The sequence below is a fragment of the Alteromonas sp. ABV4_150 genome (assembly GCF_056311745.1).
The window spans coordinates 230,687-288,357 of record NZ_CM149971.1 but is presented as its reverse complement, the minus strand read 5'-3'; the positions used below and the strand labels follow the sequence as shown (position 1 = coordinate 288,357).

Sequence of the window (57,671 nt, the reverse complement as noted above, 5' to 3'; positions counted from 1 at the left end):
TTTGATCTCGAAGCCACCAGACAACATCATCAGTAGTGGTTATGTTAGGTGTGATGACTTCATTCGAAAATGCTGTTTCTATCAGCGAGTGACCAATTTGAGTGAGTAGGGGATAATACTGCATTTCTAGCTCGCTGCGTTTTTCTAACCAGCCTATAGCAAGCCTTTCACCACTCACTACTCGGCTTTTCAGTTCATTAGAAAGTACGCCTATAAATTTTTCGTGTTCGGTAGCAGTCATGCCATCAGCAAGAGCAAATGCATCTGACCTATTAATAGCTATTTTTGAGGGATTACGGGCCTCGATAATATGTTTCAATGCTTCCCATTGGTCGGGTTGTGCTTCCTTATCCCACGCTTTTTTAAATAGCGAGCCTACCGCGTATCTTGCTACGGCTAAGCGCTCTAGAGGTTGGCCATTCTTGGGGTTATAAATGACTAACATGGTGTGACGCCTTGCAGAAACCCAGGTTGAAGGCAGCATGGTTTTTAAAACCGGGTCTTCATTGTACTCCCGCGACATCAACACCCACATGTCGATGCCTTCCCGCTCCATAATGTGGGGGAGTACATCACTGAAGCGCTGTTCAAGAATATTATCAATTAAGACACTTCTTTCTTTCGTTGAAAGCACAGAACTGGCCTGTACATTATAACTAACAAGGGTTAGTAGAAGAAATAAGGTGTTTTTCATATGTATTCCGTTGTTTTGGCAGTTGTTTTGGTATTTACTGACTATTCTTTATACCGTTATCACTTTAGCTACGCTATGTATATAAAAATCAACTGAATGGATAACTCGATGAAATTTTCTCTTTATTCTTGTTTGCTATTTTGTGTGTTCATAAGCTTTCATTCGGCTGCGCAAACGTCTATTAAGTGGGGCACTGACTATTGGCAAGACTACACAAATTACGACGGAAGCGGCTTTTATAACGAGCTAGTGCATAAAATTTTTCCAGAACCAGAGTACGCAGTAGATATTCACTATTATCCCTGGAAACGTAGTGTGAAGAACGTATTGCAAGGTAATATTGATATGACAGGCGCAATGCACAAAACAGAAAGGCTTTATCATTCTGAGCGGCCTGTGCTTATTGACACCGTAGTTATGGTAAGCCGTGTACAAGATGCCCTAACGCGAGATTCTCTTGATAACAAACTCGGCGCTTACCGTTCTGGTTATGAAGATATGGTGTTCTATCCCTATTTAGAAAAAGCGACGATGGGCCTAGAAGTTGAAGATTCTTATAAGGGATTAGCTTTGTTGGCAATGAAGAAAATCGACTTCTATGTTGGAGCAGGTAGTTTGGTTCAACTAGTTTTAGATGAGCGCGTTGATAAGTCAGAGTATGAAATCACAGTAATAGGCAGTTTTGAATTATATTGGTCTTTTGCTCTTACTGAACATGGTTTGGCACTTAAAACCGTATTTGATGAACAATTAGAAGTTCTGCGCGAGCAGGGTGTACTCGCGCAGCTTTATCAAAAATATGATCTTATTATGCCTTTCTGATCTTACAATAATGAGATAGGTCGACAATATAAATCAGCAGTATGAAACGACTTCAATCTCTATATTTTGCTGTGCCATGAAATAAAACCGTCGACCAGGCTCATAGTCGCCGTGGCTGTAGGTATCAAAATTCATAGCAAGAACTCGCTTTTCTGTTTCGTCTAAATTTGGCACAACAATGCCGATATGATTAATATTGGCCAAAGTTTTATAATCACTGTCTATCTCATTAATTGTTTTCGGTCTGTATAGCGCAAGATAATCTTTATCGTTTCCTACATGTACGGTGTATCCGTCATTTTTAGCGCCGCCGCTCCACCTTACTTTCCAACCAAACAATGTACAAAGCAAGTTAGCTAACTGATCTGGGTCTTGTACGGTGATATTCGTGTGCTCTAAGTATGCAGTTGTCATGTGTTTTTCCTTGTGTAGATAATCAACGAAAAACAGCTTAATATCTAAAGCTAACTTTAGATCAAGCGTTTTTATGTGCTATTTAAATATCGGGGAAAAAGGACGTTATGGCACCAGAACCTATGGTAAGCATTGGCTTTATTGCCAAACGTACTGGCAATGCTGTTTCATTAATACGCTATTATGCAAATGAAGGCCTTATCCCTTCTGTTCGCACCGAAGGAGGAAATAGGGTGTTTCCTCGCTCTGTTATTCGTAGGGTTTCTTTTATTTTAATCGCGCAAAATATGGGTTACACCCTTGCGCAAATAAAGCACCTATTATCTACGTTGCCTGACAACAGAACGCCGTCCCAATCAGATTGGGCAACGCTAAGTAAGGTGTTTAATCAGCATATCGAAGCAAAAATTGCGGCGCTCACCAGTTTAAAAACATCGCTAGAGGGATGTATTGGCTGTGGGTGTCTGTCATTAGAGCGCTGTAGGCTTTACAATACTGACGATAAAGTAGCTGCCCAAGGAAGTGGCGCCCAATTGCTCGATGAAAACGTTCAATCTCAATTTTTAGTTTCACATAAAAAGTAGCGCTTCATGCATCCAAAAAATCTCCACAGAAACGGCTATCCTATGGATGCGCTGTGCCAGACATACCCGGCGCTTAAGCCCTTTCTTGTTTGTGCTAAAAGCGGCAATACCAGTATAGATTTTACCAACCCACAAGCAGTGAAGGTGCTTAACGCAGCATTGCTTCATCACTATTACCGCCTAGAATATTGGGATATTCCTGATGGTTACTTGTGTCCACCTGTTCCTGGCAGGGCCGATTATATTCACGGCATTGCGGACCTATTAAAATCAACAGGTCATAATGAGAAAAACGAGCAATATAAAAATGTTCGGGGGCTAGATATCGGTGTGGGCGCTAATGCTATCTATCCTATTATTGGCGTTACGTCCTACGGATGGTCGTTTATAGGTACTGATGTCGACGATGCCGCAGTAAAAAGTGCTAAAACGATTGCTAGCAGAAATAGTGTACTAGCCAACAAATTCCAAGTTCGCAAACAAACGAACAGTGCGCACATTTTTAAAGGCGTAATTGAAGAGAACGAACGGTTTACCTTTACTATGTGTAATCCTCCGTTTCATAAGTCTGCGCAAGATGCACTGTCAGGCACGCGAAGGAAGACATCTAACCTAACCCGCAATAAACAGAAACGAAGTGGTGCAAAGTTTACCGATAATCGTGAGCAAGGTTTTGGGCATCGTACATCCAAGCTACAAGGTAAAAATGCCTCTTACCAAGGTAGGAATGCGAACTTGAATTTTGCGGGCCAATCGAATGAACTGTGGTGCGAAGGCGGTGAACTTGCCTTTATTCAGCGCATGGTTCAAGAGAGTGTCTCTGTAAAAGACAATGTAGAATGGTTCACCTGCTTGGTGTCGAAGAGTGCCCATTTGAAACCAATTAAAGCCAGTATTGATTGTTACGGTGCTGCGCAGTGTAAAGTGGTTGATATGGGGCAGGGGAGTAAATTGAGCCGCTTTGTTGCATGGACTTTTTAACCGACTTATAGCTAAGTTAAATTGACCGAATACAGTTGATGCAGCGTAATGCGAGCACGCATAGTACTTGCTAAGGAAAGTGGTTCTTGTTCTGAAGAACCACTTTCCAAGTCAACGTTTAGAAGCTAAAGGTTTTCGATACACCAAACACGATGCGTTCATCGGCGGTATCAAAATCGAGATTGGTGTTTTCAGCGGCAATTTCGAAATCGAACCCTTCGTAGCTTGTTTGGTAAGCCAAACGGTAGTGGTAAAAAGAGGTGTCATCACCATTCCATAGCCACTTATCGCTATCTAACGAGTTTGATACATCAAAGCTTGCACGTAAATTGTGGTTGGGTGCGATTTCAAAGTTATGAGCAACCATCGCGATGGCGTGTTTAGCGCCTGTTCCAAAGTAATCCCACGTGTACCAGAAGTTCAGTTCTGAACTACCGTAGTCACTAGCATAACCGAATTTGGTGTACACTTCCGGGTAATTCCCGTCACTTGAATCGTCACCGCCGTGATAAGAGTAATAGGCGATACCGTAGTCGACACTTACCGTATCGGTTAGCATTTGATAACGACCAACGTAGAAGTCCCATTCAAGATTAGTATCACCGCCGAAATCTACGTTGGAAGCCCACGTTCCAGCGTACGTGCCATTTTCGAAGGCTTTGTCAACGCCGCCTTGGAGAGCTGGGTCATTTTGTGTCTGACTAACGCCGTTGAATGTATAGTCTGATACTGCGGAAATGTTGGCGCTCCAGTCAGCAAGAGATGCCGAAGCATAGAATGTCGCGATAATGGCAGCAAGTGTGCGTGCAGACGGTAAAAATACGTTTGATTTTTTCATGTTAAACACCCGTTTTTATCATTGTTGTGTATATCATAGTTGTTTATTTAATCGACGCCTTTTAATAGTGGGCACTCTTTAACTTCACCGGCTCAAATTGAGCCAGTGAAGAAGAGGGGAAACAAACAAATATGAAATGTTTTAGTTAAGGTTTTCTATTTTTGTGAAGTCAATTTTGTTCTCTTTCGGGGACGTTTTGATAGCCGTCACCGATTTGAACTTCTGACTCAAAATGAACGAAAAGCAGCTAAAGAAGACGGCTATAACCAGCGCACCTACCCACTGAATTTGCAAGAAGTCTAGTTTGAATAACAGCGTAAGCAGCGATAGTGCCACGATGTTAAGGGCAATATAATTACCTTTGCCAATGCGCTCAACGGTCATGTTAAGGTTGTCGGTATAAAGTCTGATAAGTGAGTCAAGTGAGTTGATTACAAAAACAATACCTACAAATACCATTGCCATATTCGTGATACCTTCCGTTGGAATACCGGCGCTGTGGTAGTGATACAATACCGAAAACCATGCAGCGATAGGGATAGATGGGATAACCATCATAGCCAGCATAACTTGGTAGGTTTTAAGGCCGCCTACGAAACGAGACGTAAACTGACCTATCATAATGCTCCAGCTGAACCACCAGAATAGATAAAACTCATGGTAATCATTGATGGGTAATACGAAGTTATCAATATTCGCAAAATATCCGCCAATAAGGCCTAGGTTTCTAAAGTATGCCGTTATTTCACTTTCGCCAAACACAAATGCCGCAGCCCACATGCCAACAATGAGGGCGATAAATACCCATGTAGTGGTCAGGCTTAAAATGCGCACGTACTTAATACTTGTGCTTGAGTACACTGCAAAGGCAATAGCTGCGAACACAATAAGATAGAACGCTGGCACGACTGATTCACCGTCGCCTACTGACGGCAGGTACCATGGAAGGTTTGAAAGCAGTAAGAAAGCTGTAAAAGCACAGGTTCCGATGATAATAATGTTGTTTACGAACTTAACAATAGGAAGCTCGAAAAACTTTACCTTCGGCTCGATTACGCAGAAATAAAAACAAGTAAGAAAGTAGAATCCCCAAATTAAGAAACCCCAGAACCCAAACTCAATGGCGAGCGGATTGGTGAAGGCATATTCGGGACTTGCGCTTATGTCAGCATAACCAGCAAATTCAGTAAGCGGGAACATAATAAGACCCACGTCTAAACCTGAGGTAAAAAGAATAGCAATGAAGGTGAAGGTTCTAACTGGCGTTACGCCAACCACTTTCATGTTGCCCCATTTAAACAAAATATAGGCTACAGAAAGTAGAGTGAAAATAATGCCTGCACTAAGCCAAACTGTCATTATCACCCTCCCAAAATTGATAAAAATAAATCATGTTTTTTCCTTTTTTTTCGTTATTAAACAGTCCACCCAGCTACTCGCTAAAACCATGTTAAGGTGGCTGCGTGTAGGCACTGTGGAGGGTGTGCTTGCTTTAAAAATAAGCACACTGGTGCAAGTACTTTAAAAATTTAGCGTTGCTCTGTTTGCCAATGCGGGTGGATATCCACGGGCACATTCTGTGGTGGTAAAGCAGATTTACCCAAAATTTTGTCCGCCGCTTTTTCAGCGACCATTATGGTAGGAGCATTAAGGTTTCCATTTGGAATGGTAGGGAAGATAGATGAATCCACCACACGAAGGCCTTTAATGCCATGTACTTTGGTTTGAGAATCTACTACTGCCATATCATCCTCGCCCATTTTGCATGAACACGACGGATGATAAGCACTTTCGACAGCTTCGCGCACAAAGGCATCGATTTCTTCATCCGTTTGAATATGCTCGCCAGGCTGAATTTCGCCGTCTCTGAAGTCGTCGAATGCTGACTGTGCGATGATTTCTCTTGTTAGTCTTACGCAAGCTCTAAACCCTTCAATATCATCTTGATGTTGTAAGTAATTAAACAAGATTTTAGGAGGCACTGTCGGGTCGGCCGACTGAATGGTAACGCTACCTCTACTTTTTGGTTTATTGTGACCTACGTGTACCTGAAAACCGTCACCATCGAATGCTGATTTCCCATCGTAACGGATGGCTGCTGGCAAGAAGTGATACTGAATATCAGGCCACTCTACATCAGCTTTGGAGCGAATAAATGCGCATGATTCAAAGTGATTCGTTGCGCCTAACCCCGAACGGTTAAGCAACCAGCGGGCGCCTATCAAGCCTTTTGAGATTAAGCCCAGTTTGCGGTTTAGCGTAATTGGTTGCTTGCACTTGTACTGGAAATAGAACTCCAAGTGATCTTGCAGGTTTTGGCCCACACCCGGCAGATGGTGTTTGACATCGATGCCTGCTTTTTCGAGAACCTTTTTATCGCCGATGCCTGAAAGTTGCAGAATATGTGGCGAACCAATAGAACCGGCACTTAAGATGACTTCATTAGACGTATTGGCGGTTTCTGCTTTGCCATTAACCACATACTCAACACCTTTCGCGACTTTATTTTCAAGAACAACTTTAGTCACCAGCGCGCCGGTCACTATGGTCAAATTCTTACGCGATTTTACCGGGTCAAGATATTCACGGCTTGCCGAACTGCGTACACCGTCTTTCACGGTCATATGCATTGGCCCAAAGCCTTCTTGTTGCTTACCGTTATAATCGCTTGTGATGTCGTAGCCCGCCTGTTCACCGGCTTTGATAAAGGCGGTATAAAGCGGGTTCTTCATTTCATTGCCGTTGTTAACGCCAAGTTCACCATTGCCACCACGATAAGCATCGTTACCCTTGTACCAGGTTTCAGCTTTTTGAAAATACGGTAAGCAGGCTTGGTAATTCCAGCCTTCTGCGCCGTGTGCTTCCCATTCGTCGAAGTCTTTGGCGTGACCACGTACGTATACCATGCCATTAATGGATGACGAGCCGCCCAGTACTTTACCGCGTGGGCAGTGCATTTCACGGTTGTTTAAATACGGCTCTTTCTCAGTATTAAATTGCCACGCATACTTGTCTGTATTCATCGGAATAGACAGCGCTGTGGGCATTTTGATGAAAATGCTTTTGTCTGAGCCGCCGGTTTCCAGTAGTAAAACCTTGTGCTTAGAGTTTTCTGATAAGCGGTTCGCTAGCACACAGCCAGCAGAACCTGCTCCAACAATAATGTAATCAAATGTCTGCATATAAACTCCTACTGCGATTTAAAACGGGCTTTCAATTTGGCTCATACCTACATAAACCGACTTGGTTTGTGTGTAGCTATTAAGCGTTTCGACGCCGTTTTCACGTCCAATGCCAGACTGTTTATAGCCGCCTACAGGCATTTCAGCAGGAGAGTTACCATATGCATTTATCCAGCAAATACCAGCCTGTAACTTATGAATAACGCGGTGCGCGCGCTGGATATCCTTGCTAAATACACCGGCGGCTAATCCTAGCTCAGTGTCATTCGCGCGTGCGATCACTTCGTCTTCATCATCGAATACCAACACGCTCATTACTGGCCCAAAGATCTCTTCCTTAACGATAGTCATATCGTCGGTGCAATCTGTGAAAATTGTTGGTTCAACAAAATAGCCGTTAGGCGCAGAGGCTGGAGAGGCAGCGTTACCACCGGTTAACAGCGTTGCGCCTTCTTCTTTTCCTTTAGCAATATAGCTAAGTACTAGCTCTTGGTGCTTTTTAGAAATAAGTGCGCCTAGGTTTACATTAGGGTCTAACGGGTCGCCCATAATGATATTGGTTTCGGTACGGGTTTTAAGTTCATCAATAAAGGCTTGATACACAGAGCGCTGGACGTAAACACGGGTGCAGTTAGTGCAGATTTCACCTTGGGTATAAAAATTACCTAGCATAGCGGCGCTGATAGCCTGGCTAATGTCGGCATCTTCGAACACTACAAGCGGCGACTTACCGCCAAGTTCCATTGTCACGTCTTTCAAGTTCGACGCAGCGGCGCTTTGCATCACTTTTTTACCCGTGCCTACTTCACCGGTAAATGATACTTTTTCAATGTCAGGGCTGTTAGTAAGCCATTGGCCTACTTGCGCTGCACCTTGAACCACATTAAATACGCCAGCAGGTACGCCAGCTTCGGTAAAAATTTCAGCCAGTTTAAGCGCGCCCATTGGGGTTTCTTCTGATGGTTTAAATATAAATGCATTACCAGCAGCAAGCGCAGGGCCTGATTTCCAGCAAGCGATTTGAATAGGGTAGTTCCATGCGCCAATACCAGCGCAAATACCTAGTGCTTCTTTGCGTGTATAAAAGAAATCACCGCCAACAGGCTGCTGGGTACCTAGTTGAGTAGGAGCCAGGCCTGCATAATACTCAATAACATCAGCGCCAGTTTCAATATCTACACAATCAGCTTCTTGTATAGGCTTACCGGTGTCGAGTACTTCAAATTTAGCGAGTTCATCATTACGCTCACGAAGTAATGCTACCGCTTTGTTAAGGATGCGGGTTCTTTCAATAGGCATCATTGCTGACCATACCGCAAATCCTTCTTTAGCACTCTTAATCGCTTCTTGTTGAATAAACTCATCAGCCACTTCTACGTGGTAAATTACCTCACCGGTTGCGGGGTTGGTTACTGCAAAGGTCTCTTTGCTTTTGTTCGCCAACGGCTTGCCGTGAATAAAATTCTGATAAGTTGGTAATGACATGCATAAACTCCTACTTTAAATAGTGCTGACAACGCTCGCCAATTAGCGCGCTCTTTGCGTGAAAAATAAATACGTACAAGCTAGTACATCTCTTTGGTTTCAATACGATGAATAGTGTTGAAACTATTTTTCTCGCTAAGCGTTCGAAGCGCCCGAACTAATCGCTCTACGCTTAATAAACACCACTTTAGCTTTCTTTGCCTTCACCTCTATCTGAGCACTGTTTCTGCAGGCTTAATAGTGTTTGATTTAGTTAAACAAAAGCAGTGTTTTTATTTTAATTGGCTGTTCAATAAAAATAAATTGTATAGTGTTCTAACTATTGTTTCAACGTTGAAGCATATTTAACGGCAAGTGATAAGGATGTTAAGTACGTGTGTTTACGGCTTAAGTGGCTGATTTTTAGTGATTAAAGGCCTAACATTAAATATATAAATAAAATGCTAATTACCGGGGACGGTGTTTGTTTCGAAGAGACGGAACCGCGAAAAAGTGTTTAATTGAAACTATTTGACAGAGAGTGGTGGCTGGCGCAGTGCTTTGTAAAGCACATGGCGAGCATTACACGAGCATTGCGGTTTCGGCACTTTATAGAAAGCGCCGACGCTCGCTATAGAAAGTAGTTAATCTTTCTAAATAAGTTTTAGGGCTTGTATCATAATGATGCTGCTTGAATTTTAATGGTCAATTTTACAGTGATAGTAGCCAGAATTTATGGAAAAGGTGGCAATATCACCTTTATTCCAATACACCACACCTCTGTTATTGGTGTATTTCGCTCCCGATGCAGAACGTGATAGCTGCACGATGTGATGCATATTGTTGATTGAGACTGCTTTTGTATCTGGGCCAAGCGTATTCACACGCAACTCTGTGATACTGGCGTTTGGCGTCTCACAATTATAGGTTCTGCTATTGGCTTGTGTAGTAGCGCCGGCAATATCTTGCTTTTTAGCTGCCTCTTTCGACCCTTTTTTAATTCCAAGCCCGCGTTTATTAGCATTACCAGAGTTTGATCCCTGGGAGGGGGATGAAATTATCGCTTTTACTGTTTCGTTATCATTGCTGTCATACAGGACTAGCCATGTGTTATTCAATATTGCATAAGCTTTCGATGAAGCCAGAGCATCTACGAAACTTTGCTCTTGTTTCATAAGTGCTGGGGCGCACATCTTTCTGGTAAGTACAATTTTATCGGCAGAGAAGGGTTGAGCATTGCTGTCTGCACCGAATGCTTTATTGTCATTCGCAACGTCGAGCGCCCCTGTATATTGATTACAGCCTGTGCTTCCGCTTATTCTACTAACATCACCGTTTACATTTACATTAAGAGTAACGTGGCTAAAGTCGATAATACCTGCTTGATTTATGCTTTCGACCTGCCAATGGCTACCTGAAAGTGCAAGCTTGTCCTCCTCACTACTTTGTCCTTGTTCATCAGTCGAATACATTGAAGAAACTGAACTACAAGCCGTTAAGGCGAGAAGTGTGGGTACAGCTAAAGTTAAAAGGTACTTCCTTTTATTCATGAAAACTCCACTTATTATTTATCAATAGCGGTAGGAGTCGCTTTTCACAACTAAGTTCAGCAGTACTAATTAGTTAAAATATCGAATATGCCAAGTCGATTTTAAAGTGTTTGTCGTCTAGGCGACAGTTTGTATGTGATCGCAAGGAGTAAACTGACCACTACAGTATAAATAAAACGTTGGCGCAGTATGAAGAATTTAGAACAACACTTAAGTGAGTACGCTAAGTATCACAGGGATCAGAAAAACATCTACACCCATTATATCGGCATCCCGCTCATTGTTTTTTCAGTATTCTGTCTGCTTAGCAAGCCTGCATACCTTATAAATGCACCCATTTTGGGGGCTATGGTCATTAGTCCTGCTTTGTTCGTATGGGTAATAGGTAACGCTTTCTATATTAAATTAGATATAAAATTGGGCGTTGTTATGACACTTATCACGGGGGCTATGGTCTATTTCGCGCAGCCTATCGCACAGCTTAGTGTGAGCATGTGGCTTGCTGTCTCGTTAGGAATTTTTATCGGTGGGTGGGTACTGCAATTTATTGGTCATCATTTCGAGGGAAAGAAGCCAGCGTTCGTGGACGATATCATGGGCTTGGCGATAGGGCCGCTTTTTGTGCTCGCTGAATTAAGCTTTGAATTGGGCCTAAGGAATGCGCTAAAAGAAGAGATTGAACGCCGCTCTGGGCCTGTAAAGTAATTGCTTCTTTACAACGCGTTGAAATGATAAGTCTCAACGCGTTGTTACAACCTAAGCTCTAGGCCTTCATTTTCGCTATGGTTTCTTTACGCAACTGTATTTTAGACTCAGCAAAAGACTTCCTTGGTAACATTTTCAGTTTTTCTGCATAACCCATAGCCGTTGCTAGTACTTGTTCCTGAGGCACTGCTGCATCTAAAAAGCCTGCTTTAACCGCTTCACTGCCTTGATAGATGCGCGAGAAAAGTAAGGCTTCAGTTTGGCTAGTATTAGCGAGTCTGGCTTTGGCTAGTTCCATACCGAATGGCGGCAGCACCATACCAATGGCGGTTTCATTAAGACCATACTTAGTATCTGCATCTTTACCAATACGCAGGTCCGCAGCCATAAGCATAATTGCGCCCATTGCAATGCTGTGACCTTCTGCAGCAATAACAACAGGTAGCGGAAAACTATAAAGGCGCACAATTAAATCAGCGCCTTTTGACACCAGTTCGTGTTGTTTTGCTTTGTCGTCAGCTTTCATTACTGACAAATCAAAGCCCCCGCAAAACTTGCCTTCACCGCCGTGTAATACAACTGCTTTTGCGTTTTTCTCTGCTTCATCTAAGGCATCATTGAACTGCTGAATAAGCTCAAAGCCGACGGCGTTAACTTTTCCGTCGTCAAAGGTGATTACTGCAATATCGTTATTAATAGCTAAATTAAACGCCATGGTATGTCCTGTCACTTTCTTGGTAGGAATTAATGTACGTCACACTTTATTAAGCGCAACTTTCTAGCAGTGATTGTAGGTAATTGATATGTATTATGATAGTGCTTTACGCATCATCTTCGGGATATGTGCTATGAATATCATTGATAACATGGGGAAGTTCTGCAATAAGCTTCTTTTTGTAACGGCGTTGCCTGCGTCGTGCTTTAGCGTTATTAGCCCTCCATTGCGCTCGTTTATCTTTCACTATTCGCTCTAGGTCTTGGCCGTCTTGAATCAGAATTGCGTCATTAATGGTTGTACGTTTAGTCATACTAAAACTCCAACTTTAGCTGTTTATCGCGCCACTGTTTCGAGCGTTGGTTGAGAACGTGAAGCGAGACACTCTCAATGGCTATCTGTCTCGCAAGATTTAATGCAGCGCTGGCTTGCTCGTCGGTAAGGTTTTTATAAGCCGGTGACGGAATGGCCTCATACCACGCACAGCCGACAATATTGTCTAAAATCACCCGCATAAAACAATGATCATGCTGTATTGGCCAGGCGTTTTTCTTCGTTAAAGCAATAGAAGGGAGCACGTTCTTCGCGTAATGTAAGAATTCTTGTAGATTATTTACGTGCTTGGTGGATTTTGAAAGGTAGGCATGTGGGGATTGAGTTAGAAAGGTAGATGTATGCATATGTGATTTTCCCCTGTTCAACTCAAGTAAAAACTATTGCTAAAGTTAAGCAAGAGTTTACACGACACCAATGAAATTCAGAGTTACACTATTTTTAGTTTTACTGTTTTTGTTTATAGATTCTTAGTTTATAGATTCTTAGCCTTATGAGTTTTAGCTTAGCGCCAAATACTCATTATTAATTACATGGTTGGTTAATGCGCCCTCATTTGAAAATTCTTGTTATAGAAGATGCTGTTGATCTGTTGGAACAAATTACGTCGAGTATAGGCAACACCATTGCTTACTTCGACCGAAGTGACGTTGATATTAGCCTGCTTGAGGCAAACTCCGTTTCTAAGGCACTACAAATTGTTCGAGAAGACGGTGACATTCAGGCTGTTGTATTTAGCTGGGATGTGGTGGCGAAGGTTAAAGAGCTGACAGACGTTGAGCCTTTATTTGGCGTACTTAATGAAAATACGAGCCCCGCAGCAGAAAGCGTTAGTTCACAAAACGCAAACGAGAAAACAACAAGCGAAGAGTCGTCTGCACACAACGCGGTAATTGATAATAACGCCAGAGTTATCGACGCTATTAAACGCATTCGCCCTGAACTCCCGGTGTATGTCTTAGGCGATGCAGTAAAAGGGTTGGATATTGTAAACCAAGCCAATGGCATTGAATCGTTCTTCTATCGAAACGATATTATTTCGGACCCAGAATCTATTCTTGGCTATATCATCAATGACTTTGATGACAGAAACGAAACGCCGTTTTGGACTGAATACAAAGACTATGTGGTAGAGTCTAATGACTCGTGGCACACGCCAGGTCACAGCGGTGGCGCAAGCTTTAGAAACTCACCCTATATCAGTGACTTTTATCGTTTCTTTGGGCGTAACGTGTTTGTTAGTGATTTATCGGTAAGCGTAGACTCGCTGGGCTCACTATCAGATGGCACCCACGCTATTGGAAAAGCACAAGCTGCTGTTGCGAACACATTTGAGGTTCGCCATTCCTATTTCGTTACGAATGGCTCTTCTACATCAAACAAAATTATTTTGCAGACGCTGTTGCGTGAGGGCGATAAAGTCATTGCCGACAGAAACTGCCACAAGTCAGTACACTACGGCATTATTCAGGCGCGAGCCATGCCGGTGTATTTAGACAGTGTCTTTAACCCTGAATACGGTATTTTTTCACCGCCTAGGATGGCGCAAATTAAGCAGCTTATTGAAGAAAACACTGATGCTAAACTTATCGTACTGACGGGGTGTACTTATGATGGGTTACTTACCGACCTTAAGCAAGTAGTTAATCTAGCCCATGAACATGGCATTAAAGTGTTCATTGATGAAGCCTGGTTTGCGTATTCCTTGTTTCACCCAGCATTGCGTGATTACTCTGCTATCGCAGCTGGGGCAGATTATATTACTCACTCTGCGCACAAAGTGGTGTCGGCGTTCTCGCAAGCATCCTTTATTCATGTAAACGATCCGGATTTCGATAAAGACTTCTTTAAAGAAGTGTTTGCAATTCACACCAGTACCTCGCCCAAGTATCAACTGATTGCCTCGCTTGACGTATGTCGTCAGCAGCTAGAAATGGAAGGCTACAAAATCCTTAATGAGCTATTAAGCAATGTTGCCGAACTCAAATCGCAAATGACCAAGTTCAAGCGACTTAAAATACTTTCGCCTAGTGAGTTTGCGAATATGTTTTCTCACTTTGAAAGCGATAACATTGGGCACGACCCGCTTAAAATCCTAATTGACGTATCGGCGCTTGATTATTCAAACCAAGAAATACATCGTTTCTTGATGGACGAAGTCGGTTTAGAAATAGAGAAGTTTACCCATAGCACTATTTTAGTACTGCTAACACTAGGCGGAATGCGCTCTAAAATTGTAAGGCTATACAACGCGTTAAAACGTCTTGATGATGGCGCCGTTAACCTTAGTAAGCGCAAGAGCAAAAGCCCGTTACCGGCAGACATTCCGCCCATTCATTTAGACGACCTTCCGTCAAAAGCGTTTTTCAGCCCTAGGGAAGCCATTCCATGGCAAAACAGCGTTGGACGCACTGCAGCTGGCTTAATTACTCCGTACCCACCCGGTATTCCACTTATTGTTCCTGGACAGAAAGTGGAGCAAGCGCATATTGATTACCTTCAGGCCCTGGCAAGCCAGAAGCTTACCGTGCAAGGTATTTACGACGGTGACATTTACGTGGTTGCTGAAGAATAAATAAACCATGTTATCGGCAAGGTAAATTGTCACCTTGCCTTTTCCTGAACTTACCTTAAACTTGCGCCGAAAGTTATAAAAAGGGCAGTGCAAATGAAACTAAGTGACGTGAAAAAGCTTCATCAAAAGAAATTTAGAACGCAGTTCGGATTCTATTTGGTGGAAGGAGAGCACTTAGTTTTAGAGTTAATTAACGTTGCTCAGCATGACAGCAGTACATTGGGTGATATCACCCTTTATGTAACGGCTGAGTATGAGGCGTGGGTGAAAGAAAGACTTCCTGCCTCTAACGATGCTATAAAGCTTGAAGGTGTGAGGATAGAAACGGTATCGTCGCAACAAATGCAGCAACTCAGCGATACTAAGTCACCTCAAGGTATTATTGCTCGCGTTCCACTTCCTAACTCCGCGTTGAATTCACAGCGGTCACAAACCAACATTTCAGCAAAAAAATCCAGTGCCGAAAAGTACATTTACTTGTATGAAGTTCAAGACCCCGGCAACTTAGGCACCATACTAAGAACGCTAGCGTGGTTTGGTGATTTTACGCTATTAGTAAGCCCTAACAGTGTGGACCCTTATAACTCGAAAGTTGTACGCTCAAGTATGGGGGCTATTTTCCATGTAAACATGGAATTAAATGTAGCGCTTGAAAGCCTAGGCGAGCGGTTCGAACGTTTCGCCTTCCTGGATATGAGTGGTAGTAATATCACCTCTAACTCCTTTGGTGATTACCAGTGTTATCTGTTTGGCAACGAAGCCCGTGGCGTGCCTGTTGACGCACTATCACGGCTAAACGCAACGGCGTATACCATTGCGGGAAGCGGTAAAATTGACTCGTTAAACTTAGCCAGCGCTGTAAATATTTGCGCCTATGAATTAACCCGTTAAGCACGCACTCTCAACTCGATTACGATAGGAAACAACCATGGCATTACAATGGTTCCCAGGGCACATGCACAAAGCCCTGAAAGAAATTAAAGAGTCGCTTAATCAAGTAGACATTCTCATTGAGGTGCTTGACGCACGTATTCCGTATTCCAGTGAAAACCCTGAAATTGCAAAAATACGCGGCGACAAGCCCTGTATAAAAATTCTTAATAAGTACGATCTTGCAGACCCAGAAATTACTGCGCGCTGGCAGGAGAGCTTAGAGAAAGAGCGCGGCGTGAAGACGATTACGACCTCTAGCGATAACCCGGGCAACAGCAAGCAAATTATGCAGCTGGTTAAAAGCATTTGTTCGTATAAAGAGGGTCAGCCTAAAGCAATTAAAGCTATGATCACTGGTATACCTAACGTGGGTAAATCGACGCTAATTAATATTTTAGCCGACCGAATCATTGCTAAAACAGGCAACGAGCCAGCTGTAACGAAAAGCCAGCAGCGCATAAATTTAGGCAGCGGTATTATCTTGTTTGATACACCGGGAGTTCTGTGGCCTAAGCTTGAAAACCCACATTCTATTTACCGGTTAGCTTCATCAGGTGCTGTTAAAAACACCGCCATGGAATACGACGATGTCGGTTTTTTTGCGGCAGATTACCTTATAAAAGCGTACCCAGAGGTAATGAAAGAGCGCTATAAGCTAACCGAGCTGCCCGACACTGAAATTGAATTTTTAGAAGCCGCCGCTAAAACGCGTGGAGCGATTCAAGCGGGTGGCCGCGTAAATCTTCACAAAATATGCGAGATCCTGCTTAAAGAACTGCAGTCGGGTAAGTTGGGGCGAATAACGCTAGAGACACCGGAAATGCTGGAAGTCGAAAAAGAGGAAATGGCTATTGAAGCGGCGAAGAAAGCTGAAGCGAAGGCCAAGCGTAAAGCAAAATTCAAAACAGGGTCGTTGACGCCAGATAAGAAAGATCGGAAAGAAAAACGAGAAGAGAAGCGTCAAGAACAAAGCCGTAGAATGAAGAGAAACAAATGATGGCTTTCGATGCTTGCGCAGTAAGAGGGAGAAGCGATAGGCTTTGATGCAATACCCAAGCAATAGTTAGGAAATGACGTTGGACGATATTAAGTATTTTGATAAAGCATTGTTTAGTGAGTTAAAACAGAAAGCGGCAGAGAGCCCTCGCCGGCGAGTTAATTTTAACGTTCACAAATCTTACACTGATATGGTTCAGCGTCTTTTCATTGCCATGATGCCAGACTCTTACGTACGGCCCCATCGACACGTGCAGCCTCACAAGTGGGAGTTCTTCATGGTAATGGAAGGTGAGTTAGATATTCTATTTTTCAACGATGAAGGCGTAGTTACAGAAAGAGTAACGTTAGCGGGAAATGGTGAAACAAGTGGAATCGAAATTCCACCTAATACCTGGCATACAACTGTGTGCTCTAGCCCAGTGGTATTTATGGAAGTTAAGCAAGGACCGTATGAAGTGACGGATGACAAAGGGTTTGCAAGCTGGTCTCCTGAAGAGAGGAGCGATCTTGTACCGCGCTTTCTCGCTTCGCTTAAACAAGCAAAGGTAGGTTCTGAAGTCACTTGCTTAAGCTCGTCTGTTTCCTAAAACGGCGGCTTTCAACTTGCCTTGCGGACTTTCCTTTTTGGAAAGTCATTGCTATTGCTTATCTACATGGTATGGTTAAGGATAAGTGACACGAGGCGGCTACTGTTTTCACAGAATAGTTATTAGCCCAACTATTTCACTTAGTCTCGGCAGAATGCCGTTTGTACAAGTACATTGTAAAAAGAGAATTATTATGCGAAACGTTTCAACTGGTTATTTTTATAATTTTAATTACTGATTGCACCTGACCGTCGGTGTTCAGGGGCAAGTATTGGCTTCTGGGCACTGCAGGTAAAAACGTTTTGCAAAAGCCCAGAAGGTATCACCATCTGGGCTTTTTTAATGCCCGAAATTCTCGGTAAAAGACAATGAAAGAAATTACACTAGGTGACATAAGAAAGCAGCACAGAGTTAAACAGGAAGTAGTAGCAATGGCGTTATCGGTCACAGCTTCTGGCGTGAGCAAGTTGGAATCAAAACGCATTCAGGACGTTTCACTTCAACGCGCAGCAGCATATTTAGCAGCCGTTGGCGGAAATATGAAAATTGAAGTGACTATGCCAGATGGTGCTACATTACAAGTAGGGTAGCGGAGAAGGGGCTTTTGCTGTAAAAATGCTAAATTTTAACCAACAAGTCTTCGTCTTAAAGATGGCTAATCCAACCGCTACTGGATTGGACTCGCCATATTCTTGGTCAATGCTAATAAGAATTTGCGCTGCGTATTCTACTGATAATATGCCGCGCTATTTTCTCTAAAGCGACGTGATGTAGCGAACGTATATAGCCACTCGTTAAAGGAAATACCCTGTGCACTCTGCTCATTGTAGAATGGGCTAGGCGACGATACTGGGAATGCATTGTCCTCACAGAAATCGTTTAGCACCATGTGGCACGTACCTTCTCCGAGATAAAATTGGTAGTTCCAAGTGAATGCTGAGAGCGCATGAACTGATGCATTAGCTTGAAGCTGCCAGCCAAGTATGTACCCTAAATCAGATTCTGTTACGCCCCATGTCGTTGGATCTAAATTGCCTCTGGAAACCTGGTCTGAAATTTTAGAGAACTGAATTTGAACAATATCAGTTCCAGTTGAATACTGGGCAAAGCGATTCCAAGGGTACTGATAAGCTAGTCGCAACATCACCTGTTTATTGAGGGTTAGATAGTTAAAGTTACCTATTAAACGTTGGAAATTTCTTGGAAGTGTGTCTTCAATACCCCACGGGCCTTGATAATTCAGCACTGTTTGCGTAAAACCTTTTGAAATAACGCCTAGGGATGCATCAGCAAAAAGCGCTACTTTGGTGTGTCCAAACAGCGATTGGAAGTAGGGAAAGTTGAATGTAGCGCCGTATCCACCGGCACTACTTCCACTGAGTAACACTTTATTAGGTGATAAATCATCATTATTCAGTTTATCTTTAATCCACTGCATAACAACTAGCGCGTTGTCGTGGCCACGGTGTCTTAATGTAACTTCTGCCCCTGGTAGGCCTGTAACGATTCCAAGCTCGTCAACATACTGCGTATCTTTAGAGCCCAAGTGTAAGTCGCCAGTACAGTAAGGAATGAAAACTTTTGACCAAGTTTGAAAAGGGTTTTCTTCCGTATCCTCAAATATTCCGCCCGAAATAAAAGGCGTATTCTCGATTACGGCTGAAGGATTATAGGCGGCCCGTGACATAGGGTTGTCGTCGAACTCGAGCTGCATCGAAGCAAGGCAGGTTGCGTCATCCCAGCATGCGCCTCCACCGTTAAAGTAAATCAGTAAATTGTCACTCTCGCCCTGTTCGAAATAAAACGAAAATGGATTTGGAGCTAACCCTTCAGGCCCGGGTAAAGCGGGAAGGGAACATGATGGGTAAGCGGTTTTCTCTCCACCGCCAGGTACAGATACGACAACTTCATTATGAGGCGTAATTTGTTCCCATTGTGCGAACGCATTATGAGTACAAAAACTGAGTGCGATTATAGCAAGATAACGAAAACGTTTAGCGTAAGGCATAAACAATTCCTTTTGAAATAGATAAACATGGTTTTAGAAAGTGAGTTTAAGCAGGCTTTATGAAAGAACTGTACTTCCCGTTGTTCTCACGAATTACCAATAGAAATATATCCCTAAATTCCAGCGAAACGAATGTGAAAATATCGCATAGGGTTACTAAATGGCTCCATAATAGATATATATGGATATTGAAAGCTGCAACTCTAGGTTAAAGCAATTATGAGTGCTGTCTAGAGTAAAAAATGGAATTTCAAAGCATTGAATAAACATATTTTTACGACTAATCGCTTTAACTCAAGTACGGCTGGGTTAAAATAGCATGAAATCGATTACTAGGAGTCTTACATGGCCGTTCATGAAATTACCCACCCTCTCATTGCGCACAAATTAGGGCTTATGCGAAATGCCAAAATTAGTAGCAAAGATTTTCGCGAACTTGCCTCTGAAGTGGGAAATCTGCTGACCTATGAAGCAACGCGAACACTGCCGACAGAGCGAGCTACAATTAAAAGCTGGTCAGGCGACGAGGTAGAAGTAAGACAAATTAAAGGGAAAAAGATTACGGTAGTGCCTATCCTTCGCGCCGGATTGGGGATGTTAGAAGGTGTATTAGAGCTAATTCCAAATGCGAAAATCAGTGTGGTTGGGCTTTATCGCGATGAAGAAACCCTTCAGCCTGTTGCTTACTTTGATAAGGTAGTTAAAAATATCGACGAACGAACTGCACTGATTGTCGACCCTATGCTTGCAACCGGGGGAACGTTAATCGCAACTATTGATCTACTCAAAAAGAAAGGCTGCCGTCGAATAATGGGGTTGTTTCTTGTTGCTGCACCTGAAGGCATCAAAGCCGTAGTTGATGCTCACCCCGATGTCGATATATTCACAGCTGCTATTGATGAAAGACTGAATGAAAAAGGCTATATACTGCCAGGTCTCGGTGATGCCGGGGATAAAATTTTCGGCACAAGGTAGAAAGAGAACTTCTTAAAATTAAGCTTCTCAATGTATTTTTATACTTAGGCGTCAAATTAGCGACTAAATTGCGCGTTAAACGTTTAAGTTAATGGTATAGTCAAAGGGTAGTCGAAGCGCAAGCTTGCTACCCTTTGTTTATTTTGATCAGGGTAGTAAGTCTCGTTAAAAGAGCTTATAACAATGAATAAAACGAAACTAACCCTAAAAGATGTTGCTGAGCAGTTAGGCGTATCAACGGCAACCATTTCAAACGCGTTTAATCGTCCAGACCAATTATCCAAAGCGAAGCGCGAAGAAATTTTGTCGCAGTGTAAAAAGATTGGATACAGTGGGCCAAACAAGGCCGCGCAAATTCTAAGGAAGGGCACTTCAAATATTGTGGCTCTAGTGCTCGCCGACAGTATCTCCTATATGGTGAGCGACCCAGTAGCTAGCACATTTATCAAAGGGGTCTCATCTGCTCTGCAAGAGAATGGTAAGCACTTATTACTTTACGCGGGTGATTCAAACAGCCTTCTTGATGTAGTAGATTTTGTTGACGGGTTTATTTGCTATGGTCAGCCTCGCAATAATAATCTGGTAAAAGAATTAGCAGTGTCTCCGAAGCCGGTTGTTACGGTAGATTTTGATATTGAAGATAAGCCGTCGATTAATATCGACAACGAAGAAGCGGCTTATCGGGTTGCGTCCCATGCATTAAAAGAGGGTGATAACGTGGCAATATTTGGGCTGCGTCTTATCGATTCACCCTCTACGTGTCGTATCTATGATAGCCCATTGATTGATGTAGATAGCTCAATTGCCCACCGCCGTCTTGATGGATATTTGAAGGCTGCGGAAGAAAAAAATATTACGGTAAGCAATGAGCGTATATGGCACCTTCCAGAAAGTGATAGACACTTTGCCAGGCAGGCAGCCAAAGAAGTGTTGACCAGTTCTCCCAGGCCAAATGTTGTCTTGTGTATGAGTGATATCATCGCACTCGAGTTACTTAACTCAGCATTAGATATGGGAGTTAAGGTCCCAGAAGAGCTTAAAATAACGGGGTTTGATGGAATCGAAGAAGCCGAGCGTGCTCGACCTAGCCTAACTACTGTATGTCAATCGAGTGCAAGTAAAGGTGTTGAAGCAACCAAAGCTTTACTTAGCATGGTTTCTACCAAAAGTACCTTGCCTTTTGAGCTTCGCGCTGGAGAAACTGTTTAAAGAAATTTTCTCGAAAAGGTTAATAAGACGCCCGAGATAAGTGCGCCTTATTAACCTGTAGCAAGGTCCGATATGCCCAGTGTTTTTTAGTAGAAAGCGTAATTTAAATTAAGCATATATGAGGGGCCAAACTCCCGGCGGAGCGTAACAATGCCTGCATCATCAATGGTTTCTTCCTTTTCATCAGTCAGATTAACGCCTTGAAGGGAAACTCTTAGTCCTTCCAAATATTCAATGCCACTATCTGCAAAGTCATAACTTATTTGTGCATCGACCTGGGTGACAGCATCCCGCGTAGCAGCTTCAATTTTGTTGGAGCCCCCGCGTTGATAAGTAAGGAACTCTGAGCGGTCTGTAGCGGCTACCCTTACTTCGAATCCGTTAGCCTCGTAGTAAACCGTAATGCTGTATGTATTGTCAGATTGACCGGGAATAGCTGTGCCATCTTCGAGTTCAGCATCTAAAATAGTTGCTGAAGCGGCAATACCAAAGCCGTCCAGTACATCCCCCACCATTCTCAATGGAATATTGGCCGTCAGCTCAATACCTTTCATTTCACCTTCAAGACCGTCTTCGAAGAATGAATAGAACCCCTGATCCGGTGGCGTTACCAAGTCGCCCACTTCATAAGGCGTATCCTGAGGACCATAATTGCCAGCCACATCTATCACTCTGTCGTGAAACCCTGGAATAAAGTAGTTTGCGCCTTCGTTTGTGACATCGTTTGTAAAGTCGATGAGTTGATTACCGTCACGGGTCCAGTTAACTAAGTCTTTATAAAAAAGCGCAACTGAGACATAACCTTCTTCATCGAAATAGTTTTCAAAAGATAAATCAAAGTTATTCGCTTCAAGCGGACGAAGGGTTGGATTTCCTGTAAACTTAGACCACGGAGAACCAAACTCTCTTACTGCTTCTTCAGAGTTTTCCGTGGCAATAAGCTCAATGTTTTGATCAAATTTAACAAATCCCGATGCCTTCATCTGATCGATTCGAGCACGACTTATTGTTTTAGACGCGCCCAAGCGTAAATAGCGATTTTCATCTAACTCTACACTAATATTTAAGCTAGGCAGGAAATGCGAGTAATCATCGCCGTCCGTTATTCTACAATCTGCATCGACTGCCTCATTACCGTCATCATCACACACAGCGAAGTTTGGTCCGACAATACCAATAAAACCTGAAGAGGTTTGATCAGTTTGGACATATTGAGCGCCCACATTGCCTTTTACATTGAAGCCCTGCACTTCGGTCTCAAAATCTAGCTGTGCGTAAACGGTAGTGACTTCTTCATTTACCGTGTAAGTATCACCCAAACGGTCTGGTTCTAATAGACCGGCATCGTTTAGTGTGTACTCACCATCATTGTAGGGAGCAAATCCATCGTACGCTACTACATTGCCCATTCCCGCCCATGTCAGATCGGCTAGTCCGTTGTAAAGATACTGCTGGGGAATCGCTTCTGAAAAAGGGTACGATGAGGCTGTTGCGAAAAAGCCTTTGTTGTCTTTCGCTTTGTATCTATCGCTGTAGTTAATTCCCGCAGTAAAGGTATTAAATATGCTCCAGTCAACATAGCCAACTGCTTCAAAGCGCACAGTGGTGAGTTCTTCCTCAAAATCAGCGAAGTTTAAGAAGCCGTCTTGCGCATTGAAATAGCTATAAGGCTGGCCATTCGCTTGCAGGGCATCAGTGGCAAATTGATCGGCAATATTAGCCATTCCGCCACCCCAAACTTGAGGGCCGGCGAGCTGCAATAAGGCTGGGTCAGAAAATGCATCAAGACCGCTACTGTCAGTAAAGAAAATGCCATCGGCACTCATCTGGAATTGGCGCGAGCCGAGTTGCTCTTCGCTAAGCGCGCCAGAGCGGGCGAGGCCTGCATAAGATTCACCCCGTAGGTCTCGCTTACTTGATTCACTATCTGCGACATCTAGCATTACAGTCCAGTCGTCGCTTATGTCGTATTTTATATTTAAACCAAAGGTTTGAAGCTCACCGTCTTTTTGAGCGGGATCTGTTCTTAACACAGGGTTGGCATTAATCTGTGTGCCAGAACTATTTACACCGCTGCCGGTAACGTTTGCGGCTGCAAAAGGTTCTATAAAACCGCGGATAACGCCTGAATCAGAGTAATCAATATCGAGGGTGTCAAATACAATATCTAGTCTATCTGTAGGGCGCCATTGCAGAATAGCTGAAACTGTATCCCGCTCTAATACCCGGCTAATTGCTTGCGAATCTAAACCAAAAGGAAGGACCTGTCCTTCATCATTTTCACCGTAACCCCAAACGCCATATTTTCTCTCATTTCTGGGCGACTCGGTTGAAGCAATAGCGAGTGCTAGACCTACGGTGTCGTCTGCAAATTTTTCTACAAATGAAAGGGCAAATCGATTGCCACTGTTATCAAACTCTGGGTTGTCAGAGTCGTTACCTCCGAGTTCATAAACGCCGGTTACGGTAAGCGTTTCTTGAGCAGCTAGAGGGCGTACTGTTTGAAGGTCAACTGTACCGCCGATACCCTGTACTATTAGCGACGCATCTGAAGTTTTATAAATTGTGGCGCCTGTCATTATTTCAGCGGGGTACAAATCATATTCAACACCACGGTTGTCACCAATACCTATCAGCTCGCGGCCATTTAGTGAAGTTCCGGTGAAGTCCTCTTTAAACCCGCGAACAGATATTCCTGACGTTCTCCCTCCAACCCGTTCACCGGAAAGCCCGGGTAAGCGGGCAAGGGACTCTGCAATGGACGAATCTGGGAGCTTACCGATATCCTCTGCTGAAATGGCTTCTACAATTGAGTCATTGTCCATCTTTACTGCTTGGGCACGAATTAGCGACCCTCGAATCCCTGAAACTTGAATAACTTCAACTTGCGATTCATCCTTCGTTTCTTGTGCTATTGCTGAGGCTCCGTGCAGCGCTGCTGCGATTGAGATGGCAACCAGTGCAGGTTTGAATGTGCTTGTGTGCTTCATGCGATATCCTTGCTAAATGCTTTGAATACAGTTTTGTTTACAGCAATTTAACAATAGTGGCAGGTTAGCGAGTGTGCAAGTTAGTGGCTTAAATGTTTAAGTAAAAAAAGCAAGCCCGTGGAAGTAACTTGCTTTCTATGTTTATAACCTTAGTTGAGCAATACGTGAAACTACCCTGAAACGAAAGGCTTAGGTGCATTTAAATTTAAGTCTTACTCCACACCAATTCTTTAAAGTGCTTACGACACATGGATTCGTAAGTGTCGTTACCACCTATTTGAACCTGGTCGCCATTTTTTACGGCATTGCCATTTTCATCCAAACGCACAACAAAACTTGCCTTTTTTCCGCAATGACAGACCGTTTTTAACTCTGACAGCTTATCAGCCCAAGCCAGTAAATAGTGACTGCCTTCAAAGGTTTCGCCTAAAAAGTCAGTTCTTAGCCCGTAAGCTAGAACGGGTACTCCCAATTCATCAACAACGTCAACCAACTGTTTTACTTGCGCCTTAGTTAAAAATTGTGCTTCGTCAATAAAGACGCAATCGGTTTTACGTGCTTCGTAATCTTTGCTTATGGACGCATATAAATTGTCATCTTTCGCGTATAACTTAGCGTCGGCTTGCAGGCCAATACGCGACGTTACTTTGCCAACGCCGTATCTGTCATCTAACGCTGCTGTGTAGATAATTGAGTGCATTCCGCGTTCGCGGTAGTTGTAAGCAGATTGAAGTAAAGATGTGGATTTTCCTGCATTCATTGCAGAGTAATAAAAATAAAGTTGAGCCATGGTGATTAATAATTTTCGTTATACCAAGAGATTAGGTCGCTGGCATTCATAGGTTTAGCAAAGTAAAAACCTTGCAAGTAATCAGTACCTAGCTGAGCAAGGTGAAGCTTTTGCTCTTCGGTTTCGATCCCTTCTGCAATAGTTTTACAGTTAAACTCTTTTGCCATCAAAAGTGTCGCCCTTATAATGGTATCACTCTCTTCAGAGCTATTCTGTACAAAAGAACGGTCAATTTTAATAAAATCGCATGGCATTGACTGTAGGCGACTCAATGATGAGTAGCCTGTACCAAAATCATCAATAGAAACTTTAATGCCACGCGCGACGAGTTCATTGACTTTTACTCTTACCACTTCTTTATCGCTAGCGAAAACGCTCTCTGTAATTTCTAAATGAAGCCGTGCCGGAGAGATTTGTGTAGTTTTTAGTGCATTGTCTACTGTTTTAAGAAAGCTATCATCAAGCAGTTGAGAGACTGACACATTAATTGATATTGCGAGGCCTTGTTTAAAATGCCAGTGAGATAGGTCGATAAGTGCGCGGTTTAGTACCCATGCCCCTATTTCCGGCATAAGTCCGCTACGCTCAGCAAGTGGGATAAATACAGCTGGGGAAATACTTTCATCATCGCATTTCCATCTTAGCAGCGCCTCTACTGAAGAAGGCGTATTTGAAGTAACGTCTATAATCGGCTGATAGAAAACGGTAAATTCCCCATTATCGATGGCGCAGCGCAAACGTTCGCAAAGTTGTTGCTCACGCTTGATTTCTTGATGAAGTGCTTGGCTGAAAACACCAATGGAGCCTCGCTGTTCGCGCTTTTGATCATACATGGTCAAATCAGCCTGCTGAATCAAATCAACAGCAGTTTCACCATGTTCGGGAAACATAGCTATACCAATGGTTGCATCAAGGGTTATTTGATTATCATTGGCAATAATAGGAATGGTGACACCACTGCGCATGGCGTGAGCTACCGCTTTTGCCGTGTCGACATTAGCGTAGGGGATAACTGCTACAAATTCGTCACCTCCCCATCTACCGAGATGGTTTTCTTCTGTATAGTTGCGCAAACGGTTAGCAATTTCTGCCAGCACTATGTCTCCGATTTTGTGGCCTAAACTGTCGTTAACTTGCTTAAAACCATCCAGGTCGATAAAAAGCAGCGCCAGCGAATTATCAAGCGCCCGCGTGGTATCGAGTAAGTTATTTAGGTATTTTAAAAAGCCATTTCGGTTAAGTAAATTAGTCAACGGATCACGATTAGAGAGTCGGTAGAGGTCAGCGGTTCGTCGTTCGACTTCAGCTTCAAGGGTCGCGTTTGAGGCATCGAGCTTTTCGTTAGAGGCAATAAGAAGTTGATTGACTTTTTCTGTTTCGCTGCGCTCAATTTTCATCTGCTCTATTAGGCTGTTGTTTCTTGCTTTCAGGTGTAGCGTACTTATGAAAAACTTGTTGTAACGAAAAGCACTCATAAAAATACCAAACCAAAAGACCAATCCCAAAACGCCTAAAATAAAAAACTCGCCCTCTTCATCTGTAATAGCGCATAACGACATAGGGACGAGAAGTGCCGTAGAATAATAACCTACAAGCTTTTTGTCTGGCGATAGAACCGTACCTGCTCCCCCTGCCATAGCAGCGAGCACGACCATGGTTGCCGCAAGCTCTACGGTTGTCATAGTCGAGTAAAATAAAATCGGATATAGGGCCCATATCCCTCCCGTCAAATACAGACCAGTTGAAAACCTCATTAAAGCAGGGCGAGGGTTATATACTTTATTAGCTAAATTAACCCGCCAGTAGATAGCGTCAGCAAGCCGGGCGATACAAATACTCACCAAAGCAACCCACACCTGCAGCTTGTGTGTAAAGACCGACGGCTCGTCGTTTTCAAAGAAAAAAACAAGGCCTGAAAACGCGAATATCGTCATCAGAAGACCGACGAAACTATTGCCCAAAAGCATGTCGGTGGTGTCTCTTTCTATTTCGACTCTTGAGATATTGTCGTGTTGTTTATTCAACCTTTGAAACCTATAGGTAGTACTTACTTGTCTAAGCAAGGTTTGTTACGCATACACATACACATTTCGATTTTATTCGTCTTTTAATTTTATCTCAGCCTACACATAAAAATATACAGCTACAATATAGTACGTTTTTCAATTAATAGGTCTAATAAGATCACAGTTTAGCAAGTTCACACTGCTAACAAGTCAGCAAATCATTGAGCATATTGCTAGTGTTCAAGCCAATACGTTAATTTATCTTAATCGATGTTTTTAATTTGAAGTGATAGTGCCTGTTAAGCAATTAAAATTGGACTTTAGAATAAGGCTATTAACATTTGTCTCTCTTTCTAAATGGTGTTTTTAAAATAAATATTTCACAGGTTGTTTACAATGTTGTTTTTTTGTTATAGATTCTTAATCGATTAAGCTTGTTGTGTTGCCACTAAACCTAGTAGTCTAGGGGAAGAGGCTACTTAGGATTTAACAACTCCAACACATTGCCGGAGAAAAACATGAAAAAACATCACACACTCAACGCACTGACTCTTGCAGTTTGTACCGCATTGTCAGGGTCTGTAATTGCACAAGAAACTGCAACGCCAGATGCGGAAAACAAGTCGAAAGAAAAATTTGAGCAAATCGTTGTAACCGCTGCACCTGGCGGTGCTACTATGCAAGAAGCTTAGTGTTTCTGTGAGCGCATTTGACGAAGAAGATATTTTAAAACTTGCTCCACGTTCAACAGCCGAAGTTTTCCGCGCTCTTCCTGGTATTCGCGCTGAGTCTTCTGGTGGTGGCGGTAACGCAAACATCACCATCCGTGGTATTCCGCTAGCGACAGGCGGTTCTAAATTTCTTCAGCTTCACGAAGACGGTTTACCAGTATTAGAGTATGGTGACATTAACTTTGGTAACGCAGATAACTTCCTACGTTACGACTGGTCAGTGGCGAATGTTGAAGCAGTGCGTGGTGGTTCAGCATCAACGTTTGCAAGTAACTCGCCCGGCGGCGTTATCAACATGATCAGTAATACTGGTGAAGTAGGTGGTGGTGCTATCGGTACATCATTCGGTGTTGACTATGAAGAGTTCCGTTTAGATTTCCGCTACGGTGGCGAAATCACTGATGATTTATATTATCATATTGCCGGTTTTGCTCGTGGCGGTGAAGGCCCTCGTGAAACTGGTTACAACGGCGACCAAGGCGGTCAGGTTAAATTTAATATCACGAAGATGCTTGATAATGGTCACATTCGCTTCTTCTACAAGAACTTAGATGACAAAGTGTCTACGTACCTTCCTTCACCAGTACTCGTTAAAGGTGACGGCGAATATGGCCCAGTTCCAGGCTACGATGCAAGCTCGCAAGCACTGAATTCAGCTTACAACACGAATATTTCTACTTTCGACAGTTTCGGTAACCCAGAAAACCGTGATGTTCGCGACGGTATCGAGTCAAAAGTAAATTCATTTGGCGTAGAAGTTGACCTTGAAGTGGCTGAGAATTTGTTCTTATTAAACAAATTCCGTATTTCAGATATTTCTGGTGGCTTCATCGCGCCGTTCACTGACGGTTTCCCAGCGGGCCCTGGCGATGTTTCAAACTTTGCTTCGGCACTTTGCGCCGGCGCGACAGATGGTGACGGCAATGCGCTAAACTGTGACAGCACAAGCGTGGTACTAGCTAATGGTCCTGGCGCTGGTGATGTATATACGGGGCAAGCTTTCACAAACCTTCAGTTTGACACGCGTATCAATGACCTTGGCAACATGATCAACGATTTCAGCTTGCGTAAAGAGTTTGATAACGGTATCGACCTAACGGTTGGTTACTACTACTCAAATCAAGACATCGCGACAAGCTGGTCTAGCTGGCAGACATTTATTCAAACACTTGATGGTGACAATTCTCAGCTACTAACGATTACTGATGCAGACGGCGTAGAGCTAGTATCTGATGGCTTACTGTCGGCAAGCTTCCTTTCTTGGGAATGGGATCTTAACTATGTGACTAAAGCACCTTACATGAACGTTGGCTTTGAGTTATCGGACAACATTCTGATTGATGCGTCGGTACGTCACGATACCACAGAAGCTTCTGGCGAGCTTATTAGCTCTTGCTGTGGTGGTAATGCTGATTTCGACCTAAACGGTAACGGTGTAATTGAGCAAATTGAAGATGCGTCTGCAACTAACAGCGGATTTATCAGCGGTGGTGTGATTAATCTAAACCGCGCCGGTGCGGCGTCTCAAATCGTAGATTACAGCGCGAATAACACGTCTTACTCAATTGGTGGTTCTTACCTTCTAAGCGACAGCCAAACTTTCTTTGCTCGTTACTCAAAAGGTGGCCGTGCCATTGCTGACCGTCTGCTACAAATTGGCGGTACGCTAAATGCAGACGGCAGTCTAACAAGTACGACTTCAGGTTACGACACAACGAAGCAGTTTGAAATCGGTTATAAGTACGGTACAAAAGACCTAATGGTTAACGCAACCTTGTTCGACACGGTTACTGAAGATACACAAGCTGAGGTAACTAGCGGTCTGACATTTATGCGTGAGTACGAAGCGACAGGCCTTGAGCTTGAAGGTCGCTGGAATGCAACGGATAACTTCGTCATGTCTGGTAACCTAACGTGGACTGATGCAGAAATTAGCGATGACGTTAATAACCCTGCATTAGAAGGCAATACGCCTCGCCGTCAAGCGGATTGGATCTGGACTATTACTCCAGAGTACGTTACCGACACATGGTCTGTTGGTGCTTCACTACAAGGCTCTACTGAGTACTTCGTACAAGACAATAATGACCTGAAACAAGATGGCTACACGCTTGTAAACTTATTTGCTACCTATTGGGTAAACGACCAGTTCTCAGTGTCACTTAACATGAACAATGCGACTGATGAGTTTATCATTACTGAATCAGAAGAAGGTTCTGCCGCAGTAGGAAGCTATGTACGTGCACGTCCTCTTAATGGTCGTACAACAGTACTTTCTCTAAAGTATATGTTTGACTAATAACGAATGTTTTAACGTGGAAGCACGTTAGCGTACACACAGCAGTGAAACGCCCACTTTTCGAAGTGGGCGTTTTTTTAGTTTTGTTGCTGGTCTAAAAGTGCGAGCTGCTTTGCAATAGCTTCTGATAAATCGTCAACTAAGTGACTATGTTTTTTGTGTATTACATGCACGATCTCATGTTCGACGAGGGGAATAAACTCTATTCCTGATCGTCTGAAAATGTCTTCTTCAGCGTGATCACTCGGCATAATCGCGTAATCAAAGCGCCCGCCGAGCAGCAAATCAATAACATGATGATAGTCGTCAAATTCAAAGATATTGGCTTTTAACGCACGGGATTGCTTACCCATATTAAAGAAAAAACGTGTGGTAGCTGCTATGGCGTTGTCAGGATTTTCAATAACATCCTTACTACATTTCGCTCCCCTGATGCACAGCAGAAAAGATGCGCCATGAGAAAGCGCGGGAGGAACAATCATTATATTGTTATCAGGCTGAGCAACAACGTCAAAACGAACGACGTCTGCGTCTGTCATACCTTGCTCTAAAAGCCGCAGGCCGCGCTCTCCTCCAACTTTTTCGAAAGTTACTTCAATTCCAATACTGCGATAAGCCCGCTCAATCAGTGGTTTATAAAAATTATTTACGCGCGGATGATTTAACTCACCAATTACAAAATGCGAACTCTCGTGTTCCGCAACGACTTTTAGCGGTGAGAATAGAAGTGTAATAAAAAGAGGAAGAAACTTCTTAGCGGTTGAAGCAGGAAACTTACACTTTCTTTTCACTGCGCAATCCTTTCAGCGATTACCTTAATCCCTTAATCGTAGAGCACAAAACGAACAATGGAAAGAAATGGCAAATGACATAAAAAAGCCCCATCGACTGACGGGGCTTTGTATTCATTAAGCTTTCAGCTAAATGCTTAAGCAGCGTTTTGACCGCCATCAATTGCTTTAAGCGTTTGTGACGCTGGAACAAGTTCCATATCGAACGTGTACTCGTCTACACGTACTGCTAGCTTGCGCTTTTCGTTATAGTCGTGAAGCTTAGCTGCTTCATCTGCAGTTACCACACCTTTTTCTTGCAACTTGCTAAGTGCATGTTCAAAAGAGATGAACGGCACTACAGGCTCTTTGCGAAGTGCTTTTTGCACTTTACCAAGAAGGTGCGCTACTGCGTGTTTTGCTTTAAACGCTTGCTCGTTAATGTCGTTACCATCACCAGGACTAACGCGCACAAGATGTGTTAGCTGGTCTTTCACGCTATTATCTTGCATAGACGCAATTGATAGCTCACGTACTAAGTCGTCGCTAATACCCGCTACACTGTTTGTATAGGTATTGGTAAGAAGACGCATTAGACCGCGTGTTGCTGTGTTCGGGAAATTGTTGATGAAGTTAACAATTGCCTGGTCAGCTTGTTGTAGAGACCATTGCATAGCGTACTCAAAGTACGGAAGTGCAAGCTTTCTATCTTCAATGCGCTGCTCGTAAAAACGAATTGCTGCCATTGCGCCGTATAGGTAGCTCATAACGTCACCTAGACGGGCTGATAAAAGCTCAGCTTTCTTAAGGTCACCGCCTAGTACCGCAAGCGATAGGTCAGCAAGTGGCGCTAGTTTTGCTGAGATGCTGTTTACACGCTTCTCGTACTTACGAACTTCTGGCAACGCTGACTCGCTTTCACGTAGGAAAGGAAGGTAGCCCTTACCTAAGCTACGGAATGCATTTTTAACACTGAAGCCTACAGTTTTACGAAGTACCTTGTTGAACTCTGCATCCGCTGAACTTTCGTTGCTGTGGATTAGGTCAACCATGTCTTTCAGGTAAGGGTGACAACGCATTGCACCTTGACCAAAGATCATTAGGTTACGAGTAAGAATGTTTGCACCTTCTACCGTAATAGCGATTGGAAGTGCAGCATAACCGCCCGCCAATGTATTTTGAGGGCCACGTTGAATCGCCTTACCCGCCTGGATATCCATCGCAGAGTTCATAACGTCACGACCTAGCTCAGTCATGTGGTATTTAGCAATTGCTGTTACTACTGATGGCTTAACACCTAGGCCTAAACCTTCAGTTGTTAGAACACGCATCGCCTCAAGTAAGAATGTCTTACCCGCGATGTCAGCCATTTTCTCTTGAATACCTTCGAAGCGACCGATTGGAAGACCAAACTGCTCACGTACGAATGAATACTCTACTGTGCCTTTAAATGCAGATTGTGCTGTAGCCACACCCATCGCTGGAAGTGAAATACCGCGACCTGCGCCTAGGCAGCTAACTAGCATCTGCCAGCCACGACCAATATTCTTTTGACCGCCAATGATGAAGTCCATAGGAATAAACACGTCTTGACCACGAGTAGTACCGTTATAGAAACGTACGCCCATAGGGTCATGACGGTTACCTAGCTCAACACCTGGGTGCGACTTAGGAAGAAGGGCACACGTAATGCCTAGCTCTAACTTGTCGCCAAGTAGTTGGTCTGGGTCGAATACTTTAAATGCAAGACCAAGTACAGTCGCAATTGGAGCAAGCGTAATATAGCGCTTGTCCCAGCTTACGCGTAAACCAAGTACTTCTTCACCGTTGAATTCGCCTTTAGTTACGATAGCCGCGTCTGGAATCGCACCTGCATCTGAACCTGCTTCTGGGCTGGTTAGTGCAAAACAAGGGATATCGCGACCGTCCGCTAGGCGAGGTAGCCAGTAGTCTTGCTGCTCGTTTGTCCCGTAGTGCATTAGAAGCTCACCCGGGCCTAACGAGTTAGGTACCATTACAGTTACCGCAATTGCACCGCTTTTCGCAGCGATTGTTGCAACAATCGTAGAGTTTGCATACGGGCTGAATTCAAGACCACCAAATTTCTTTGGAATGATCATAGAGAAGAAACGGTTCTTACCAAGGAAGTCTAAAACTTCTTGAGGGATGTGCTTACCGTTACCAAGCTCGAAATCATCGATCATATTCAATAATTCAGCTACAGGACCATCCATGAATGCTTGCTCATCCGCGCTCAGTTTTGCCTGAGGTATATCGCGTAGCGCCTGCATGTCAGGCTTACCCTGATAAATAGAAGATTCAATCCATACGTCACCCGCATCTAGGGCTTCTTGTTCTGTAACTGAAATTGGGGGTAATACTTTCTTTAAGCTAGTTCTGATACTCATAATAACTCATCCGCTCATCTGACCAGTTGTTTTAGTTAATACTACACCTTATTTGAAAAAGATCAAATTTTGTAAAAACGCTTTGGTTTATAAATAGTTAGTTTTGATAACCGTGCAATATTAGTACGAAAGTTTTAAACAAACGTTTAACATTGCTCAAATTTAATGGTCAAAAAATACACATTTCGTGGGTTTGTGACATTTTTTTGGGGGAAGTTGCTTTTACAGTCCACTAATTTTTTCGAAGCGCGTTTTATTTATTCTCATTGTCTTTTATAGTTAGCGCTCTTTAACAAGGAGAAGTAAAAAATGCGTAGTCTTTCACAATCATTCGCCAAAATTGCTATTGGTAGTGCGTTCCTTGCGAGCTTAGCCTTTCCTGGGCTGGCCTCAGCAAATGGGTACGCGGTTGCGAATATTGGATATGGAAATGTAGATACTGAAGTAGATAGTGAAGCAGACGTTAGCTACTCTGCTGCTCTAGGCTATCAGTTCCATCGTCAGTGGTATGTAGAAGGGGGATATATATCTCTTATTGATACAGACAACGATGAGCAATCAATTTCATCGAAAGGCCCATATTTGGCTCTACTGGGCAAAGCAAGCAGCCAAAAAGGAGAGCTCTATTACAAACTGGGCGTTGCAAGCGTTGATATTGAGCATGTATCTGTAGAAAGCTCTGCTTGTGGTAGTGATGCTGCTGCTTGCGGTTACGATGATACTATTATTGCTGGACTTGCCGGTTTAGGTTTTGACTATTATCTTGGCCTTCAGTCAATGGTTCGTGTCGAATACACCTATTTTGGTGGTAAAGATGATTTTTCAGCTCATATCGTTAACCTTGGATTTCGTTACAACTTCTAAATAGTGAGCAAGCGTGAGAGCGGTAATTTACAACAAGGCTGGTGTTTACTGTCTCTGACCACATTACAAATCATTATTCACAATATGACGACTAGAGTCTGTTTTCAAAGCATAGAAAAGAACTCGTAGTTCATTTGAATCCAAAAGACGCTCGTTCATGTAAAAATAAGTAAATTCACAACTATGGATTTACGATGAAAAACGAATTAGACAGCAAGTTCTTACTTCAGGTTTTCGATAAGATTCGCCAACATGGGGCAAAAGAAAACGAACAATTTAAGCTTAACGGAATAACAGCGTTTACTGACCACGACGGCTATACGCTGTACATCGAAGACGTTAACGTAAAGCTTCAGTTTGGTTTCCATAATCAGTATCACTTTGATTATGATTCAAAAGAGCAGTACGAATCTTTTGAAAAGAAATTAAAGCAGATAGACAAAGAGTACTGAGCTACAGTTCCTTTTATTCTTGCTACAGCAAGCTAAAAACAAGCGGTATTGCAAACCCAAACCTAAAGGCTAGGTGGTGACGTTTAACAGATAATGTAATCCTGTCGCTGCCTGCCTTATATTGGTTGTCATACCGTTTACCCTAACCATCTTGTTGTTCAACTGGCCCAATTAGCCCCGATAAAAACCTTCTGTTACAATGCCGCCCACTTCATTTACTAGGAAAGATACATTGGCGGCGGCAATTAAAGCTCCTAAGTTTAAGTTGGCATTTCTTGGCCCTAAATTCTGGCCCGTTTGGTTGGGCGTTTTTATCCTATACGCAATTACTTGGCTACCTTTACCTGTTATCCGAACTATTGGGGGCGGCGCAGGGAAGTTAATTGCTCTTGTAGTGCCTAAACGAGCCAAAGTTGCAAAACGAAATCTACAGCTTTGGAACCCGTCGTTGTCAGAAAGTGAAATTGAGGCACTTTACAAAGAAAACATACGCAGAACGGGTATGGCGTTGTTTGAAACAGCCATGGGCTGGTGGTGGCCTGACTGGCGAGTAAAGCGAGCTATTGAAATTGAAGGCACCGAGCACGTGGAAGCTGCCCTAGCTGAAGGCAAAGGTGTTTTTGGTATGGCGCTACACAATATGAACTTAGAGTTTGCGTGTCGCGGGATTGGCTTTTATCATCCTAGTATTGCCTTTTACAGAAAGCATAACAACCCGTTAGTCGATTATCTTCAGTATCACGGGCGCAACCGCTCTAATAAATACATGATTGATAAACGTAATGCCAAGGCACTTATCGCAGCACTTGATGATAGAGAGTTATGTCTGTATTTGCCTGACCAAGATTACGGCCCCAGACAGAGCATTTTTGTGCCATTTGGTGGCGTAAAAGAGACAGCGACCACAACGGCTACGCTAATGTTTATTAGGCGAACAAATTCTGAGCCTATGATCATAACTTCGCAATACACTAAGCGTGGCTATAAAATAAAAATTTTCCCACCTCTTTCTGAACTAGGTGCAATGGAAGATGTAGAGGCTTTAACCCTTTTAAATCAACATGTTGATAGCGCAGTGAAGGAACAGCCAGAGAGCTACCTATGGATGCATAAGCGTTTCAAGACGCGCCCTGAGAGTAATCCCGAATCGCTTTATAAATCATTGTAAACGCCGAACAAAAAGTCATCCGAGCGAAAAAAAGGGTACAACAGTTAACTAGAGCGAACGAGTCGCCAGCATTTCGTAAAGAATGGAACTATATAAATGGCAGTAGGTAACCAAAGAACACAATAACTGTATATGCCGTGGCTTGTCACAACTAGTTTGATCTTATAAAAATAGATAAATAGGATAAAGGCACTTTAAAGCAGATTCGGCTAGAGTATGGAAACTAGGATAGATTTAAGCGGGGATAATGCAGCTTAGATCGAGTTTGGATGTTGTAATAGATTGGTAGGTTATGGGACAGACGAGTTATTCAAGCTCTTCATTTTGGGCAAAGCAAATTGGCATCGCGGTAGTGCTTGTTATTGCTGCAGGCGTACTGATTTATATGCTTCAGACACAAGAAGATTCACCTACTCCCGCGTCACAAAAAGAAGAGAAATCGGTATCAAAAGGGCTCAGCGAGTTCTACCGCGACTTTCGCATGTCTTCAACTGACCCACTAGAAGATGAGCAGGGTGACTTCGTGCTCGATATTGCCGGAGTAGATCCTAATCTAGACAGCAAGTTAGCAAAAATGTCCAGTCAGACCCGTCCGGTTGAGAGGAACTGGACTGGCGAACACAAATATCGCATCTTCAATGAAGGCAATACGCTTCGCGAGGCTATTTCACAGTATGCGCAAGCGGAAGGTATGCAGCTGATTTGGAACCTAGAACAAGATTTTGTTATCAAGCATCAATTTCAACTAGACAATACAGTTGCCGGTTCTTTAGCTAAGATCGCAAGCGCAATTGATAGTAGTTTCGAAGGCGACGTTCAAGCTTACCTTTGTGCAGAGCAGCGCTCTTTAGTTGTTACGGCCCAAGAGACCGATTTTCTTAAAAATCAATGTCGCCGAGTCCGCGGGTAGCTCGTTGGCAGGCTCAGTCACTTCGCCTGCCAAATAATGTATCCCAGTGTTGTCTCACTTGCTCGCGTATAATATCTAGCTCTTCACTTTGATCAGCGTACTTGGTGTCCGCCAGGGTGAGGTGATGATATTGCTCACGAAGCCTTAAGTAGGCCTTTTGAAGTTTTTGTGCTGTTGGCGTATCAATGATGTCCGCGCTGGCTGCAACATCGAAAATTCTAAGGTTATCTGGATACTCCGTCATTGCTTTCACAGTACAAGCGTTTGCTAATACAAGGTATTGAGCAATAAATTCAATGTCGGTAATACCGCCTTCACATTGCTTCAAATCTACTTTTTCATTATTTTTAGCCAGCAGGTGCTCACGCATTTTTATGCGCATTTTGCAGACATCTTGTGACAGTGTTTGGGTATCTCTAGATTGGCTGAGAATTGAATGTCTTACCTGTGCAAAGTTATCCAAAAGCGATGCGTCGCCGCAGATAGCTCTTGCTCTTACCAGTGCCTGGTGTTCCCATGTCCAAGCTTCCTCAACTTGATATTTTTCGAAACCGTTAATGTGACAGCACAATAGCCCCGCGTTACCAGAAGGGCGCAAACGCAAGTCAGTTTCGTACAGCTGACCAAACAGTGTTTTAGTATTAAGGAGATGCATAATCCGTTGGGCCAACTTAATATAAAACTGTTGTGCTTCAATTGATTTTTTGCCGTCGGTGCTACTTGAACGGGGCGCATTGTGTATAAAAACCAAATCTAAATCCGACCCATATCCTAGCTCATAGCCACCCAATTTACCGTAGCCGATAACGGCAAAGCCTTTGTCATTACCCTCAAGATGCGAAGGAACGCCGAAGCGCTGTCGCATTTGCATCCATGCCGCGTTAACGACATGCTCTAAAATGACTTCTGCTAAAACGGTTAGTTTATCGCTTACATTGTTGATGGGCAGGGATTCACTGATGTCGCTGGCTGCGATACGAAGCTGCTGGCAAAGTTTGAACTGTCTAAGACCATCCATCAACATTTCCACGTCATCTTGCTCTATACGCAACATAGTCTCGCGCAGCTCGAGCTGGTATTCCTGTTTACTGGTTTTGATGTCTGTGTTTTGCTGTCCTAAATAGAGTGGGGTAAGTAGCTCATCTAATAAAAGCGGGAATCGCCTGATTTCTTGCGCTATCCAGTCACTTCTCTCGCAAAGCCTAACTAACTGCTTAAGTACATCAGGGTTTTCTAGTAAGAGATCAAGATAGGTTGTGCGGCCGGTAATGGCTTCAATCACGCCTAATAATCGGCTCAATACTTGTGCAGTGTGATTAGGGTGCTGCTTAATTAATACATATAAAATTTCTGGAAGAAGTTTGTTCAGCGTATCTTCGCCTCTTTGACCTATGCGATAGTTTCTTTGTTTATCTTTAAAGGCGACGAGAATGGTGAAGATTTGATTACTTTCCCTACTGGAAAGGTGGTCGCTAAACGTTTCAGTAAATTCATCTTCCTGCAACGAAAGACGCCATGCGTCTTGGCATGCAATAAAGAGCTGGTCTTCATCTGAATGGGTGTCATGGCATTCCTCAACTAATTCGTTGAAATGACCGTGAATGCGAGCCATGACTTCGTCTACATGGGTTAAGAAGTCGCTATAATCAGCAAAGCCCATAACATCAATCAGCGCATTTTGTTGCCACGGCTCGTCGGGCAATGTTTGAGTTTGACGGTCTTGGCTTTGCTGTAATGTATGTTCTACTTTTCTCAAGAATAAATAGTCTTGTTTAAGCTGCTTTGTTACTGCGCTTTCTACAATATCTAATTCGCTCAAAACGTCTAGGGTATGAAGTAAAGACTTACTTTGCAGAGCAGGCTCACGACCACCGTGTATAAGCTGAAAACTTTGGGCAAAAAACTCAACTTCTCGAATACCGCCAGCACCCAGTTTAATATTGTTACTTAAACGTCGCCTGCGAATTTCGGTAGCGATAAGCTTCTTCATATTGCGTAGTGCATCTAGCGTGGTAAAGTCTAAATATCGTCTAAACGTAAACGGGTGAAGAATGCCTTTTAGCCACGAAGCATTATCTGAACTGTCATCATTAATGACCCTTGCTTTAACCATGGCAAAGCGTTCCCAGTGCCTGCCTTGGTCCTGATAGTAGTCCTCAAGCGCAGCGAAATGCATTACAAGGGGACCGGAATCCCCAAACGGACGTAAGCGCATATCCACACGGTAGACTTGCCCATCATTAGTAACTTTGTTCAGCGCTTGAATAAGCTTTTGGGCTAGCTTGGTAAAAAACTGTTGATGCTCTAGCGCTTTCTTGCCTCCGCTAGTTTCCCCTTTTTCCGGGTAAGCGAATATCAAGTCAATGTCGGACGAAAAGTTAAGTTCTCGCCCACCGAGCTTGCCCATACCAAGAATGTACATATGCATATCTTGGTTGTTGCTCTTCGGAGTACCATAGCGGTGAGCTAAGTTCTGATAAATCCAGTGGTAAGCGCTTTTTATCAGCGCATCCGCCAATGCTGAAACTTGTGCAAGTGAATCTTCAATATTTTGCTTATTTAGCACATCTAAGAAGGTGATACGTGCCATTTCTTGATTGCGGTATTCACGAAGTATCTTTAGTAATTCGTCTTCGCTCTTAAGTGCTTCAAGTTTTATTTTTAATTCAGTGCTGAAGTGAGTAATAGTCGAGTCAGAATCAGTTAAATTAGACAAGGGAGCGACGACTCTGGAAATAAACGCGGGCTTTTGTATCAATGTTTCAGCTAGGAAAGCGGAGCGAGCAAAAGCGCTTAAAAGTGCTTCGCGATGGTTTTCTACAATGACTCGATCGGTTTCGGTTAAGGCTGGTGAATCTAGCAACTGCTGCCATAGTTTTTCGGCTTGCTCTAGGTTTGTCATGCTATTTTCGTTATCTATTGGCATAATGCTCGCGTCTTAAGAGAAATCAATCGTGTAAAATAATGAATACTCACGGTTTTACTAAAAGTATTCGTTGCCTGTTTTTTTTGCTGCCTTGGATAATGGCAGTGACTTCTGCAGGCATTTATTAAAATAAATCTGAACAAGTTCGCTGTCATCCTTGTAACAATTTAGCAAGGATGAATGCTGCTGCCCCAATTGTTATTACTACGACAGCAATGATTACAGAAGGGCAATCAGCAAGGAACTTCGTATGTTCAAGGAGCAAAGATAACGTGGAAGCCTTATTAAAACTAGTACCTCTAACGCAGGAACTATTGATTTACCTTGCCATGGATGTGGCAATAGCGTTAGTGCTACTGATGATTATGAAATGGCTGACTGGCGCATTTAGAAAGTACTCAGTAACTGAAGAGCTTGGTGTAAAAGATAACTTTGCGTTTGGGATTAGCATTGCTGGAGGCATGTTGTCTCTGTGTATTGTATTAAGTTCAGTAGTAGGGCGTCACATAGGGGTAGGGTACCAAGAAGCAGCCATTGGCATGGTGACTTTTGGTATTGTGGGGATCATGCTAGTGAAATTTGGGCGCTTTGCTCATGATAAGCTAGTGCTTAACAAGCTAGACACCCACACAATGATAGCCGAACGAAGCGTAAGTGTGGCGCTCGTCGATGCTGCTAGCCTGGTAGCCAGTGCAATAGTACTTCGTAATATTATGATATGGGTTGATGGAAGCGACATGAATGCGCTGATTGCCATAGTAACGGGTTTTACCGTAGTTCTGACTATGCTACTAGTGATGACACGAATTTTAGAGTTTAGGTATGCGCGTGATAATCAAAATGACTCGTTTCAGGGGGCATTAGAGAAAGGGCAGTTAGCGCTCGCTATTGAGCATAGCGGTAATCTGCTTGGTACGGCTATGATTGTATCAGCAGCAAAGAACTTACTTATTTACAACCCATCGGGTTATGTGAGTAACGTAACGGGATGGTTGATTGTGAGTGTGTGTTTGGCTATCGCGCTTCATTTATTGGTTCTAGTGAATAAAAAGATCATTCTTTTCGGGATGAACTTTCGACAAGAAGTGGACCATCAGCACAATGTAGGCGTAGCGGCGTTAGGTTTTACGTTAAGCATCGGTAACGCTATGATCATCAATGGTGTTTTAGGAGGCTAGTTAAGCAATTTGGCGGTTTTTCACGGACCTAGCTCTCAAAATTCTTTTTTTTCTGGGCTTATATTAAATGATGTTTGGCGGCAAATCAGTCGCCAAACACTTAGTCCTCAAACGCTGACTTTATACATGGTAAATCGTTGAGCTGCTTTTTTTGAATGATGTCATTCTTCTGAGCACGACTCATTTGCTTAACCGCATATTCAAGTCTTGCCGCCTGTGCTTTGTCGGCAACCTCAAATACGGCCCTAAAAATTAATGGAGACTTACCTTTAAGGGCCTTTGCACCACCTTTTAACAGTCCTCTATGCTGGGCTATTCGACGTTTAGGGTCGGTAGTAATACCCGTATAAATCTGCCCGAACTTGTTTTCGACCATATAAAGATACCAAAGTGGATTTGCGTTTGGTTGGTGGGTATTGCCTGTCTTGGCTGTTATACTCTGTGCCAATGTACTCAATGTCTAAAAAGTTACTCTCAGCATGATATTACCAGATTTTAGTAAAGCAAAAGTGCTTATTGTTGGCGACCTTATGTTAGATCGCTATTGGAGCGGTGGTACAGGGCGTATATCTCCAGAAGCTCCTGTGCCAGTAGTGAACGTTAATAGTTCTGAAGATAGAGCTGGCGGTGCGGCCAACGTTGCAGTGAATGTAGCAACATTAGGTGCAGAGGTAACCCTGCTCGGCATGTGCGGTAAAGACGAAAACGCCAACATATTGAAAGAACGATTAGAGACTCACAACATTCACTGTGACTTCTTTGAAGTTGACGGCTTCGATACTATTACAAAGCTTCGGGTGATGAGCAGAAATCAGCAGCTTCTGCGCTTAGATTTTGAGAAGAGTTTTGAGGATACGGATAAATCAGCTTTGGAATTAGCTTTCGATAAGGCGCTAGACAATGCTGATGTCGTTATTTTAAGCGACTACGCAAAAGGTTGTTTAAGCAACCCGCAAGCATTAATTGAAAAAGCGCGCAGTAAGAACAAGCGTGTGATTGTCGACCCCAAAGGAAGTGACTTTGGTAAATACGCTGGTGCGACATTAATTACCCCAAATATGGATGAGCTTCGAGGTATTGTCGGTAAATTAGATAACGAGCAGGCATTAGTGGAAAAAGCACAGTCACTGAAAGCATCGTTGAATTTAAGTGCCCTTCTTGTAACGCGCTCAGAAGACGGCATGACATTGTTTGACGGCGACAACACCGAATTTCATTTGCCAGCAAAAGCTAAAGAGGTGTATGACGTAACCGGGGCAGGGGATACGGTAGTATCAACTTTAGCAGTTGCTATAGCCTGTAAGTTACCGCTTCAAGCAGCTTGTGTGCTCGCTAATTTAGCAGCAAGCGTTGTTGTTGGAAAACTGGGAACCTCCACTGTGACCAATACAGAGCTAGCATTGGCGTTAGGTGAACAGTCGGTGCATTTAGATGGCGGCGTGATGAATGAAGACCAGCTAGAAATTGCGCTTCAAGCAGCTAAAGCACGCGGCGAACGTATTGTCATGACCAACGGTTGTTTTGATATTTTGCACTCTGGTCACGTTGCCTATCTTGAAGAAGCGGCACAGCTTGGAGACCGCTTAGTTGTTGCTGTTAACACTGATGCGTCTGTGACCAAACTAAAAGGCCCTGGTCGCCCAGTGAACAACGTTAGCAGACGTATGGCGGTGCTGGCAGGCTTGAGCGCAGTCGATTGGGTTGTACCCTTTGAAGAAGATACGCCTCAGCGAGTTATTGCCCGATTATTGCCAGATGTATTGGTAAAAGGCGGTGACTACAAAATTGAAGAGATTGCAGGTGGCACTGAAGTGCAGGCAAATGGTGGTGAGGTTAAAGTACTAACGTTTGAAGATGGTGTATCGACTACGGGTATCATTGAGCGCATTACTGAAAACAAACTGCGATAAGCCTTGAGTGGGAGCTATAAAGATAATACTTCGATAACGGCGCGTTGTTGGTTACCATATGGATTAAAAGCATAGGTAAAAGGCAACGCGCTGTTATTAACCAACTTTAAGCGTTAGTTGTAAATACACATTTCTAATAGAATAACGGTAAATAGCATGTACGAAAGTTACTATGGACTTAACTCGAAACCGTTTCAGTTAACCCCAGACCCTGAATTTTTCTTCGCAAGTAAATGGCACAAGCGCGCTATGTCTTACCTGCAATATGGCCTTTCTCAAGCCGAGGGATTTATTGTTATTACCGGTGGAATTGGAACGGGTAAAACTACCGTAGCAAACAGTCTGCTTGAAGAAATTGAAGACGATATTGCGGCAGCGCAAATAGTTACGCCAAAGCTTTCGCCAGACGAACTAGTAAAAATGGTCGCCTCCAAATTTGATATCCCTATTGAGGGGCGTTCAAAAGCTGATATTCTTAAAGCGTTAGAAATTTTCTTGTACGACTTAAATAAAGCGGGTCGTCGTGCTTTATTACTTGTAGATGAAGCCCAAAATCTGCCTCTTGAGACTATCGAAGAGCTTAGAATGCTGAGTAACTTTCAGCTGAACGGCAAGCCGCTTATCCAAAAGCTCTTGCTTGGTCAGGAGGAGCTCCAGCCTATCCTGCGTGCGCCTAATATGGAGCAGTTTAGGCAGCGTATTGTGGCGTCCTGTCACTTAGCGCCGCTTTCGCTGGAAGAGTGTAAAGAATATATCGAATACCGTTTGCATCACGCCGGTTGGAACGGGTCTGCGTTGTTTAGCGACGAGGCGTTAGAACGCATTCATATGTTCTCTCGCGGTATTCCTCGTAAAATTAATACCCTAATGGATAGGGTAATGCTCTATGGCTTTTTAGAAGAACTAGAGAGCTTTGACGCGGACGCAGTAAACGAGGTGATTGAAGAAGTAAAAGCTGAAATGTTCGAGCCAGATAAAACGGGCGCAGAAGTGACCGAACATATGGGCTTTGCTGACCACCCTGAAAGCCAAACTATCATGACCCCTAAGGGGAATGTTATACGCGATACCAAGTACTATTTAGATATGCTGGCAGAGCTAGTAGATGCGTTAGATGACGCTATTTCACAGAAAGTGAAAATGACCCAGTACGTAGATAAGCTTATGAAGAAGAAGTTTAAGACCTATGTGCGATTAAAGAGTGATGATAAGAAAGAGTGAGGTTTTTTTAACTACTATCGTTTGGTGAACAAAAAAGCGCCTTTTTACTAACGTAAAATCGGGCGCTTTTTTGAGTTTAGGTCACGAGTGATGCCTATAAACTACAACCAGTAGATTGAAAAAATCAGTGAATTAGTCATAGGTGTAGGTAATAGAGGCGCTTAGTCGTCTGTCGGTATAGTTGTTACCAAACTGTGATATGCCCGTATTCAAATCTCCCTCTTGCTCAAGAAATCTAGCATCAATACTTGCTTTTAACCGGCGACCGAACTCTCTTTCTAGGCCTATAGATGCATTCCAATTATCGCTCTCGCCCCTGAATATTTCCTCCGAGCCTTGGCCTGTAATATTTGCATAACTAATACTGCTAGTAATATTAGTGTAACTGCCAATTTTATAGGCTAGGTTGGTACCGAACGAGTAAGTGCGTCTTAGTCTGTCTTCGTCTAAATAGTCATCTTCAGAGTAGCGCCAAGAAAAAGCGAGAGTAACGCGAGAAAAGTCGTAACCCGCCTGGAAATTCGAACTTTTTCTTAAAATGATATTGTCGTCGAACTCTAAATTTTGAGATGTAAGTTGAACCAGTTGCTCACCTGCATTAGGCGTGTAGCTTAAACTGTTGGGTTGGAAGCAGTCGGCGATTGATGTTGTTGCCGTAGGGCAAACGAATACACCTAAATTTTCAGGGTCGGCTAGAAGTCTCGAGGTATTAGTTACATCCTCTGAATAACTAAACGATGTTCGTAAGTACTTAGAATTATAGCCGATTGTTGCTGAAGCAGATTCCCCATAAAAGCGACGTCCATATGTTACTGCGATGCGAGTGCGGGTACTCAAAGCCCACTGCAAATCGACACCTACAAATGTTTCACCGTCATCTTCCTCAATATCAGAGTCGCTCTTATTTGCTGTTATCGAGATATAACGATTTTCAGCTTGCCGATAAGTTAAACCTGCACCATAAGAATTAAACTCCCTAACCAAACTGTTCGTGTCATCTCTGTCTGATATTTGGTTAGCTTCGTGCCTTGCAGTCAAACGAATGGCCCAGTCGCCATAAATTCGAGTATCTATATAAACGTCACCAGTTCTCGATTCGAAGTCACCATTGTTTGCTTGACCTCGCTCAGTATTCTGATAAGTGCCCGTAACTGACCAAATGAAATACTCGGCTTCATCACCGTTTATTAACTTGCCGCTTAGTTGATAACTATCATTATCGAGAGCATTGCTGTTAGTCAAAGACCGTTCTGAAGCTGTATCTGAGTAGGAGGCTGTGCCTTGTCCTCTTACCCAGTCGCCTTGGTCAAGTGTCAGCGTTGATGAGAGTCTGTTGGAGCGTGTTTTTGCCAAGCTGTCAGAATTTGCAATAAAATCTGTTACCAGAAAATTTGAAGCATTAGTATTCTGATAGCTTAATGCCCCAGCGGCTTGAAAAGATAATAAATTTTCAAGAGGTTCCCACTGAGCAGAATAGCTGTACTCTGCATAATCTTGGCGCTGGCTAGCATCGTCGTTATCGCGTTCCAGATGGGTGTATGTACCGGACCATAACCCTTGAAATGTTCTTGTTTGATAAGTAGCGTTTACTTTTGGTGCCACAGTCACTGTTGTAAGTGAACGGTTTCCATTTTCCTCAGTATCGACACTTTGATAGATGGTTTCGGCTGTGGCAACAGCATTCACGTCAAGTTTTGCAAAAGCAGGTAGACTTGTTGCGACGGCTGCAGCAACAAGTGTCGGCTTTATTATTCTTCTTTTAGGCATTGTGTTGCGCCTATTCGCTGCGCTCTGAGTAATAATACCCATAATATCCGCTTCCATCGGTGTCGTTATGTACAGACTTGTTCACTACAAATCCTATGGCCATCTCTGGGTTCAATCGCTCCACAGACATTTTAATATCGCCTATCTTCGCTTTGCCCTCTTCTACGACAACAACCGCTTGGCCAGCGAAATTAGCGAGAATAGCACTCTCGTTTATACCAATGAGAGGAGGCGTATCAAAAATAACTATTCGATCTGGGTATCTGTTAGCAAATTCATTAACAGTGTCATGCATTTTTTGACTTGCTAGCAGTTCGGTAGACAAATGGTGCGACTTTCCTGCAGGAATAATTTTCAGCTTATCGATGTTGGTTGGGTACAGCACATCTGAAATATCGTCAACGTCCCCGGTCAAGTATTCCATTAGCCCTTTACGACGTTCTAACCCTAAAGTGTTTAATACATTAGGCTTAAGTACATCAGCATCCACTAGCAGTACGGTTTTATCCTGCTCTGATGCGATACTCATTGCCAGGTTGGTTGCAGTGAATGTCTTCCCTTCAGAAGGGCGACTACTGGTAACCATAATAATGTTCGGATTGTGAAGAGTTTTCGCTAGTGAACCAAAAGCATTTGCTAAAAGCTTACGCTTTATTTCGCGGTACTCTTCGTTAATTTGCTTCCTTTCACCGTTAAGTGAAATATGCCCATTCTTATCAAGGCGTGCAAAGTCGATAACAAATTCGTCGAGTGGAGATTTCTTATTAGTAAATTCCTTCTCTTCAGCAACAACTGTTTCAGCAGGCGCAGGTTTGTCAATTGTGACCTTGGAGTCTTCGGATACTTTTGACTGTAATGCGCCTTCCAGTTTTTCGTCAACTATTTCGTTTCGCTTTGCCGCTTTCGCTTCTTTTTGTTTTTGAAGTGCTTTCTCAATAGTGTTTTTCATTAAAGAAGCCCTCCAAATAAGTCTATGTTCATAATTTCAGCCGCAACTAGTGCGCCATACATCGCCAAAATAGTACTACTAGAGAGTAAGAATACGATGAGCCGAGTTCTATTAGTTTTGTTAATTTGCTCAATGTTCAAGTGCGTAACCGTGCCCCAAATAGGGTAATCTGACACATTTAGTAACTGCTTAGGTCTTATCAATATAGGATTGAGTTGGCTAATTAGAAATGCGATACCGATTCCAGAACCAAAGCCTATAATCAAAACGGCAGTATAAAAAATAAAACGGTTCGGCCCGGAAGGGCGTTTAGGTAACAGCGGAGGCTCTATTATTCTAAATTGTAGGTCTTCTGCAGATACATCAGCTCTTCTTGATAGGTCCGCTGATTCTTTTCGTGATAACAGCTCTTCATATTTACGCTTGGTAACGTCGTAGTCTCGGTTTAACGCTGATGACTCAGCTTCTATTTGTGGTATGAGATCGACTTTGCTCTCTAGTTCACCAATCTTCCTTTGCAAATCAATTTCTTTTACTCGCAATGAAGCTATTTGACTTTCAAGACGGCTAGCTTCAAGCTTTATTTCTCTATTAAGTTCCGATAACGGCTGCGAAGTATCACTGCTGTCTTCATTTACAAACGCCTCTATCTCTCTATCTCTAGAATTCTCAAGGCTTTCTAAAAGTGCTTTTGTCTCAACAACGTCCGGATGAAGATCCGTAAATCTAAGCGAAAGTCTATCTAACTCTTCTTCTAAAGATTTAATTCTTGCATCATATCTTGTCTGCAGTACAGGCTCATTTTGATTAGTAACTCCAAAACTATCAGTTCTTCTTACCTTACTAATTTGATTTTTAAGCGAATCAACTTGTTGTTGAGTTTGCTTTATCAACAATCGAGTGGATTCTAGTTCATTGTTCAGAGTTTGAAGATTAGAGTAGTATGTGCCAGCAAGTGGTAATATATCATTATACTGACGTTTAAAATTGGCTAATCGTTGTTCAGCCTCTGATAGCCTAGACTCGTATTCTGTGATTTGTTCGTCTAGGAATCTTCCAGCCGTATCTGTGTCTTTACGGTTATTACCAAGAGCTCCTTCTACGAAAAGATCCAAGGTCTCTTGAACAACGCGTTGAGCTATGTTTGGGGACTGATTCGAATAGGAAATGTTATAAATGTTATCCCTTCCGGTCTTGTTAAGCTTGATGCTGTTGGATAGGCGGTTTACTAGTTCGTCAAACTCATCCTCGTTTTGCGTAGTAATATCAAGATCGCTCTCACGTGCAATTTTTTCAACATTACTTCTGCTTAGTAATGTTTTAGCCATCATTTGAATTTCTTGGTCGGGATTTGTTTGTATAGCAAGCCCTTTAAGTAGGGGCTGCAACACAGACCGAGTATCTACGAACACTTGCGCTTTAGATGAATAGACATCGGGAAGACTAGCTACATATAAAAAGCCAATAGGGCATATGAGCCAAGAAAAAATAATCACATAACGCTTTTTAATCCATACCCCTTTAACATAATCAAGGATCTGGATTAACGTTTGTTGTAAGTCCTGCATTTTATTATTTGTTCCGTTTACTGCTTTACAACTAGAACCATGCTTCTGGGATGATCACGATATCACCAGGCAACATGTCGACATTTTTCGAGATATCGCCATCTCTTATCAAATCGTCAATGTTTATCTCGTAGGTTTTTTGATTCCCGTTTACTACTCTTACTAATTTCGCATTATTTCCATCTGCAAATTCAGTAAGCCCTCCTACCGCTATCATTAAGTCAAGCAAAGTCATGTGCTCGGAATAACTCACTGCGCTAGGGTTTGTAGCTTCACCAATTACGCGAACTTGCTCACTTAAAGGGCCTGTAAAATTGTTTACACTGACAGTAACTCTAGGGTTATTTATGTAAACCGAAAGTTGTTCTTCTATTTCTCTAGCAAGCATTGTCGGCGTTCTTCCGGCTACATCAATATCCTCAACCAATGAGGTAGTAACTTTTCCGTCGGGACGTACAATGAAGTTGCCTGATACTTCAGGATTACGCCAAACAAAGATAGTTAAAGAATCGCCAGGACCAATAAGATACTGGTAATCGTTTACGTCTGTAGTTAAAGAAGGCCTTGTGGTTGCCTCTGGCAATGCCGCTGTATTACTACAACCGTTAAGACCAATAAATAAAACGGGGGCACAGCATGTAATTAGCGTTCTAAAGCGGTACATAAGAGATCATCCTACACTCATTATGGTTAATAGTTAGCTTTTGTCGTTTACCCTACGGGAAATGTCACTATAATGCCAATATCAATTGTAGTCTATTGGAATAAATCCCTTTATGATGGGAAAAACGCCGCAGTTTTAGGGGGCCAGGGGTGGCAATAAACAAGCGCAATCAAAATAAACGCTCAAATATACTAGTAATAACAGAAGCGTTGCTCATAGCTTATATGGGCTATATTTCTCATTTTATTCTCACGCAAATTGGAATGTCGCCAGACGTTTCGGTTGAAAAGCTAGTTATAAATGTAGGAATGCTTACCGTTTCTATTTTGTTATGCTCGCTTTCTGTCGGGTTATATGAAGCGAAATTAAGGGAAACCTTCCGCGGAATCATTCGCAGGATTTTTGTAAGTGTAGGTCTTAGCTACTTTCTAGTAGAAGTCTTAAGCCGTGCTTTTTTCGACGACTTAGTCATGGACTCGTACTTTTTGCCAGCTTCGGTTTGTTCGATAATTATCACTCTAGTCGTTTTCAGGTATTTCACAAATCGATTAGGCTTACTCGGCCTTGGAAAAGTGCGCATATTGGTGCTCGGAGCTGGAGAAAGAGCTTCAATAATTGAAAAACGTATGCGTAGAGACGTAGATAGAATAGGGTTTGAGTTAGTCGGTTTTATTCCGATTCCAGGTGATAACCGTGAAGACGGTATTAAGAAAGAAAAAATAATTCACCTAAAAGTCGATGAAAGCTTTCAGCAGTTTATTGCAGACAATGAAATTGAAGAAATAGTTATTGCTTGCGACCAACGTCGAGGAACACTTCCTGTAGAGGTGCTTTTTGATTGCAGGCTTAGAGGTATTGAAGTTACCGAGCTCTTAGATTTCATGGAAAGGGAAACAGGCCAAATTGTAGTAAATTTGATGTACCCAAGTTGGGTTATTTATTCCAATGGCTTCCAGAGTCAAAACTATCTGCGAGACGCGCTGGATTACACTCTCAACGCATTCTTGGCCTTCTTTATATTTCTTTTTGTTTGGCCAATTATGTTGGTTACTGCGTTCATAATTTATTGTGATGATGGCAGGCGTACAGGAGTATCGGTTTTTTATAAGCAAGAACGGGTAGGTTTGAACGGTAAACTTTTCAAAATAATCAAATTTCGAAGTATGCGGCCTGACGCCGAAAAAGATGGAGCTAAATGGGCTAGCAAAAATGATGACCGCGTTACCCGCATTGGTCACTTCATTAGAAAGTACCGCGTAGACGAATTACCACAGCTTTTGAATGTGTTTAAAGGCGAAATGGCATTTATCGGGCCTCGCCCAGAAAGACCACAATTTGTTGAGCAGCTTGTGCGTGAAGTACCTTATTATAATCAACGTCATAATGTTAAACCAGGTTTGGCCGGCTGGGCGCAGCTTAATTACCCGTATGGCGCGAGTGTAGAAGATTCTATGGAAAAGCTTAAATTCGATCTCTATTACGTAAAACATCAGAGTTTACTATTGGATATCCTTATACTTATTCGTACGGTTGAAATTGTACTGTTTGGCAAAGGGCGTTAATCATGAAATTAGATAATCGTCTTAATGCTATGACAGTAGATGTGGAAGATTACTTTCAAGTTTCCGCCTTTGAGGATGTGGTTGATAAGAAAGATTGGGATAGCATTAGCCTTCGCGTGGGCAACAACACCCACAGGCTGTTAGATTTATTTGCAGCGAATAATGTTAAATCTACCTTTTTTACGCTTGGCTGGGTTGCACAGCGCTGTCCTGACGTAATAAAACGAATAGTGAGTGAAGGGCACGAGCTAGCCAGTCATGGCCTAGCACACCAGCGCGCTACCACTATGAGCGAGCAAGAGCTTTACGATGATATTAAACAAAGTAAAGATATTCTTGAAGATATCGGTGGTGTGGCGTTAAAAGGATATAGAGCGCCGAGTTTCTCTATTAACGATTCGAACACATGGGCCTACGATATCTTAAAAGAACTTGGCTTCGTTTATTCCTCCAGTACTTATCCAATCAACCACGACCTCTATGGTGTGCCAGAATGGCCGCGCTTTAAGTATGAGCGTGACAATGGAATAATTGAAATACCAATCCCTACCGTTCGTAAAAAGGCAAGCAATGTAGGAATTGGCGGTGGAGGTTATTTTCGGTTGTATCCTTATTGGCTGTCGAAACGCCGCATAACGGAGTTTATGCAATCGGAAAGTGCGCCTTACAGCTTTTATTTTCATCCGTGGGAAATAGACCCCGAGCAACCGAAATTTTCTTCGGCTCCATGGAAGTCTAAAGCTCGACACTATATAAATCTTTCGAGTATGGAAGGTAAAGTTGAAAAGTTAATAAAAGACTTCAATTGGGTAACTATGCAACAAGCTTACGAAATAGAATAAGCCTGTAATTACTAAAATAAAAAAGGCAGGGAAGTGCATATGGATAACAGTGATACACAAAGCGATAAGGATAGAGGTTTAAAAAACTCTTCATTTGGTAAGAATAAAACGTTCTTCGCTACGGGCCTTTTATTGCTTTGTTTATGGACTGCTTTTTGTTGGCATGGGCTAATCACTGTTGTTGAAATATGGTACGGAAACGAGATATTTAACCATGGCTTTTTTATCGTACCAGGTGCTATCTACCTAATTTACCTAAAGCGCGATATACTGTTTTCTAAGCCGATCAAAACAACGCCATTAGCTTTTCTTGTTGTTATACCCGCGTTGCTTTTGTATGTGATCGGTATTGCAGGTGACATTCAATTGTTTATGCATACCGCTACTTTTACACTATTACCCGGACTAATATGGTTAATGGTGGGCACTCAAGCTGCAAAGATAATCCTGTTTCCATTGGTGTTTATGCTTTTTAGTATTCCAGTGGGTGAACAGCTTATTCCTTATCTTCAAAAAATAGCTGCTGATGGTTCGGTTACCCTATTACATTTAACTGGTGTGCCTCTTTTTCGAAGCGGCCTTTACATTGAAATACCCCAAGGTCGATTCCTAGTCGCCGAAGCGTGTTCCGGCGTCAGCTTTTTTATCGCAAGCTTTGTCATAGGTAGCTTGTATGCTTACTTGAACTTAGTGTCAGTAAAGCGTAGAGCTATCTTCGTTGCTATATCATTAATATTTCCGGTATTGGCGAATATTGTTCGAGTGTATGGCATTATTCTTATCGCATATTGGACAGACATGGAGCATGCTGCTGGCGCAGATCATCTAATCTACGGCTGGTTTTTCTTTGCTTTCGTAATTATGTGTTTGCTGGGGATTGGTGAATTTATGCGGCAATCACCGTATGAACCTAGTAAAGTCTGGCTGCAAAATGCGACAGCCTCGGTGAGTATGCCTGTTATTATCAGTTCAATCGTTATTTTTGCAGGCTTTTTTGCATGGCTCGTAAATATTTCAAATATTAGCAATTCTCATTCTGAGATGCGTCTCTCTACTCTGACTTATGATTGGGACAATAATTGCCAAAGAACGGATTGGCAACCCATTGTAGTAGACCCGGATGCAGAAGAATTTGGCTTTCTTAAAAATCTAGGTTGCAATGTTGTAGTTTATAGTGCTTGGTTTAGCGAACAAGATAATGAATTAGTAAGCGATCTGCACAGGCTTTTCGACCCTGAACTCTTTTCGCTAAGTCACAAATCAAGTATAAGCACAAAAGGTTTAAACTTCTCTGTCTATCATGTCGTATCATCGAGTGGCGATAAGCTCAGTATCATAAGGTTTTATGAAGTCGACAATGCGCTATTTACCAGCGCGGTTAAGACCAAAATATATCAGGTTAAAAATGTGCTATTTGGAAAATCTAAAGGTGGAAGATTATGGATCCTTGCAGCAGATGGGCATGATGTTTCATCTATACATGACGGTCTTTCTGCTATTTTATCTCAGCTATAAAGTTAGAAGGTAAGGTGACTATTTATTGATTTAGCGAACGGCTTGATTAAAGTAAAATAATACAGTGTGCCAGTAGTATTCGAATATGCCCGCAGATCTATTTGCTAATATTACTCCATCTGCACCATCTCTGCCGACAATAGATTTGTTAGTAATATTATTCTTTATAATGACGCCCTTCGTATTGGGAAACCGATATTCAATAGCATTTGGATAGTTTGAATTTAAGTAAATCTCATTGTTGGTAACAATGGTCTTTGGACTACTCTCTAAGCTAATGCCTACATCTGCGAAATCGTGGTTGGGGTTATCATGTGTTATTTTGTTAAAGGCTATGATCCCGCCCTTCGACTGATTTTTATTATTCCCTAAACCAAAACCTATCCCCCTGTCTGAGTTGATAATAGTGTTATTGACAACAATATTATCAGATGAATGCTTCCAAAAATGAATAGCGTGCTCAGCAACCTTTTCAGCAGGGCTTGCGATATTCAAAAATATGTTGTTTGACACTGTCCAACTTCGTGACCTATGTGCATCTATGCCGCCAACATAATAGTTTGGTGCAACACCGGCGGTGTATTCAAAACGACTATTTTTGATTACACCAAAGTCTGAATATTCACCGTTGTCCTTTCCGGACACTTTGAGTAGTTGCTGATACGAGTCCTCGAGGATGCAGTTGTCTAATGAAAAAAAATCGACGCCTTTCTCTGAGCGTACTTGAATAAGATGATGAGAAACGTTTCTAAGAGTAATACCTGAAAGTGTAACATTGCTTGCACTTATATCAAATATGACCTCAACGGGGCTTTTCTTCTTCATACCTGAACCGCTAAGTACAACGTGCGCTGGATTATTTGAAATAGAGCGAATGGTGATGTTATTTCGTGAAATTATGATGTTTGATGAATTTTTATATTCGCCGTCATCCACTAATATCTCTATTACGTTTCCACTTTTATTATTGTTTGCAATATGAACAGCATTTTTAAGCTCTTTTGTATTAGTCACTATCAACTCTAGCGAAAAGCAAGGTGAGTACGGGGTAAACAATGTGATAAAAGCCATCACCCAAAGCTTTCTAAGAACTTAATTCATTAAGCCGATACATCTCGAATTGTGCGAATATAGTCATTCATGATAGTAGCTTTATACAACCAGTGAAATTGCTTCTTTAAATATCTTTTATATTGTCACTTCAAAGTGTTATCTTATCGATAAAAGTTGAACGACTTTTTCGATATTTATTGCTTAGCCTTTTCAAAATATAAACACCTGAGGTCACTGAATGGGCGTTGATAGTCTCGCAACATTAGTACATTTCTTCGTTATGATGATGATAATCATCTTCTATATGAAATTAGAAAATAAAACCAATAAAAATAGTGCCAACAAAAAAAGCAGAAATAAACAAGACAGAATCAACAATAAGAAATAGAAAAGAGACTATTTAATGGTTACAGATATTTTCATGAGCTTAATTTTGTTAGCTCTGATGTTTTATTCTTTTACTCGGCCGCATGTAGCAGCCTGTATGGCGGTGTGGATAAACCTTGTTAAACCTCAGAACACTTCTTTTGCTTTTTTGGCCGGGCAGCCACTTTCTTTAATCACTACGGCATTATTCTTTTTAGTTTTAATTTTTAATTTCAATAAGCTGCGTGTTCCCAAAAGTAAATCATATCATTTTATTATGATAGGTTTTATGGTTTGGGTAACAATAGCCTCATTTCTCGGGGAATATCAAAACGTCGTCTGGATTAAGTACGACTTTGTGATAAAAACACTTATTTTTGCTTACTTTATTCCTTTTACATTAACTAAAAGAGTTCATGTCGAGATGTTTCTTTGGATATGTGTTGCTTCTTTTGGGTTATTTCTTTTTATGGCTGGGATAAAAACCTTATTAGGGGGGGGAGGTTACGGGGTTTCACTTATCGGGATCGGTGGGTTTATGTATTCAGAAGGTTCTACACTGGCAACGCTAGCAGTGTGCCTTATACCTTTGTTTGTTGCCTTAAAGTCATCCTCAAAAATTGCACAGTCATGGAGTGCTTTTCGCTGGCTAACTTTAGCTTACTCTGCTCTATCTTTACTTACGGTTGTTGGAACTCAAGCTAGAACGGGTCTAGTAGCGTTGGTAGCGTATATAGGATTACTTCTGAAAAAGCACAAGATAAATTTTAAAGTATTTCTGGCTATATGTATGATTCCTTTGCTTATTTATACAGTTGCGCCCAAGTCTTGGTTTAATCGCATGTCGTCAATTGAAGATGCTACAACATCTGAAAAGTCCGCGATAGGTCGAATTGTGGTGTGGAGATGGACATTGGACTATGTTTCTCAAAGGCCTTTTTTTGGAGGAGGCTTTTACAGCTACAACGCGAACGCTGGTATTTTACACCACTATCAGCAAGGGGATGAAGTAGAAATTAAGCAGAAAGGAGGCAAAGCATTCCATAATATATTTTTTGAAGTGCTCGGCGAGACGGGCTACGGAGGGCTTTTTCTGTTTCTGTCAATTTTATTGCATACAATTTTGCTCTGTAGAAGGACTATTAAACGGTTGGGTGGAGAAGTTGGAGTCATTAGCGATGCATTAAACCATTCTTTAATTATTTATTGTGTCGGTGGTCTCTTCATTGGCGTAGCATTTTATCCATGGATCTATTATCTATATGGAGTCTCTCTAGCTCTAAGTACAGTAGAAGAGTCATAAATGAATTATCTTACTTCAATAAGAGGAATCGCTGCATTCTTTGTCGTTCTTTATCATATAAAGCATTGGTTGGTAGCATACGATGTACCGCAGTTTATTAGTATTTTCTTTGAGAAGGGCTATTTGGCAGTAGATTTCTTTTTTCTACTGAGCGGTTTTATTATTTCTTTCAATTATATGAAACACTTTTCAGGTAATGACACTTGGCAGGCTAAAAAAATTTTTATAATTAAGCGCATAGCAAGAATTTATCCACTTCACGTTTTTGTTCTTTTGAGCTACCTCAGCATTCCTCTTGCCTTATATTTAACAGATAGAGTAGTACCCGAAGGAGCATTTACCGCAGAAAGCTTCTTCATCAAACTTATGCTTTTAGATCTTTGGTTTATAAACTCAGATTTTTGGTCAATGTGGAATACCCCGTCATGGACTATCAGCGGAGAGTTTTTTGCCTACTTGGCTTTTGCATTTACTGCTGGTTTTATCGCAAAGTTCCGACGCTATGCTGTTATTGCTCTATTAGTTTCACTAAGCATCACCGCGATTGCCTACACGGTAATTGGAGCTCGTTCATTAGGCGATAATATAGGCGACCTAGGACTCCTTCGTTGCGTTTTCGGTTTCTTCAACGGAATGTGCCTTTACATCATCTATTACAGATTGAAAGATAAAGAGATTGCTTTTGGTAAGTGGCTTTTTTGTATGTCCTTCTTGTCTTTCTATGGATTAATTCTAACTACTACTGCCAATCACTTTTACGCGCCTGGGTTATTCTTTTGTATGCTTTTAGGGCTTCTTTTGTCGAAAGGGCCAATTCACAGGTTGCTTGAGCTTAAACCTTTTATATGGCTTGGCGATATATCTTACTCCGTTTATTTAAGCCATACCTTTTTACTCAATTGGTTTGTTATGCTATTGATGGAAGACAGTCAAAATGCCTCTATTTTTAATATTTTCGCTTATATCGTAATAGTCCTAGTTTTTTCGACAGTGTGTTACCAACTTGTTGAAGTCCCCGGACGTCGTTTGATTTCACGTAAATTTACTAGGAAGGGTACTTGAATGGATGACAAACTACAGCCAGTAATTACTTCTATGCGATACAGAATAGGAATTGATGCTCGATTTGTTTTACGCCCACTAAGGGGTATGCCTCAATATGTATATATGCTTTGCCAGCGCCTGCCAAAGGTGATGCCCAATGTCGATTTTTACTTTTTCATTAATCGGCAGTTTGAATACAATGATGAGATTTCACACTACGAGCAACGTTTAACTCATTTATCCGAATTTCCGAACGTAGCTTTAGTTAATATCGACGCTGAGACAGAGATACTTTGGGAGCAGTGGTTGTTACCCAAAAGATTAAAAAAATACAAAATAGACCTTCTTCACATGCCGGGTAATAGGGTTTGTTTGCTGTCTCGCGTTAGACAAATAACCACAACTCACGATTTAATGGAGTGGCACTCTCTTAATATTTTTCGCTACTATAAAGGCAGAACTTTAAAAGAGAATTTTTATTTTTTAAGACAGAAGGCGTATTTGTGGGCAGTATATAGGTTGGGTCTTGTTTTTTCTGACCACATTTTAACCATATCAAATTACTCTCTGCGCGATATTACAAGTACTTTCCCTGCATTAAAGAGCAAAGTTTCTTATGTTTATCATGGTATTCCTAAAGGCTTTGAGCCACCTGCGAAATCAGTGTTGAAGAAAGGCGTTCTCATGCTCGGTGGCGACAGTCATCAGAAGAACCCAGAGAACATGTTAAAAGCATGGGCGCAGCTACCTAAAGAGTTGCAGAGAGCACATCCCCTCACTATTTTAGGGTTTGTTGGAGGGGAAGACTCTATCATTTCCAAAACCATTCGAGCATTGGGAATTGAAA

Annotated in this window: 49 protein-coding genes (2 of these 49 running past the window's edge); 26 read left to right on the top strand and 23 right to left on the bottom strand. The window is 42.4% G+C overall.

The features are described from left to right. Positions 1-694 carry the 5' portion of a M24 family metallopeptidase gene (locus ACYX4M_RS01280; RefSeq protein ID WP_476081557.1) on the bottom strand. Its footprint begins 638 nt before the window's first position, so 694 of the gene's 1,332 nt are visible here — the first part of the coding sequence; the start codon lies at positions 692-694; its stop codon lies beyond the left edge, outside the window. Between the two features lie 108 nt (positions 695-802). Here ACYX4M_RS01280 and ACYX4M_RS01275 point away from each other — a divergent pair, with 108 nt between their 5' ends. Further along, a complete protein-coding gene (locus ACYX4M_RS01275; protein WP_476081556.1) occupies positions 803-1,516 on the top strand; it encodes a substrate-binding periplasmic protein in 714 nt (237 codons plus the stop codon). Positions 1,517-1,549: 33 nt separating this feature from the next. Here ACYX4M_RS01275 and ACYX4M_RS01270 read toward each other — a convergent pair whose 3' ends face one another. Continuing rightward, positions 1,550-1,930, bottom strand: coding sequence for a VOC family protein (locus tag ACYX4M_RS01270; RefSeq protein ID WP_476081555.1), 381 nt, complete (start codon positions 1,928-1,930; stop codon positions 1,550-1,552). A gap of 107 nt (positions 1,931-2,037) precedes the next feature. Between ACYX4M_RS01270 and soxR the strand changes: the two genes are divergently transcribed. After that, on the top strand, positions 2,038-2,514 hold the full coding sequence (gene soxR, locus ACYX4M_RS01265) for a redox-sensitive transcriptional activator SoxR (RefSeq protein WP_476081554.1): 477 nt from the start codon (positions 2,038-2,040) through the stop codon (positions 2,512-2,514). A gap of 6 nt (positions 2,515-2,520) precedes the next feature. Then, positions 2,521-3,495 carry a 23S rRNA (adenine(1618)-N(6))-methyltransferase RlmF gene (gene rlmF / locus ACYX4M_RS01260; protein WP_476081553.1) on the top strand — a complete coding sequence of 325 codons (975 nt, stop codon included), beginning with the start codon at positions 2,521-2,523 and terminating at the stop codon, positions 3,493-3,495. Positions 3,496-3,613: 118 nt separating this feature from the next. Here rlmF and ACYX4M_RS01255 read toward each other — a convergent pair whose 3' ends face one another. The 5 genes from ACYX4M_RS01255 to ACYX4M_RS01235 all read right to left on the bottom strand — a co-directional run bounded on the left by ACYX4M_RS01255 (position 3,614) and on the right by ACYX4M_RS01235 (position 10,529). Further along, on the bottom strand, positions 3,614-4,333 hold the full coding sequence (locus tag ACYX4M_RS01255) for a TorF family putative porin (protein ID WP_476081552.1): 720 nt from the start codon (positions 4,331-4,333) through the stop codon (positions 3,614-3,616). 141 nt (positions 4,334-4,474) lie between these two features. After that, a complete protein-coding gene (locus ACYX4M_RS01250) occupies positions 4,475-5,692 on the bottom strand; it encodes a BCCT family transporter (protein ID WP_476081551.1) in 1,218 nt (405 codons plus the stop codon). A 170-nt stretch (positions 5,693-5,862) separates the two neighbouring features. Beyond that, positions 5,863-7,515 (bottom strand): choline dehydrogenase, encoded by a 1,653-nt coding sequence (gene betA / locus ACYX4M_RS01245; RefSeq protein ID WP_476081550.1) that lies wholly within the window; start codon positions 7,513-7,515, stop codon positions 5,863-5,865. A gap of 18 nt (positions 7,516-7,533) precedes the next feature. Continuing rightward, positions 7,534-9,000, bottom strand: a complete 1,467-nt coding sequence (betB, locus tag ACYX4M_RS01240; RefSeq protein ID WP_476081549.1) for a betaine-aldehyde dehydrogenase — start codon at positions 8,998-9,000, stop codon at positions 7,534-7,536. Between the two features lie 677 nt (positions 9,001-9,677). Beyond that, on the bottom strand, positions 9,678-10,529 hold the full coding sequence (locus tag ACYX4M_RS01235) for an META domain-containing protein (protein ID WP_476081548.1): 852 nt from the start codon (positions 10,527-10,529) through the stop codon (positions 9,678-9,680). A 189-nt stretch (positions 10,530-10,718) separates the two neighbouring features. Here ACYX4M_RS01235 and ACYX4M_RS01230 point away from each other — a divergent pair, with 189 nt between their 5' ends. Further along, positions 10,719-11,234: an Mpo1 family 2-hydroxy fatty acid dioxygenase gene (locus ACYX4M_RS01230; protein ID WP_476081547.1), complete on the top strand. Its 516-nt coding sequence runs from the start codon at positions 10,719-10,721 to the stop codon at positions 11,232-11,234. A gap of 58 nt (positions 11,235-11,292) precedes the next feature. On the opposite strand, the gene ACYX4M_RS01225 is transcribed toward ACYX4M_RS01230, so the two are convergent. The 3 genes from ACYX4M_RS01225 to ACYX4M_RS01215 all read right to left on the bottom strand — a co-directional run bounded on the left by ACYX4M_RS01225 (position 11,293) and on the right by ACYX4M_RS01215 (position 12,629). Further along, positions 11,293-11,949 carry a crotonase/enoyl-CoA hydratase family protein gene (locus ACYX4M_RS01225; RefSeq protein WP_476081546.1) on the bottom strand — a complete coding sequence of 219 codons (657 nt, stop codon included), beginning with the start codon at positions 11,947-11,949 and terminating at the stop codon, positions 11,293-11,295. A 106-nt stretch (positions 11,950-12,055) separates the two neighbouring features. Then, positions 12,056-12,262 carry a hypothetical protein gene (locus tag ACYX4M_RS01220; protein WP_476081545.1) on the bottom strand — a complete coding sequence of 69 codons (207 nt, stop codon included), beginning with the start codon at positions 12,260-12,262 and terminating at the stop codon, positions 12,056-12,058. A 1-nt stretch (position 12,263) separates the two neighbouring features. Further along, positions 12,264-12,629, bottom strand: a complete 366-nt coding sequence (locus ACYX4M_RS01215; protein ID WP_476081544.1) for a hypothetical protein — start codon at positions 12,627-12,629, stop codon at positions 12,264-12,266. A gap of 197 nt (positions 12,630-12,826) precedes the next feature. Between ACYX4M_RS01215 and ACYX4M_RS01210 the strand changes: the two genes are divergently transcribed. The 5 genes from ACYX4M_RS01210 (at position 12,827) to ACYX4M_RS01190 (ending at position 17,966) form a co-directional block, all read left to right on the top strand. Continuing rightward, positions 12,827-14,857 carry an aminotransferase class I/II-fold pyridoxal phosphate-dependent enzyme gene (locus ACYX4M_RS01210; RefSeq protein WP_476081543.1) on the top strand — a complete coding sequence of 677 codons (2,031 nt, stop codon included), beginning with the start codon at positions 12,827-12,829 and terminating at the stop codon, positions 14,855-14,857. A 93-nt stretch (positions 14,858-14,950) separates the two neighbouring features. Further along, positions 14,951-15,748 (top strand): TrmH family RNA methyltransferase, encoded by a 798-nt coding sequence (locus ACYX4M_RS01205; protein ID WP_476081542.1) that lies wholly within the window; start codon positions 14,951-14,953, stop codon positions 15,746-15,748. 37 nt (positions 15,749-15,785) lie between these two features. Beyond that, positions 15,786-16,787: a ribosome biogenesis GTPase YlqF gene (ylqF, locus tag ACYX4M_RS01200; RefSeq protein ID WP_476073986.1), complete on the top strand. Its 1,002-nt coding sequence runs from the start codon at positions 15,786-15,788 to the stop codon at positions 16,785-16,787. 79 nt (positions 16,788-16,866) lie between these two features. Then, positions 16,867-17,376 (top strand): WbuC family cupin fold metalloprotein, encoded by a 510-nt coding sequence (locus tag ACYX4M_RS01195; RefSeq protein WP_476081541.1) that lies wholly within the window; start codon positions 16,867-16,869, stop codon positions 17,374-17,376. A 368-nt stretch (positions 17,377-17,744) separates the two neighbouring features. Then, positions 17,745-17,966: a helix-turn-helix domain-containing protein gene (locus tag ACYX4M_RS01190; RefSeq protein ID WP_014950268.1), complete on the top strand. Its 222-nt coding sequence runs from the start codon at positions 17,745-17,747 to the stop codon at positions 17,964-17,966. A 137-nt stretch (positions 17,967-18,103) separates the two neighbouring features. Here the strand turns inward: ACYX4M_RS01190 and ACYX4M_RS01185 are convergent, their stop codons facing one another. Continuing rightward, the gene (locus tag ACYX4M_RS01185; RefSeq protein WP_476081540.1) at positions 18,104-19,384 is read right to left on the bottom strand and encodes a pectin acetylesterase-family hydrolase; all 1,281 of its coding nucleotides are present in this window, start codon (positions 19,382-19,384) and stop codon (positions 18,104-18,106) included. A 345-nt stretch (positions 19,385-19,729) separates the two neighbouring features. Here ACYX4M_RS01185 and upp point away from each other — a divergent pair, with 345 nt between their 5' ends. After that, positions 19,730-20,359, top strand: a complete 630-nt coding sequence (upp, locus tag ACYX4M_RS01180; protein WP_269917486.1) for a uracil phosphoribosyltransferase — start codon at positions 19,730-19,732, stop codon at positions 20,357-20,359. 183 nt (positions 20,360-20,542) lie between these two features. After that, the gene (locus ACYX4M_RS01175; RefSeq protein WP_476081539.1) at positions 20,543-21,568 is read left to right on the top strand and encodes a LacI family DNA-binding transcriptional regulator; all 1,026 of its coding nucleotides are present in this window, start codon (positions 20,543-20,545) and stop codon (positions 21,566-21,568) included. A gap of 86 nt (positions 21,569-21,654) precedes the next feature. Here ACYX4M_RS01175 and ACYX4M_RS01170 read toward each other — a convergent pair whose 3' ends face one another. From ACYX4M_RS01170 to ACYX4M_RS01160, 3 genes are all read right to left on the bottom strand, one after another. Further along, positions 21,655-24,558: a TonB-dependent receptor gene (locus ACYX4M_RS01170; protein WP_476081538.1), complete on the bottom strand. Its 2,904-nt coding sequence runs from the start codon at positions 24,556-24,558 to the stop codon at positions 21,655-21,657. Between the two features lie 205 nt (positions 24,559-24,763). Beyond that, a complete protein-coding gene (locus ACYX4M_RS01165; protein WP_476081537.1) occupies positions 24,764-25,348 on the bottom strand; it encodes a thymidine kinase in 585 nt (194 codons plus the stop codon). Positions 25,349-25,353: 5 nt separating this feature from the next. Beyond that, the gene (locus ACYX4M_RS01160; protein ID WP_476081536.1) at positions 25,354-27,372 is read right to left on the bottom strand and encodes a putative bifunctional diguanylate cyclase/phosphodiesterase; all 2,019 of its coding nucleotides are present in this window, start codon (positions 27,370-27,372) and stop codon (positions 25,354-25,356) included. Between the two features lie 500 nt (positions 27,373-27,872). On the opposite strand from ACYX4M_RS01160, the gene ACYX4M_RS01155 reads away from it, so the two are divergent. Both ACYX4M_RS01155 and ACYX4M_RS01150 read left to right on the top strand, forming a co-directional pair. Beyond that, entirely contained in the window at positions 27,873-28,046 is a 174-nt protein-coding gene (locus tag ACYX4M_RS01155; protein ID WP_476081535.1) for a hypothetical protein, read from the top strand. A 7-nt stretch (positions 28,047-28,053) separates the two neighbouring features. Further along, positions 28,054-30,384 (top strand): TonB-dependent receptor domain-containing protein, encoded by a 2,331-nt coding sequence (locus ACYX4M_RS01150; protein ID WP_476081534.1) that lies wholly within the window; start codon positions 28,054-28,056, stop codon positions 30,382-30,384. A gap of 77 nt (positions 30,385-30,461) precedes the next feature. On the opposite strand, the gene ACYX4M_RS01145 is transcribed toward ACYX4M_RS01150, so the two are convergent. Both ACYX4M_RS01145 and ACYX4M_RS01140 read right to left on the bottom strand, forming a co-directional pair. Further along, positions 30,462-31,175, bottom strand: coding sequence for a hypothetical protein (locus tag ACYX4M_RS01145; RefSeq protein WP_476081533.1), 714 nt, complete (start codon positions 31,173-31,175; stop codon positions 30,462-30,464). Between the two features lie 137 nt (positions 31,176-31,312). Then, the gene (locus tag ACYX4M_RS01140; RefSeq protein ID WP_476081532.1) at positions 31,313-33,562 is read right to left on the bottom strand and encodes an acyl-CoA dehydrogenase; all 2,250 of its coding nucleotides are present in this window, start codon (positions 33,560-33,562) and stop codon (positions 31,313-31,315) included. Between the two features lie 309 nt (positions 33,563-33,871). Here ACYX4M_RS01140 and ACYX4M_RS01135 point away from each other — a divergent pair, with 309 nt between their 5' ends. The 4 genes from ACYX4M_RS01135 (at position 33,872) to ACYX4M_RS01120 (ending at position 36,956) form a co-directional block, all read left to right on the top strand. Next, entirely contained in the window at positions 33,872-34,426 is a 555-nt protein-coding gene (locus ACYX4M_RS01135) for an outer membrane protein (protein WP_476081531.1), read from the top strand. Positions 34,427-34,620: 194 nt separating this feature from the next. Continuing rightward, positions 34,621-34,878, top strand: a complete 258-nt coding sequence (locus tag ACYX4M_RS01130) for a DUF3081 family protein (protein ID WP_476081530.1) — start codon at positions 34,621-34,623, stop codon at positions 34,876-34,878. Positions 34,879-35,110: 232 nt separating this feature from the next. Further along, complete coding sequence (lpxL, locus tag ACYX4M_RS01125) at positions 35,111-36,046, top strand: LpxL/LpxP family Kdo(2)-lipid IV(A) lauroyl/palmitoleoyl acyltransferase (protein ID WP_476081529.1); 936 nt, start codon at positions 35,111-35,113, stop codon at positions 36,044-36,046. 292 nt (positions 36,047-36,338) lie between these two features. Then, complete coding sequence (locus ACYX4M_RS01120; RefSeq protein ID WP_476081528.1) at positions 36,339-36,956, top strand: TcpQ domain-containing protein; 618 nt, start codon at positions 36,339-36,341, stop codon at positions 36,954-36,956. A gap of 13 nt (positions 36,957-36,969) precedes the next feature. Here ACYX4M_RS01120 and glnE read toward each other — a convergent pair whose 3' ends face one another. Then, positions 36,970-39,882: a bifunctional [glutamate--ammonia ligase]-adenylyl-L-tyrosine phosphorylase/[glutamate--ammonia-ligase] adenylyltransferase gene (gene glnE, locus ACYX4M_RS01115; RefSeq protein ID WP_476081527.1), complete on the bottom strand. Its 2,913-nt coding sequence runs from the start codon at positions 39,880-39,882 to the stop codon at positions 36,970-36,972. A 272-nt stretch (positions 39,883-40,154) separates the two neighbouring features. Here glnE and ACYX4M_RS01110 point away from each other — a divergent pair, with 272 nt between their 5' ends. After that, complete coding sequence (locus ACYX4M_RS01110; RefSeq protein ID WP_476081526.1) at positions 40,155-41,060, top strand: DUF350 domain-containing protein; 906 nt, start codon at positions 40,155-40,157, stop codon at positions 41,058-41,060. A 100-nt stretch (positions 41,061-41,160) separates the two neighbouring features. Here ACYX4M_RS01110 and ACYX4M_RS01105 read toward each other — a convergent pair whose 3' ends face one another. Next, on the bottom strand, positions 41,161-41,436 hold the full coding sequence (locus ACYX4M_RS01105; protein WP_476081525.1) for a GIY-YIG nuclease family protein: 276 nt from the start codon (positions 41,434-41,436) through the stop codon (positions 41,161-41,163). A 103-nt stretch (positions 41,437-41,539) separates the two neighbouring features. Here ACYX4M_RS01105 and hldE point away from each other — a divergent pair, with 103 nt between their 5' ends. Next, positions 41,540-42,970 carry a bifunctional D-glycero-beta-D-manno-heptose-7-phosphate kinase/D-glycero-beta-D-manno-heptose 1-phosphate adenylyltransferase HldE gene (gene hldE / locus ACYX4M_RS01100; protein WP_476081524.1) on the top strand — a complete coding sequence of 477 codons (1,431 nt, stop codon included), beginning with the start codon at positions 41,540-41,542 and terminating at the stop codon, positions 42,968-42,970. Positions 42,971-43,126: 156 nt separating this feature from the next. Continuing rightward, positions 43,127-44,191 carry an XrtA/PEP-CTERM system-associated ATPase gene (locus ACYX4M_RS01095; RefSeq protein ID WP_476081523.1) on the top strand — a complete coding sequence of 355 codons (1,065 nt, stop codon included), beginning with the start codon at positions 43,127-43,129 and terminating at the stop codon, positions 44,189-44,191. 132 nt (positions 44,192-44,323) lie between these two features. Here ACYX4M_RS01095 and ACYX4M_RS01090 read toward each other — a convergent pair whose 3' ends face one another. Genes ACYX4M_RS01090 through ACYX4M_RS01075 form a run of 4 tightly spaced genes read right to left on the bottom strand, consistent with a single transcriptional unit; the run spans position 44,324 to position 49,139 of the window. Beyond that, positions 44,324-46,000, bottom strand: coding sequence for a porin family protein (locus ACYX4M_RS01090; protein ID WP_476081522.1), 1,677 nt, complete (start codon positions 45,998-46,000; stop codon positions 44,324-44,326). Then, on the bottom strand, positions 45,969-46,907 hold the full coding sequence (locus ACYX4M_RS01085; protein WP_476081521.1) for an XrtA-associated tyrosine autokinase: 939 nt from the start codon (positions 46,905-46,907) through the stop codon (positions 45,969-45,971). The genes ACYX4M_RS01090 and ACYX4M_RS01085 overlap by 32 nt, the downstream gene beginning before the upstream one ends. After that, positions 46,907-48,475, bottom strand: coding sequence for an XrtA system polysaccharide chain length determinant (locus tag ACYX4M_RS01080; protein WP_476081520.1), 1,569 nt, complete (start codon positions 48,473-48,475; stop codon positions 46,907-46,909). The genes ACYX4M_RS01085 and ACYX4M_RS01080 overlap by 1 nt, the downstream gene beginning before the upstream one ends. Positions 48,476-48,506: 31 nt before the next feature. Further along, positions 48,507-49,139, bottom strand: coding sequence for an XrtA/PEP-CTERM system exopolysaccharide export protein (locus ACYX4M_RS01075; RefSeq protein WP_476081519.1), 633 nt, complete (start codon positions 49,137-49,139; stop codon positions 48,507-48,509). Positions 49,140-49,288: 149 nt separating this feature from the next. Here ACYX4M_RS01075 and ACYX4M_RS01070 point away from each other — a divergent pair, with 149 nt between their 5' ends. Genes ACYX4M_RS01070 through xrtA form a run of 3 tightly spaced genes read left to right on the top strand, consistent with a single transcriptional unit; the run spans position 49,289 to position 53,058 of the window. Next, positions 49,289-50,701: a TIGR03013 family XrtA/PEP-CTERM system glycosyltransferase gene (locus ACYX4M_RS01070; protein ID WP_476081518.1), complete on the top strand. Its 1,413-nt coding sequence runs from the start codon at positions 49,289-49,291 to the stop codon at positions 50,699-50,701. A 2-nt stretch (positions 50,702-50,703) separates the two neighbouring features. Further along, the gene (locus tag ACYX4M_RS01065) at positions 50,704-51,543 is read left to right on the top strand and encodes an XrtA system polysaccharide deacetylase (RefSeq protein WP_476081517.1); all 840 of its coding nucleotides are present in this window, start codon (positions 50,704-50,706) and stop codon (positions 51,541-51,543) included. A 39-nt stretch (positions 51,544-51,582) separates the two neighbouring features. Next, a complete protein-coding gene (xrtA, locus tag ACYX4M_RS01060) occupies positions 51,583-53,058 on the top strand; it encodes an exosortase A (RefSeq protein WP_476081516.1) in 1,476 nt (491 codons plus the stop codon). A 30-nt stretch (positions 53,059-53,088) separates the two neighbouring features. On the opposite strand, the gene ACYX4M_RS01055 is transcribed toward xrtA, so the two are convergent. Then, a complete protein-coding gene (locus ACYX4M_RS01055; RefSeq protein ID WP_476081515.1) occupies positions 53,089-54,072 on the bottom strand; it encodes a right-handed parallel beta-helix repeat-containing protein in 984 nt (327 codons plus the stop codon). A gap of 442 nt (positions 54,073-54,514) precedes the next feature. Here ACYX4M_RS01055 and ACYX4M_RS01050 point away from each other — a divergent pair, with 442 nt between their 5' ends. The 3 genes in view from ACYX4M_RS01050 to ACYX4M_RS01040 are tightly spaced (each overlapping or abutting the next) and all read left to right on the top strand, a layout consistent with a single transcriptional unit that may run on beyond the window. Continuing rightward, positions 54,515-55,780, top strand: coding sequence for a putative O-glycosylation ligase, exosortase A system-associated (locus ACYX4M_RS01050; protein WP_476081514.1), 1,266 nt, complete (start codon positions 54,515-54,517; stop codon positions 55,778-55,780). Beyond that, a complete protein-coding gene (locus tag ACYX4M_RS01045) occupies positions 55,781-56,842 on the top strand; it encodes an acyltransferase family protein (protein WP_476081513.1) in 1,062 nt (353 codons plus the stop codon). Further along, positions 56,843-57,671, top strand: the 5' portion of a protein-coding gene (locus ACYX4M_RS01040) for a glycosyltransferase family 4 protein (RefSeq protein WP_476081512.1). The gene runs 362 nt beyond the window's last position; 829 of the gene's 1,191 nt are visible here — the first part of the coding sequence; the start codon lies at positions 56,843-56,845; the stop codon falls past the right edge of the window. It begins immediately after the preceding gene.

What these genes read in the sequence shown, in the direction of transcription:
- ACYX4M_RS01275 (WP_476081556.1), top strand. Translation starts at nt 803, where the DNA reads ATGAAATTTTCTCTTTATTCTTGTTTGCTATTTTGTGTGTTCATAAGC.
- ACYX4M_RS01270 (WP_476081555.1), bottom strand. Translation starts at nt 1,930, where the DNA reads ATGACAACTGCATACTTAGAGCACACGAATATCACCGTACAAGACCCA.
- soxR (WP_476081554.1), top strand. Translation starts at nt 2,038, where the DNA reads ATGGCACCAGAACCTATGGTAAGCATTGGCTTTATTGCCAAACGTACT.
- rlmF (WP_476081553.1), top strand. Translation starts at nt 2,521, where the DNA reads ATGCATCCAAAAAATCTCCACAGAAACGGCTATCCTATGGATGCGCTG.
- ACYX4M_RS01255 (WP_476081552.1), bottom strand. Translation starts at nt 4,333, where the DNA reads ATGAAAAAATCAAACGTATTTTTACCGTCTGCACGCACACTTGCTGCC.
- ACYX4M_RS01250 (WP_476081551.1), bottom strand. Translation starts at nt 5,692, where the DNA reads ATGACAGTTTGGCTTAGTGCAGGCATTATTTTCACTCTACTTTCTGTA.
- betA (WP_476081550.1), bottom strand. Translation starts at nt 7,515, where the DNA reads ATGCAGACATTTGATTACATTATTGTTGGAGCAGGTTCTGCTGGCTGT.
- betB (WP_476081549.1), bottom strand. Translation starts at nt 9,000, where the DNA reads ATGTCATTACCAACTTATCAGAATTTTATTCACGGCAAGCCGTTGGCG.
- ACYX4M_RS01235 (WP_476081548.1), bottom strand. Translation starts at nt 10,529, where the DNA reads ATGAATAAAAGGAAGTACCTTTTAACTTTAGCTGTACCCACACTTCTC.
- ACYX4M_RS01230 (WP_476081547.1), top strand. Translation starts at nt 10,719, where the DNA reads ATGAAGAATTTAGAACAACACTTAAGTGAGTACGCTAAGTATCACAGG.
- ACYX4M_RS01225 (WP_476081546.1), bottom strand. Translation starts at nt 11,949, where the DNA reads ATGGCGTTTAATTTAGCTATTAATAACGATATTGCAGTAATCACCTTT.
- ACYX4M_RS01220 (WP_476081545.1), bottom strand. Translation starts at nt 12,262, where the DNA reads ATGACTAAACGTACAACCATTAATGACGCAATTCTGATTCAAGACGGC.
- ACYX4M_RS01215 (WP_476081544.1), bottom strand. Translation starts at nt 12,629, where the DNA reads ATGCATACATCTACCTTTCTAACTCAATCCCCACATGCCTACCTTTCA.
- ACYX4M_RS01210 (WP_476081543.1), top strand. Translation starts at nt 12,827, where the DNA reads ATGCGCCCTCATTTGAAAATTCTTGTTATAGAAGATGCTGTTGATCTG.
- ACYX4M_RS01205 (WP_476081542.1), top strand. Translation starts at nt 14,951, where the DNA reads ATGAAACTAAGTGACGTGAAAAAGCTTCATCAAAAGAAATTTAGAACG.
- ylqF (WP_476073986.1), top strand. Translation starts at nt 15,786, where the DNA reads ATGGCATTACAATGGTTCCCAGGGCACATGCACAAAGCCCTGAAAGAA.
- ACYX4M_RS01190 (WP_014950268.1), top strand. Translation starts at nt 17,745, where the DNA reads ATGAAAGAAATTACACTAGGTGACATAAGAAAGCAGCACAGAGTTAAA.
- ACYX4M_RS01185 (WP_476081540.1), bottom strand. Translation starts at nt 19,384, where the DNA reads ATGCCTTACGCTAAACGTTTTCGTTATCTTGCTATAATCGCACTCAGT.
- upp (WP_269917486.1), top strand. Translation starts at nt 19,730, where the DNA reads ATGGCCGTTCATGAAATTACCCACCCTCTCATTGCGCACAAATTAGGG.
- ACYX4M_RS01175 (WP_476081539.1), top strand. Translation starts at nt 20,543, where the DNA reads ATGAATAAAACGAAACTAACCCTAAAAGATGTTGCTGAGCAGTTAGGC.
- ACYX4M_RS01170 (WP_476081538.1), bottom strand. Translation starts at nt 24,558, where the DNA reads ATGAAGCACACAAGCACATTCAAACCTGCACTGGTTGCCATCTCAATC.
- ACYX4M_RS01165 (WP_476081537.1), bottom strand. Translation starts at nt 25,348, where the DNA reads ATGGCTCAACTTTATTTTTATTACTCTGCAATGAATGCAGGAAAATCC.
- ACYX4M_RS01155 (WP_476081535.1), top strand. Translation starts at nt 27,873, where the DNA reads ATGAAAAAACATCACACACTCAACGCACTGACTCTTGCAGTTTGTACC.
- ACYX4M_RS01140 (WP_476081532.1), bottom strand. Translation starts at nt 33,562, where the DNA reads ATGAGTATCAGAACTAGCTTAAAGAAAGTATTACCCCCAATTTCAGTT.
- ACYX4M_RS01135 (WP_476081531.1), top strand. Translation starts at nt 33,872, where the DNA reads ATGCGTAGTCTTTCACAATCATTCGCCAAAATTGCTATTGGTAGTGCG.
- ACYX4M_RS01130 (WP_476081530.1), top strand. Translation starts at nt 34,621, where the DNA reads ATGAAAAACGAATTAGACAGCAAGTTCTTACTTCAGGTTTTCGATAAG.
- ACYX4M_RS01120 (WP_476081528.1), top strand. Translation starts at nt 36,339, where the DNA reads ATGGGACAGACGAGTTATTCAAGCTCTTCATTTTGGGCAAAGCAAATT.
- glnE (WP_476081527.1), bottom strand. Translation starts at nt 39,882, where the DNA reads ATGCCAATAGATAACGAAAATAGCATGACAAACCTAGAGCAAGCCGAA.
- ACYX4M_RS01105 (WP_476081525.1), bottom strand. Translation starts at nt 41,436, where the DNA reads ATGGTCGAAAACAAGTTCGGGCAGATTTATACGGGTATTACTACCGAC.
- hldE (WP_476081524.1), top strand. Translation starts at nt 41,540, where the DNA reads ATGATATTACCAGATTTTAGTAAAGCAAAAGTGCTTATTGTTGGCGAC.
- ACYX4M_RS01095 (WP_476081523.1), top strand. Translation starts at nt 43,127, where the DNA reads ATGTACGAAAGTTACTATGGACTTAACTCGAAACCGTTTCAGTTAACC.
- ACYX4M_RS01090 (WP_476081522.1), bottom strand. Translation starts at nt 46,000, where the DNA reads ATGGGTATTATTACTCAGAGCGCAGCGAATAGGCGCAACACAATGCCT.
- ACYX4M_RS01085 (WP_476081521.1), bottom strand. Translation starts at nt 46,907, where the DNA reads ATGAAAAACACTATTGAGAAAGCACTTCAAAAACAAAAAGAAGCGAAA.
- ACYX4M_RS01080 (WP_476081520.1), bottom strand. Translation starts at nt 48,475, where the DNA reads ATGCAGGACTTACAACAAACGTTAATCCAGATCCTTGATTATGTTAAA.
- ACYX4M_RS01075 (WP_476081519.1), bottom strand. Translation starts at nt 49,139, where the DNA reads ATGTACCGCTTTAGAACGCTAATTACATGCTGTGCCCCCGTTTTATTT.
- ACYX4M_RS01065 (WP_476081517.1), top strand. Translation starts at nt 50,704, where the DNA reads ATGAAATTAGATAATCGTCTTAATGCTATGACAGTAGATGTGGAAGAT.
- xrtA (WP_476081516.1), top strand. Translation starts at nt 51,583, where the DNA reads ATGGATAACAGTGATACACAAAGCGATAAGGATAGAGGTTTAAAAAAC.
- ACYX4M_RS01050 (WP_476081514.1), top strand. Translation starts at nt 54,515, where the DNA reads ATGGTTACAGATATTTTCATGAGCTTAATTTTGTTAGCTCTGATGTTT.
- ACYX4M_RS01045 (WP_476081513.1), top strand. Translation starts at nt 55,781, where the DNA reads ATGAATTATCTTACTTCAATAAGAGGAATCGCTGCATTCTTTGTCGTT.